The following is a 57,671-nucleotide window of genomic DNA, read 5'->3' on the forward strand; positions in this document are numbered from 1 at the left end:
GAGCGGATCCGCCAGCCCCTGCCCCGTATACACCGCAACAACCGTCCTCATATAAACTCCTCCTCTTTCCGATACATGAACAAACGATTAAACTAAGCCAGCTCATTACCTCGCTTTGCCATGCTCCCTCGCAAATTACCTAGTTACTCCATCATATTTTGCTTTTCTTAGCTAATTCGAGTTATCTTGATCACTGTTTCTCAAGCTAACCACTTTCCTAGCTATCCTGCACTTTCACAGGAACTTTGCCCTTTTCTGCTCGTACGCTGGCGCTATCCTGCACATTCGCACTAGAATCGTCCGTTTTGCGCCCTTTAACTCCAAAACTAGCTTCTAGGTTGTACGGAGTGCAGGATAGCACTCCCTCACAGCTCCAAATGAGCTCCTATCCTGCTCCTGTACAATATAGCCGCTACTTGCCTCGAAGTAATCAGCCTTTCTCACTAGAACGAGATGAATTTCCCCATGATAGATAGTTAGTTGGCTTTACTTAGTTACTCCGAGCTATCCTGCACTTTTGCAGAAACTTTGCCCTTTTCTGCTCGTACGCTGGCGCTATCCTGCACATTCGCACTAGAATCGTCCGTTTTGCGCCCTTTAACTCCAAAACTAGCTTCTAGGTTGTACGGAGTGCAGGATAGCACTCCCTCACAGCTCCAAATGAGCTCCTATCCTGCTCCTGTACAACATAGCCACTACTTGCCTCGAAGTAATCAGCCTTTCTCACTAGAACGAGATGAATTTCCCCATGATAGATAGTTAGTTGGCTTTACTTAGTTACTCCGAGCTATCCTGCACTTTTGCAGAAACTTTGCCCTTTTCTGCTCGTACGCTGGCGCTATCCTGCACATTCGCACTAGAATCGTCCGTTTTGCGCCCTTTAACTCCAAAACTAGCTTCTAGGTTGTACGGAGTGCAGGATAGCACTCCCTCACAGCTCCAAATGAGCTCCTATCCTGCTCCTGTACAACATAGCCACACGCAGCCTGCTCCAAGTAATCAGCCTTTCTCACTAGAGCGAAAGGAATTTCCCCATGATAGATAGATAGTTAGTTGGCTTTACCTAGCTACTCCGAGCTATACTGATCCGATCAACGTTTCTTACACTAGCCAGCCCCCGAGCTATCCTGCACTTTCACAGGAACTTTGCCCGTTTCTGCTCGTACGCTGGAGCTATCCTGCACATTCGCACTAGAATCATCCGTTTTGCGCCCACGCTCTCTAAAACAAGCTTCTATGTTGTACAGAGTGCAGGATAGTACTCCCTCACTGCTCCAAATGAGCTCCTATCCTGCTACTGTACAACATAGCCGCTACCTGCCTCCAAGTAATCAACCTTTCTCACTAAAACGAGATGAATTCCCCATGTTAGTTGGCCTTACCTAGCTACTCCGAGCTATCCTGCACTTTCACAGGAACTTTGCCCTTTTCTGCTCGTACGCTGGAACTATCCTGCACATTCGCACTAGAATCGACCGTTTTGCGCCTTTTCGCTCTAAAACTAGCTTCTAGGTTGTACAGAGTGCAGGATAGCACTCCCTCACTGCTCCAAATGAGCTCCTATCCCTGCTCCTGTACAACATAGCCACTACCTGCCTCCAAGTAATCAGCCTTTCTCACTAGAACAAGATGAATTCCCCTCATAATAGTTAGTTGACTTTACTTTACTTAGCTACTCCGAGCTATCCTGCACTTTCACAGGAACTTTGCCCTTTTCTGCGCGTACGCTGGAGCTATCCTGCACATTCGCACTAGAATCATCCGTTTTGCGCCTACGCTCTCTAAAACTAGCTTCTAGGTTGTACGAAGTGCAGGATAGCACTCCCTCACTGCTCCAAATGAGCTCCTATCCTGCGTCTGTACAACATAGCCACTACCTGCCTCCAAGTAATCAGCCTTTCTCACTAGAACGAGATAAATTCCCCCCATAATAGTTAGTTGGCTTTACCTAGCGACTTCGAGCGAATCTGATCAACGTAATTAACCGCTAACCCAGACTCTCTCTACCACACTAGCTCCTTCTCCAAACGCCGATATTCGCCCTCGCGAAGCGGCGCTTGCGCGTAGACCTTGCGGCCGCTGTAGAACGGATGGCTTGTGCCCTGCGGCGAGATGCCAATTACGTCGTCGCCCTGCCACTCCGTTTCGAATTGCTGACCGATCGCCGTCTCGATCGTTTTGCGCTTCGATAGCGGGAATTCGATCGTGATCGTCTCGCCAGCCGCCGCTGCGCCCAGCAGCAGGAAGCACTCGTTCACCCAGCGGCTCGGCTCGCTGCCTTTGCCCATCGCAATTGTCTCGCCGCCAAGCTCGCGCTTGAAACTCACCTTCGCATAACCCGCCCATTCCGGAATTCGCACCTGCAGCCGCGGAATATCCTTGTGAATATGGAGCACCAGCTTGCCCTCATGCGGCAGGTAGCTGTCTACATCCAGCCAAGTTGAGCCGCGGTTGAGCAGGAAGTTCACGCTCACCGTACCTTTCTTCTCTGTCACCGTATTGCTCCAGCCCATATACAAGCCGCGCGTGCCTGAGCCCAAGCAGCAAATTTGCAAATCATTCGTGTGGCCGCGGCCGTGATTCACGTTGCAGCAGAAATCGTTCGGCGCGGAATATCCCGCGAACGCACCGCGCGTCCGCTGCGCAATATTCTCGTACGTAATGCGCCCCGGCACGTCCATCGAGCGGTCATCCGTCTCCTTCACCCAGTCCATCTCCAGCAATTGCGATTCCGCGAGATGGTTGCGGATGTAGCGTTCGACGACGCCCCAATATTTCGTGTAGCCGCTTTGCGCGAGCGTAATGCCCGTGGCAATCAGATCGACGAGTGAGCAGGTTTCATGCTCGTACGCCTGCTCCTTCATATCACCTGGCGTCCAGCCGAACGCCGTGCACTGCGTCACCGCCCAGGCATAGCTTTTCTCTACGAACGCAATAAGCGCGGCATCGCCCGTAAATACGCCAAAGCGCGCCAGCGCGTCGAGCGTGCCAAGACGCGTATGGAAATGCCCGCTGCGATAGGCCAGCGCGTCGTTAAAGCTGCCGTCCGGGTTGAACACGCCGCTGCGCTGCACAATCAAGGCGGTGAAAAACTGGCAAAGCTCAAACGCATCCGCGTTGCCTGTCAGCTCATGGTACTTCAGCAGCGGCATAACGAGCCTGCCGCAGAAGGCTGCCGGGTCCGGAGCGAGCCGGAGCAATATCGCATTGGAGGAAGGCCAGCCGCCTTCCTTATATTCCGAAGCCGGATAATACCAAACGTCCCGCTCCTTGATCGCCACGCGCTTTAGCGCCGCCACGTGCTTATCCGCCGCTTCCTTCACAGCCGGATCGCCTGTCGACTGAAACCATGTCGTCAGCGACAAAATAACGGCGCGCTGGTCGATAAAATTAGCATTAGCCTCCCAGTTATGATGCGGATTTGTCTGCCGATAGCTCAGCCCATCCTCCTTAAAGAACGAGAGTAGGTTCGATCTATACTTGGCTTCAATGTCTGAGCCAAACGTCTCCCCCGACATATGCCGCGCCAAAATCATGCCGTCGACCATCCGTCCGTGCGAGGAGCCGTAATCCCAGTCGCCATGCGTTAGGTTCGCAGGCTCTGTCATCAAGTTAGCCGCAAAAAACGGAATATCGTTATAATCGCGGTCCGCCATGCCAACGATTGCGTTCATTGCATGCCCCGCGCGATCCTCCAGCGTCAGCGTGTCGGGTAATAATCTTTTGGTCATCGCTAATCTCTCCTTTGCTCGCTTTCTAAAATCATAACGCCGTTAGCCGCAAGCTCAATCTTGCCGCTGACGTCCTTCCCGCTTAATAAATCAGTCTGCATTGCATCCCCAAGCTCAATCGTTCTTGGTTCTTCGTTATGATTTAGTACAAATAAAAAACGTTTGCCTTCTTTCTGCCTGCTGCTGACCTCTACAAGATCAGGAGCCTTGAGCAGCGGCTGGATGCCTATTCGCTCACACAACCTGCCCATCAGCTTCTGGAGAAAAATAGGCTCGGGACTCGACGCTACATACCAGGCTTCTCCAGTGCCATAGCTGTTTTTGGTCAGCGCCGGCATGCCCTTGTAGAAATCAGAGCCATATTCAGCCAGTACCTCAGCCCCCTCTGAATGAACAAGATCGCATAATATGCGACAATCGTAGACGCTGCCCTGCTCAAGGCTGCCTAGCGAAGCACTCATCTTCAGCTGATTCGTTTTGGAAGTCAGAAGCGCGTCGCTTTCCTCCACCCAAATGCCAAGCAGCTTGCGCAGCTCCCCAGGATAGCCTCCCGGAGTAACGCGGTCATTCTCATTCACGATCCCGCTGAAAAAAGTAGTTACGAAAGTGCCCCCGCTTTGCACGTAATCATCCAGCTTGGATGCATACCCCTCTTTGACCATATATAGAACAGGCGCGACAACCAGATCGTACCCGCTTAATTCCGAATCCGTACTGATCAGGTCAACCTGAATATTTTGACTGAAAAAGGCATCGTAATAATGCTGTACCTCATTTAAATATTTCAAATCAACGGTCAAACCGCTTGAATATTCAATAGCCCACCAGTTCTCCCAATCAAACAAAATCGCAACCTTCGCTTCTGTCCGTGCCCCTACCAACGTATCCCCGAGACGGTCAAGCTCCGCGCCAAGCTCCGCGCACTCCCGAAACACCCGCGTATGCTCATGCCCGGCATGGTCAATCATCGCACCGTGAAACTTCTCAAACGCGCCTAAAGACCTGCGCAGTTGAAAATACATAATGCTGTCAGCGCCGCGCGCAATCGCTTGATAACTCCACAGCCTGTTCACGCCTGGCCTCTTCAGCGCATTTTGCGGCTTCCAGTTCAATTGGCTTGGGCAGGATTCCATCAACAGGTAAGGATCACCGTCCTTCAAGCCTCTCATGAGATCATGCCGCATGGACGTATAGCTGACCGGCATATCGCTCGTAGGGTACGCATCCAGCCCGATGACATCCAGTTCCTTCGCCCATTTAAAATAATCAAGCGGTTTATACGTCCCATTGCTTTGAAAATTCGTTGTCACGACCGCATCCGGAATAATGGCCTTAATCGCATCCCTTTCCAGCTTGTAACAATCGAGAATTTGATCCGAAGTGAATCTGGCGTAATCGAGCGAAATGCCCTGAAAGCAGGTCGTCTCCACGCCGTTAATCTGAAAATGCTCGCTTTGCGCGCTTGGCGCGACAATCTCCTTCCAGTCGTAGAAGGTATGCCCCCAAAAGCGTGTGTACCAAGCTTCGTTCAGCTTATCCAGCGTGCCGTACTTCTGCTGCAGCCAGTCCCGAAAGGCTTGCTCGCAATTTTCGCAATAGCAGCGTAAGCCATATTCATTATTCACATGCCACAGCAAAATGGCTGGATGATCCTTGTAGCGCTCCGCCAGCTGCTGAGCCATTCGCTTAGCATATTTGCGATAGGTGGGGCTGCTTGGACAGGAATTATGCCGCCGTCCGAATTTCCGCTTTCTCCCGTCCGACTCGACAAGCAGCACATCCGGATATTTGGTCGCCATCCAAGCAGGATGAGCGGCGGTGCTCGTGCCCATGCAGACTTGAACGCCGGAAGCATGCAGCAGATCTAGCGTTTCGTCCAGCCATTCAAAGCTATACGTATTTTCATCCGGCTGATTAAGCGCCCAAGAGAACACATTTACCGTTGCTATATTCACGCCCGCAAGCTGAAATAACCGCATATCCTCCTGCCAAACCTCGCGCGGCCATTGCTCTGGGTTGTAATCGCCGCCATAAAGAATCTTGGCTGCTTTTCCGTTAAACATTCGTTATCTCTCCTCGCTCCGTTTTGATCAGGTCCACTCTCTCTTGCCTGACTTCTTTAGAAGCCAGGCGGCAGCTTGCTCATTTCCATCGGAGAGCTTTCATCCCTAACAAACGGCTTTAACCGATAAGTAAAGGATTGCTCGCCTGCTTCCACCAAATATTGCGGCAGCGTAGGCGCATAACCGCAGCTGTGGTTGCCGATTCCGCTTTGCCTTGCATCGAGGCTGACAATCGTTTCCTTGCGCCTAGCGAGCTTATGCACATGCGTGGCTGAGGCTAAATCCTCCGCCTTGTAATGATGCACCCCAGCTTGCATAACCTGCTCGCCCGCCATCATCAGCCCGATGCCTGACGGATGGGAGACGGCAGCCCAGCGCACATCAGCCTTGCTCCCATTTTCTTGGGGCTTGATATAAGGAACAAACTGTTCCTGCACGGTGCCGCCATAAATGCCCAGCTTGCCGCTTTCTTTACGGTCTGCATAACATTCATGTGGCCCAAGCCCATACCAGTCAAAATGATCAAAGCCCTCGGGCATTTCAAGCTGAATGCCGAATCGAGGCAGCGGGGGCAGCTCTGCGCGGAAAGGCGAGCTCGCTGCTACCATCACGTCCAAATGCAGCCCGGTCCGCGCGCGCTCGGGTACGCTTTTACGCTCCAAGGGATATAAACGGGTGGTTACCGTCAGTTCCCCGCTTTCATATACCGTATAGACCGATTCCGAATGAAAACACATGCCAAGGCCATCTGCGCCATGCGCAAACGCCGCTTGGATGCGCAAAGCGCCATCTGCCGTCTGATCCATCGAAACCGATCTCGTCACCTGCCGCAGCTGGTCGTAGCCGGCAGCCAGCCATTCCTTCTTTAGGTGCACATCGTTATCCAAAGGCGCCCGCCATAGGTTAAGCCGCGGACCGCTGGATATCAGGGGCATTCCTTCGTATAACCACCGGCTGATCGTTCCGCTTCGCTTGCAGAAGCCCAGCTCAAACCTTTGCCCCGTTACCGTAATGTCCCGTTCTGTCTCGGTTACTGCAATGTCCTGTTCAGTCTCACCTACAACAAGCTTTGCCCAGCGGCCATTCGCCACGGCTTGCTCTTCAAGCTGCTTGACCGGCATAGAAGCCAGCATCAAATCGGCCCATGCGACCTCATATCCGCTGCGCGCCCAAAGCATATCCTCGCGAAGCGTTAAGCTAATATGAATCCAGTATTCACCCTCCTGCTCAAGCAGGCTAGTCGTATAGGGAATCCTCAACTTCCCTTGCGTGCGGGCAGGAATTGCAGGCAAGTCCAACTCGCCCAGCTCCAGCTCCTCCCCCTCCCTTCGCAGCGACCAAATGGCCCGTAAATGGCTCATATCCGCAAAATCATATCGATTGGTCAGTTTAATTGTGCCTGCAGCTTGATTTTCCCACTCCGCCGCTACGGGCTCGATCACCTTCTTCAGCTCCAAAATCGAGGCCTTCAAGCCACGGTCCGGAAACAGTAAGCCGTCAAGGCAGAAAGTCCCGGCGTTCGGATAATCGCCGAAGTCTCCGCCGTAGGCGTAAGCTTCGTCACCCGTTTCCAGCTGCCGTACGATCCCGTGATCTGCCCACTCCCAGATGTGTCCACCGAGCAACCGGGGATAACGGTAGATCGCATCCCAATACTCCTTCAAGTTGCCAACCGAATTGCCCATGGCGTGTGCATATTCGCACATCAGGTAGGGCCTTTGCTCCGTCGTATTCAACCCTTCCTTAATGACCGTATCGACGGACGGATACATCGCGCTTACGATATCGACCAGTTCCGCGTCATAGGCCCGTTCATAATGGATCGGCCTGGTTGGCTCATGGCGCCGAACCCAAGCGGCCAGCGTATCCTGGTTGCAGCCAAACCCCGATTCATTGCCAAGCGACCATATGATTATCGACGGATAGTTTTTATCCCGCTCCACCATTCGAACAAGGCGGTCCAGATAGGCCCTCTCCCACGTTGGGTCTTGAGATAAATGCCCTTCATTACCGATGAAATGAAAGCCATGCGTCTCAATATCCGCTTCATCCATCACATAAAGCCCGTATTGGTCACATAAATCAAGCCAGCGCGTATCATTCGGATAATGCGAAGCGCGAACCGAGTTAATGTTATGCTGCTTCATCAGTACGATATCCCGAAGCATCATCTCCTCCGTAACGACAAAACCTAGCCTTGGATCGAATTCATTCCGGTTAACGCCCTTCAAAATAACCGGTTGCCCATTCACGAGCAGCTGGCCTTGCTTGATTTCTACGGAACGAAAGCCAACCTTTAGACGCACGGTTTCCTCTGCTTGCCCGGGCCCGCCATGCAGCGTCAGCAGCAGCGTGTATAAGCTAGGCGTCTCTGCACTCCATTGGAGCGGCGCTGCAACAGGCAGCTTCAGAACCGTTGTCTCCTCCTCACCGGCTGCCAGCCGAAAGCCTCCCATTTCCGGTTCGTCCAGCACGGTACGACCCTCGGGATCAAGCAGCGTTACATGAAGGAGGCGCGTCAAGTCCGCATCCATGGATCGGTTGCAGACCGATACCTTTACGTCCAGTTCTGCATCCGTGTAAGCAGCATCCAGCTTCGTCGTTACGGCAACATCACGGAGATGAAGGTCAGGCCTTGCGAGCAAATGGACATTGCGGAAAATGCCGCTCAACCGCCATTTGTCCTGATCCTCCAAATAACTTCCGTCCGACCACTGATACACGCGTACGGCCAGCCTATTCTCGCCTGGCTGCACAAGCGCCGTAATGTCGAATTCAGACGGCATATGGCTTCCTTGGCTGTAGCCGGCCAACTCGCCATTAATCCATACATGAAAAGCAGAATCTACACCCTCAAACGTCAAATAAATTCGCCGCTTAGCCCAAATGTCCGGTACCGTAAAAGCTTTCAAATAACAGCCTGTCGGATTCCGATCCGGTACCAGCGGCGGCTCCATCGGGAACGGGTACTTGCTGCTGCTGTAAAGCGGACGGCCATAACCATGCATTTGCCAATTGCCCGGCACCGGAATTTGCTCCCAGTTCTCGCAATCGAATCCACTCTCATGGAATCCTTCCGGAGCTTCTTCTGGAGATTCAGCGTAATAAAAAGGCCAGCGGCCATTCAGCTGCATCGCATAAGGGCTGTCATTGCCCTCCCCCTGCATGGCCGCATCTCGATCCGAATAAGGGATAAAATGAGCGTGCGGCCGCTCCAGGTTCCGGCTTAGCACGTCAAGGTTTTCCCAATCTCGAAGCTTTTTGTTTGTCATGTTGCAGCTCCTTTAGCCGTTGATTGAATAAGTCCAGCCCTCTGATTCTGCGTTTGTTTCTACAAGCGAAAGCCCCAATCAGGCTGCCATCTGGTTAGCTCAGAGAATAAAGCTCGTATACTTTACCGGGTACGGTAGGAAAGCTCAGAACTTCCGGTTCCCGGCCCTCTGGGAGAGGATCGCTTGGGCAAGCGGTCCCTGCCAGCCTCATCGGCATGGGCGTCCGAACCCGGCAAGCCTCACCGCTTCGGGACAGAATCGAGACCCGCTGCAGCTCCCCTTCCTTCCATTCCATCGCCACCTCAAACCCGCCTCTTGCACGCAAGCCTCTGATATAGCCGCTCGACCATTCATCAGGAAGGGCCGGCAGCAAATGCAGCTCATTCAAATGGCTTTGCAGCAGCATCTCCGCAATGCCTGCGGTACCGCCGAAATTGGCTTCTATCGTAAGCGGATAAAAAGTCAGCTTCGGATGGCGATGCGCGTTGAACAGATTAGAATAAGGATTTTTCAGCAGTTTAATCAAATAGCTGTGCGCCATCTGAGCGTCCTCCAGCCGCGCATATTGATTCACCATCCAGGCATAGCACCAGCCGATCGCGTCCTCGCCTTCATGCGCATGACGGCGGCGCAGCGTTGCAAGGCAAGCCTCGGCCAGCGCAGGCGTCGTTCTCGGGCTGATTTCTTGTCCAGGGTGAAGAGGGTACAAATGAGCGGTATGCCGGTGGCCCGGCTCTGCCTCCTCGAAATCCTCGGACCATTCCTGCAGCTGGCCATGCTTGCCAATGCGCAGTGGCAGCAGCTTCGCTCTTGCTTGCCTCAGTTCAAGACCGAATGCTTCGTCTTCCTCCAGAATGCCAATGGCCTCTATGCAATTCGTAAATAATTCCCGAATCAGCGCCACATCCATCGTTGAGCTGGTGCTTACGGCGCTTCTCTGGCCATCCGGAGCAATAAAGGTGTTCTCCGGTGAGGTCGAAGGATTCGTGACCAAGCGCCCCTCTTGATCTTCAACGAGCCAATCTAGACAAAACAATGCCGCTTCCTTCATGATCGGATAAGCCCGCTCGGCCAGAAAAGCCTTGTTCTTGCTGAATTGGTAATGCTCCCAAGGATGCTGTGCGAGCCAAGGTCCCGCCATTGGCCAAAAAGCCCAGCTGGCCGGACCTTTCGATGGCCCCCCGGAAGGTGCGGCGACTCTCCACAAATCGACGCCATGATGAGCTGTCCAGCCGTGGCAGCCGTAATCCTCCATCGCCATTTTCGCCCCGGTAATTCTTAAATCGTCAAGCATATCGAACAAAGGCAAATGACATTCTGACAGATTGCAAGCCTCGGCATGCCAATAGTTCATCTGCACATTGATATTTGTCGTATAATTGCACTGCCAAGGAGGCCGCGTCATCTCATTCCAAATTCCCTGCAGCGTCGCCGGCTGCGTGCCTGGACGGGAACTCGCGATAAGCAGGTAACGGCCATATTGGAAAAACAACGCTGCCAGCGAGTGGTCCTCCTGCCCTTCCCGCAGCTTCAAAATCCGCTCATCCGTCGGCAGGTCTGAACGGCCTCCATCGCCGAGTGAAAGATCCATTCGGCTAAATAACCGGCTATGATCGGCGACATGCCTGCTCCTCAGCTCCTCGTACGAGTAGCCTTCCGCCTCCTGCAGCTGAATCCTGCATGCGTGCAGCGGATCTTTCCCCTCCGCGTCCGGATGCGGGTCCTTATCAAAGCCGTTGAAGCTGGTTGCCGCACTCAGCAGCAAGGTTACCGCGCTCGCTCCATTTATGAGCATGCGCCCGCCCGTTACCTCCAGATGTCCCTCTTCAATGGACGCTTTCAGCTGAATTCCAAACGTCAAGCCCTTGTTTTCCTCATATTGCACAGGCTCAGCCACACGATAAGCATAGGGCTCGGTGTAGCTTGGCGCCTGACCGCTAAGTGCAATCACATCGGCTCCGGCTTTGTACACCGCATGATTGAGCGGGCTGCTCAGCGACAGCTGGCAATTCAATTTGCCCGGCTTGTCGGCTGTAAGCCGGATTACCATGACTTGATCGGCAGCCGATACGAAGGACTCCCTCTTAAAGCTCACACCGCTTAAGCTGAACTCCGTCGCTGCGACTGCCGTTGTCAAATCCAGCTCGCGCCGGTAACGGATAGGCTCGTCGCCGCGGCGGTAATCTGCAAAGCTATCCCCGCCTGCAAAGGCGATATGCAGGTCGCCCATGGCCTGATAGCAGTCATTCCATGGACCAAGCATATTCTCCTCAATCATTTGCTGCGCCATCGCGTAGTTGCCCTCGGCAACCAGAGCCCGAACCTTCTCCAAGTAAGGCTTCGCTTCATAGGCCGATGAGTCACGAGGATATCCGGACCACAAGGTATCCTCATTGAGCTGGATGTGCTCGTGCCTGGCCCCGCCGAACACCATACCTCCGAGCCGGCCGTTTCCAATCGGCAGCGCCTCGACCCAATCCTCTGCCGGGCGCTCGTACCAAAGCTTCCATTCATTCGAATCCATCTGGCTCTCCTCCAAGCGCTTGTTTTAAATCATCTTTATAAGTCCTTCATGCCGTACGGTCCACGTACCGTCCTGTGGAAATCCAGGAGCTGCAAGGTCTGGCCCACCGTCCCAGCCTGCGGCCATCATCGCAACCGTCGTAAGCAAACCGCCGTTTCCAGGCAAATAAGTTGGCAGCGGCGGCCGCTGGTAATTATGGCCGTTCGGCAGGAAGGTATTCGTCTTTTTGTCCATCAGCAGCAAATCCAAAGCTAGCTTCCCTTCGCCAAGCCGCGCTGCCGTCATCGCCGCCATTGGGTAATCCCAGCCCCAAGTGGCGTCCCAGTCCCACTGCTGCACGACCTCTTCAAGCGTGCGGCGCATCGTCCCTTCCTCCACCATACAACCGGGAAGCAGCCCGAGCGGAGCAAGCATCGTCGGATGATCCTTGAGTCCCGCTTTCTCTGTAAACGTATTGCTGGCTGTCTCCGCCGCGACATATAACCCTTCAACAACAGGCAGTGGGGATAGATGGGCGATAACATGGTCCCACAGCTCTACTCGTGGTTGTCCGAGCTTCTCCTTCCAAGCATTCGCTGTGGATAGTCCGAAGCTCCAATAAGATAGCTCGAACGTCGGATTCATCGTGGTTGCATGATCGTAAATTTCCTGTGCGGGAGCGATTGGCGCGCCCAGCACATACCGTTGATTAGGCTCATCCCATTCGGCATAAGAGGCCATAAAGGCCGCCGTCTCGAAGACGATTTCAGCGTAAAGTTCCAACGTTTCAATGCTGCCTGTTATCCGGTGAATCAGCTCTGCATAATAGATGGGATGCGGCTGCTGCCAGACCAGAAACGGCTCGATATAACAAGGAGCATTTACGCCATCCGGCGGAACGCATTTTGGCCAGCGTGCGCCCTCATACCCTTGAAAGGCTGCCGTTTCCTGTGCTTTTCCCAAAATGCTGCGATACCAAGCCAAGCTGTTTTCCAGCAAGTCATGGCGGTTCCAGTAGGCAAAATGCACGGCATGCCACCAATGCATCTCCAAATGGAATTTGCCTGCCCAGCTGTTATGCGTAAGCCCGGATTCCTGGGGAGGGAGCGAGCCGGATGATTGAATGGCGGTCAAATATTGGGATAAAATGATTCTCCGCTCCAGCTCCGCTGCCCGCTCATCGCTGCTTTCAATAAGTTCAACGGCGGCTCCCCTGCTCCAGAAGCCTTCCCAGTACAGAGCGCTGGCGTTCAGCGTTTCCTGAAAATTCACAGCCCCGGCTTTGGAGATTGTCGGTACGGAAAGAAAGCTCAGATCAAAAGAATCGCTCATTGGCTCTGGAATGAACAAGAAGCGATGCGCGTCTTCCCCGTTCCGAACTAGCTTGCCATCTGACCACAAAATTTGTGCGGCAACACTAGTTTGATCCATCTCCCGGACTAAACAGGCGCTCGTGCTGCTTCCTGCCGTTATGTCGGTTCGATGCCCTTCCGAATTGCCCCAGTTCACGCCAGTCCGGCTCCACTCTCCATAGGGAAAGTGGAAAGCCACTTGCAGCTGGCCTGTGCGGATCAGCTCGGATTCCACATGGATCGCAATCATGTCCTTGTCGGGATGGCAGCAGGTTTGAACCGTAGTCTGCTTCCCTGCAAGCTCAAACCGGCTTGTAATCACTCCGCTCCACAAATCCAACACTTGTTCGGTACGATTCAAATGCTCCTTTTGTGCGGGCTCACCGTCCCCTAGCTTCAGGATAAACTGAATTCTTCCGAGATGAAGGCGATGCGGGTTTAATTTGAGGAACTTGTATTCCTCCGTCATTTCTCCGGATGGCATGTAAGGAAAGCCCACGCTTCTTCCATTGAAGGTCTCGTAATAGGTCAATTTAAAATCTTCCATCCGATACCCTTCCGGATTGGGGTCCGTGTGCCAAGCCCAGTTCGAGTAGTGCCCGAGGGGCACCCCATCCTCCTCATACTCCTCAGGGTAGGTTTGCAGTCCCGTCGCATCCACAGTAAACGCGTATTCGCCGTTCCCAACGGAGAGACAGCTATATCTGTCAAATCCGCGAATCACCGGATTATGCCGGCTAACCAAAGCTTTGCGGTCAATCATCTGTTCATTTCCTCCCTGCGGTTCGTGTCCATTTATAAAGACGGCCGGCTCCCGATTCGAGATCGGAAACCGGCCGCCGTTCGCTTCCGTTTATTTCATTAGCTCAAGATTGGCTTTCCACACCTTCGTATATTCTTCAAGCACCTTGTCATAGCCAAGCTTATTTACGCCTGCTTGCAGCTTCTCGAATGTGGATTCAAATTCTTGGTCTGATTTGGCGAAAATCAGCTTAGCATTGTATTCAAACCACATTTGCTTGATCTGCTCTTGCACGATGCCGGTATCCGATTTCGGATCGATGACCATGTTGTTGAATTGGTCGGTGTTCACCTTGGCATACTTGCCGAAAAACTCGCTGGCTTCGTTGCCCCAGTTGGCAGTTTCTGGATTTTGCGCGTTTTTGTGATGGCCAATGACATAGAACATCCAAGAGCCTTCCGGATTAAAAATGCCAAGCTTCAGATTGGCTTTCTCTTCAGCTGAGATCGTCTTCGCTCTTTCGTTATCGATCGGCGCGCCGTTCTCATCGACTTCGTCGTACAGCACCCCCGGAGGGCCGAAGGAGTTTAGGCGCTGGCCTTCTGCACCGGCGAACCAATCAAAAAATTGAAAGATTCGCTCAGGTTCTTTTGCTGTAGACGTAATAACGTTCACATTCCATCCCAATGTACCGAAGGTATGGGGGTTAACTGTATTGACATCTACTTCAGGCGCAGCCAGAAACGGAATATAATCATAGCCCGCATCCGGGTCAGAAGCTTTCAAGATGTTATTGGCGGTAATGCCTTGGCCTGTAATATTGGAGAAGCCTGTCATTGCAAGCCTGCCTGAGTTCAGCTTCTCTACGACCTGTTCCTGCTTCTGCGTAAACATATCCTGTGTGATAAGTCCTTCACGGTAAAGCTTATTCATCCATACGAAAGCTTCCTTGTAAGCTGGATCGTTAAAGATCGAATCCATCGTTGAGGTAGCTGTATTCGGGAATCTCGGAATATCTCCAATGTTCCAGATCGTGCGGTTGTCTCCATAGCCTGTATAGAAAAGCTTAAACAGCATGTTGACGCCGTTCATCGTAATGCCGGTTTCGAGTGGAACGACATCCGGATATTTCGATTTCACTTGCTTCAAATAAGCATATAAATCCTCAAAAGTAACAAGCGCCGGTTCGCCAAGCTCTTTATAGATTTTCCGGTTTACGGTCCAGCCGGTATTTGAATATTTGTAAGGGTTTTTCTCGCTGTCGAACCAGTTCGGAATAACATAAATGTGTCCATCCTCGTGCTTCAGCATATTGAAGGTGCTGTCGTCGATCAGATCCCGCAATATCGGGTATTTTTCGTAATACTCGTCAAGCGGAACAAGCAGCTTGTTCTTCACCATCGTGTTGTATTCCGGTGACCCCCGGTCCATCATGATCGCATCTGGCAGCTCATTGGCAGCCATCATCGTGCCGAATTTCTGTTTGGCATTTCCGTTAGAACCGATCTCAATTAAATTCAGCTTCATCGTTTCCTTCATCCATTTGCTCGATACATCGTCCCCGTAGCCGATCGGCGTAGAGAAGTCATAGTTGGAATAAATGCTGAATTCTAGCGGCTGCTCGCCAAACGGCACAATGTCGCCTGACCCGGTCTCTTCCTGCTGCGTGTTATTGCTAGGTTTTGATGAAGGCGTTTCGGTTGTCTTTCCATTATTATTGCTGCTGCAAGCTGCCAATACGACCGTAAAAGCCAATACCATCATGACGAATGCCGAAAACCTTTTTTTCTGTTTCATAGTGAGTCCCCTTTCAAGAATGTAATCTATCATTTAAGGGCTTGATGAGCCCGCAAATGCGAAGCTACTCCTTCATTGAACCGATTAATACGCCTTTGACAAAAAACTTCTGAACGAATGGGTACACCATAATAATCGGCAAGCTGACGACAATGAGCGCAGTCATTTGCAATGATTTTGGCGTAATCGAACGTGACACCACGTCGCCAGCGCCTCCTGGCACATTCCCAAGCTGCGAAATCATTTCTTGAGCCGAATTCGAATTGATCATATTGACCAAATAGTTCTGAACGGGCAGCAAGGCGGCATCGTTAATGTAAATACCGGAGTGGAACCATTCATTCCAGAAGAAAACCGCTTGGAACAGCGACAAGGTGGCGATGACGGGCCCCGATAAAGGCACGATAATCCGAAAGAACAAGCCGTAATTCGTGCAGCCGTCTATTTTAGCCGATTCTTCCAGACCCTCCGGTATGCCTTTGAAAAAGGTGCGAAACACGATCATATTCCATACCGAAATCATCCATGGCACGAACAGTACCCATATATTGTTGAAGAGACCAAGCTCGCGAAACCATAAATACGTGGGAATCAGGCCGCCTTGGAAATACATTGTAAAAATCGCCAGCAGCATATACCATTTATGGCCGATAACCCCTTTCTTCGACAGTCCGTAGGCAAACAAAGCTGTTAGGAAAATAGCTGACGCTGTTCCGGCAACCGTCCGAATGACAGATACAAAGGTCGCTTTAAAAAAACGGTTGTCGTTGAGAATAACCTCATAATTATCAAAGGTTAATTGCCTTGGCCAGAACGTTAGGCCTCCCAAAGAAGTATTCGTCCCTTCGTTCAATGAAATGACGAAAGCATTCCAGAAGGGGTATAGCGAGACGAAGGAGAGAAGCGCGAGCGCTCCGTAAATAACCGTGTTCATGATGCGGTCAGATCCGCTAGTTTTCATATGTTCTGCCGCCTCCAATCCTATCCGCATGAGCTACCACAATGAGGACCCCCCTACTTTTCTTGCCAGCTTGTTAGCGCCCCAAAGCAGCATGATATTGATCACCGCTTTGAAGAGTCCAACGGCAATGGCGTAGGAGTAACGCTGCTGATTCAACCCTATCGTATATACGTACGTATCGATTACCTGCGAAACATTTCGCAAAATCGCGTTATTCCCATTGTTGGTCATCGCGAGAATATCCTCAAAGCCCGCGCTCAGCAAATTTCCGATATTGAGAATGAGGAAGATCGTGATGACGGGAGCAATCGTAGGCAAGGTGACCGAAAATATTTTCCTTATTCTGCCGGCGCCGTCAATCGAAGCGGCCTCATACAAATGCGGATTTACGCCAACAATCGCCGCTAGGTAAATAATGGAACTGAATCCTATTTCCTTCCACAACCCCGATGTAATTAAAATACCATAGAAGTATTCGGGAAAGGACAGCCAGTTGACGCCTTGGTCGATGATGCCTAGCTTCTGAAGCAGCAGATTCAAGCTTCCGCTGTCCACGGACAAGATCGAGAACACTAGCCCCGATACAATGATCCACGAAATGAAATGCGGCAAATACGTAAGCGTTTGAACGATTCGTTTAAACGCCATATGCTTTACTTCGTTCAGCATCAAGGCAAGCACAATCGGTGCCGGGAAAATAATAAAGAGCTTTAGCATAGCAATTACAATTGTATTTCTAATGACCATGACTAAATCCGGCGATTCAAAAAACAGGCGAAACTGTTTGCCCCCTACCCACGGGCTTTTCCACACGCCTTCAAAAATGTCGTATTCCTTGAATGCCAATATAATCCCCCACATCGGGACATAGCTGAAAACAAGGATAAATAAGATGCCCGGCCAGATCATCGACTGGACTTCCCATTGCGCCGCAAACCGATGGAGTGCTGATTCTGTTTGCTTCCCCTTCACCGCGCCTGCCTGCTTCATGCTGCTCACAACCTTTGCTTTAAAGTTTCTATACTAACCATACAGGGATGTCAGCGTTTTCACTATGGAGCCAAACAACGATATATAATACGAATTCAACGATGCGTCCAAAAAGCATATCAAAAAGGACAGGATTAGCTCCTGCCCTTCGTATTCCCGTATGATTTCAGACGCTATACCTTATTCGTCTTCCGATATTCTCCCGGCGTCATTCCAGTGATTTGCTTAAACTGCCGGTTAAAATACAAAATGTTCTTATAGCTGAGCTGATCCGCGATTTCATACACTTTATATTGCGGCTGCAGAAGCAGCTCACATGCCCGGTTAATTCGCAGCTTGATCAAATGGTCGCTGAAATGCTCCCCCGTCTCGTCCTTAAACATCTGTCCAAGATAATTGGGCGAAAATTCAAATTTGGCCGCAACCTGCTTTAACGTAATTTTTTGATCCAGCTGGCTGCCAATATACTGGTTGATTTGCTCAATAATGGTTCTCCCCTGTTTTTGTTTCTTGCTGTACAGCAGCTCTGAGAGCTCAAATAGCCTTCTCCTAAGCCAAGATTTCAAATCATAAATCGTTTCGAAGTGGAACATCACATTCAAGTGAACATACTCCCAGTTCAGCAGGACATATAGGTCTTCGTTCAGCTGCTGGCAATGCATGTGAAGCCGGGAAATAAACTGAACGGCGATATGAATAATAGTCGCTTTCTCCTCCAGCTTCTCGAGCTGCAAGAACAAGCTCTCCAGCCGCTCGCTAAGGGAAACCAGCTGGTACTGCAGCATGTCTTGAAAGATCGCCTCGCTGATCGCATCCATATCGATGACGGCAGCACCGCCCCGCTCCTTGCCTGCGGAATAAGGAATGACACGATTTTTCCCAAGAAACAGCTTATCCTTGACCGCTTGAGCCGCTTGCTTGTAGGAGCTTCCCAGCTCTGCTGCTTCCGCGACGCTGTTTCCGATCCCGATTGTGATGGTTAAGGGGTAACGCTCGCTGATGAATCGCACCAGTCTCTCGGACAGCTCGACAAACCCTTCCTTGCCGCAAGTGGAAATAATGAGCGCCCTGCGCTGCTTATCCCGTATGCAGTAGCCGTAGCTATACTCCTTGGCATAAGCTTCGATGGCTTCGAAGATATCTAGCGGCACGCGGTTTCTCTCGTTTTCAGACAGCTGGTCCCGCTTCCATTCCCAATCATCGATCTCGATAAGCGCAACGGCTGGATCACGCTGCAAGGAAAGCTGCCGCAGCGCATTTTCAGGCACATGCCTGACCTGCGGCGAAGCTATGCCCTCCAGCCAGCTCAGCACAAGCTCCTTCTCGATCAGCGGCAGCGCCTCCTTCCACTGCTGGTCGGATTGAGCAGCTTGCCTTTCCGTATCAATCGCAGCCATCAAGCTATGCAAGGTCGTGCTTAGCTCTTGATCCTCTATCGGCTTTAGCAAATACGCGGTGGCGCTAACTTGCATCGCTTGCTTGGCATACCCAAAATCCTCATGTCCGCTCACGAACACAATTTTGAGCTTCGGCTGAAGCTCCCTTGCCTTGGCGGCCAGCTCCAGCCCGGACATCACCGGCATGCGGATATCCGAAAGCAAGATATCGATCGTTGAATCCTGCAACCGCTTAAGCGCTGCGAAAGCGCTATTCACTGCCGTAACGGTCCCTCTGCCTGCTACGCTGTTCATCACGCGGCGCTTCAGCCATTCCAAGTCGACCGACTCGTCATCCACCAGCAGGATATGGTAGTTCATTGCTTGCTCCTCCTTCATGCAGTTGTGATTTAAGATAAGGCAGTGTCAATCGCACGGAAGTGCCGATTCCGATTTTGCTATCAATGAAGACGCCATATTCTTCGCCGTATTGCAGCTTGATCCGTTCGTTAACGTTTCGAATGCCATAACCTCCAGGCTCCTCCCTTGGCTGCAGCAGCACCTGAAGCTTTTCGGCTGGCATGCCGATGCCGTTATCGTTAATTTGCAAAATAATGTTATCGTCCTCTCTCCTGCCCGTAATGCCGATGTGAATATGCTCTTCGAACCAAGCATGCTGGAACACATTCTCCACAAACGGCTGCAGAATCAGCTTAATGATCGGACAGTCAGCAAGCTCAGGCTCAATCGAATAGCTGACTGAAAAACGGTTGGCATATTTGATCATCTGAATTTCGAGGTAGGCTTTCACCTGATTAATTTCGTTATCTAGCGAAATAATCATCTTCCCATCGTTTAGCGTTAAGCGATAAAATTTTGACATTTGTGATACCATCGCGCTCAGCTTCTCGATCTCGCCTATATTGGCCAAGCTGTTGATCGAGGATAAGGTGTTATACAAAAAATGTGGGTTGATTTGGGCCTGAAGCGCTTCAAGCTCCTTCTCCTTCTTCTGCATGCCCTGCAAATACACTTCACGAATCAGCTCGTCAATATGATGCGCCATCCGGTTGAAAGCAGCGGAGAGCAGGCTGAATTCGTCATTGCCTTTGAACGGGATCCGCATATCAAAATTCCCGTTCTGGAAGGAGCGTACATGCGTTACGATCCGAAGCATCTTACGGCCTGAATAACGTGCGATAATAACGGCGATCAAGGCGATAATAACAAAGCTGATGCCGCATACAAGCATCGTAATATTGCGAATCTTACCGGCATCCTCTTTTAATATTTTCATCGGAACCATCGTTTCAAGCCTAAAATCGGAGGCCGGTATGTCAATCTTCACCTTGAGATAATCGTCCGCAGAACCGCTGGCTTCTGCGTTCTGAATAAGTGTAGCGCCGTCGCTTTGATTAATGATCCGAATAACGCTGCCTTCGTTCAGATCCAAAGCGGCAAACGATAGAAAAATGTCCTTTAGGGGGATGCTCATGCGCAAATAACCAATTTCAGTCTGGTAATCATTAAACGATATCAGCTTCCGCAGCAGCGAAATATGGTTCAAGCTTTTGTCCGTGTCCATCTGAATCCATTTGTTGTCCTTGCCCGATTGAACGAACTTGCGAAAATCAGCCTGCTGTTCAAGACGCGAGAAAGATAGGATATGATAGCTTTGGCTCGTTATCGCGGTGTCCAGCTTCCCGTACACTTCATTGATTTGTTTATTGGCAGGATACAAGATTAGCCTTATTTTTTGGACGGACATGCCAAGCGATGTCTCCAACGTAGGAAGCAGATTTCGCGAGGTCATCTCATATACTTCCAGACTGTCTCCCGTAATTTGCAGGTACTTCTGGAAGGAAGTGCTGCCAAACAGCGAGTCTGAAACCGCTTGCATATCTAGCATTTTGTATTGGATGTTATCACTGATCTGCTGCATCGTCCACTTCACATTGGTTTGAACGAGCTCCGTTCTGGATTGCAGCGCGGTCTGGTAAGAGAAAAAACCGATGACCACATCCGTTATCATGACTAGCAGCAGATAGGGCAGCATCATTTTGTAGGAAAACGGAATATAGTTGCGCATCCCCATTAGCACCTCTTTACCTTACTTTATTTAGGAGAACCCCCTCCACCTTATGTGCCCCATGTTACTTCGTCAATATTAAAGTGTCAATCCACGCTAGGTTATCTCCGTCGTTTTTCCAGCTCCTGTTAGTCTGGTGTTCGATTTTCATGGTCATCACTTGTCTCGTGAATTTAGTAGAAATATCCGAAACAGATGAGATGGGTTTAAATAATAGTTCTTACCTAGCCTAGCGGCTTCAAATGGGCAGCTTATGGCTGGGTTTTGGAGAAATAGGTCTATTATTTAGATCTAATCCTGCGCAAATAACTAAATTCGTTGATATAGATCTAAAAAATAGATCTAATCTAGCCAGCGGATTCAAACGGGCTGCTTATGGCTAGGTTTTGGAGATATAGATAAGAGTAACGAAGTGTTCGCCCTTATAGCCGAATTCTTACTTTACTTTCTTAGCAACCGATGCGGGAAATCTTAGTTCAACTTATATCGTTGAGCCACAAAATAGAAAAAGACTGCCCCCTGTAGTTAAAAACGACTACAAGGACAGTCTTTTCTAAGCAACCGATTTTAGCGTTCTGACAACGGCAGCCATGCTAGGAAATGCTGGATATGCGTGTCCCAGTAACCCCAGTCGTGATTGCCTGGTCCTTCTACATATGTCAGCGGATAATCTACGGCTTTGCACATATCCCTAAAAGCGAGATTGTCCTTATACAAAAAATCCTCTGTGCCGCAGCATTGGTAAAGAGCAGGCTTCTCCGACATGGATGGCGAATTTGCGGAAAGCAGATGCAGCAGATCCTCGTCAGTGCCAGTGATATCTTTGCCTCCGTAAATCAGCTTGAAATATGGCACCATGTGAGGAAACGCTGGATCCTGAATATGGCTGGCCATGTCGAGCGCACCGGATAAGCTGCCAGCAGCAGCAAAACGGTCGGGATGCCGAAGCGCTAATTTAAAAGCCCCATAACCTCCCATCGACAAGCCTGCAACATAATTGTCTTCCCTGGCGTCTGATAAAGGGAAGAAGGATCTGGCTACAGCCGGAAGCTCTTCCGACAAGAAGGTCCAATATTTATTGCCATACTCCATATCGGTATAAAAGCTTTGATGCACATTCGGCATGACTACGGCGATTCCAAGTTCAGCTACATAACGTTCGATCGAGGTTCTTCTCGACCAGATCGTATCATCATCGGATAAGCCGTGCAGCAAAAATAACGTTTTGTGAAGCTTCTGGCCGCTGCGGTTGTTCATTCCGATCTGCGTAGTTGTCTGTTGAGGCAAAATAACGGTCATCGACGTACTGAGGCCAAGCACTTCTGAATGAAAATTACATGTAATGAAAGCCAAACTCTATTCCTCCCTTGGACGTCTAGATGCTAATTTAACAGATCTATCAATGTTCTATTCTACCTTATTTATCTCACCTGTGGCAGTAGTCTCATGAAGCGCTTGCAAATATTTTTTAGAAAAGCCGCAAAGGAAAACGGATATGCTGGTTAAGGTTAGTTAGTGAACTTTTTTTCAGTCCTTCTATGAATAATAACAGCAAGGTATAATAGGACCTGTCAAAGCTGTTATCCCATTATTCGGAGGTTGATGAACAATGAAAGTAATGCCGCTCGAGCGTAGAGGAATTTCCAATAGCCGGCTTGCACTTGGCTGTATGGGGTTTGGAGGAAGCTGGGATCTTGCGGATCCCATTACACCGGATCATATTACGCAAGCCGAGGCAGCCGTTGAAGCGGCTTTGTCCATTGGCATTACCATGTACGATCATGCAGACATCTACACTAGGGGCAAAGCTGAATCCATTTTTGGACAAGTCTTAAAGCGGCAGCCTAAGCTTCGGGAACAAATCGTCATTCAATCCAAGGTTGGCATCCAGCTCTCCGATGGCGTACTCCCTGGACGCTTCAACTTCTCTAAGGAGCATATCTTGCCATCGGTAGATGGCATTCTGGAACGGCTTGGCACGGAATACCTGGATGTGCTTCTGCTGCATCGTCCGGACCCTCTTATGGAGCCGGACGAAATAGCCGAAGCATTTACGAAACTCAAGCTCTCCGGCAAGGTTCGCAACTTCGGCGTATCCAACATGAGTCCTGGGCAAATTCGGTTTCTGCAGCGGGCGCTTCCTGATCCGATTGTCGTTAACCAACTGGAGCTCAGCCTGCTGCGTCATGACTGGGTGGACCAAGGCATTCATGTCAATCAAAAAGCAGGCCTGAAAGATAATTTTGCCGAAGGCCTTATGGAATTTATGCAAATGGAAAATATTCAAATTCAAGCATGGGGACCGCTTGCGCAGGGTCGGTTCTCGGGACGTTTGTCCGAGAATGCCACTGAAGCAGAAATCCAAACGGCAGCTCTCGTTAAGCAGCTGGCTGAGGAAAATGAAACTACCACGGAGGCCATCGTGCTGGGGTGGCTGATGAAGCATCCTGCACGCATCCAGCCGGTCATCGGCACCGTTAATCCGGAGCGAATTATCGCCTGTAAAGACGCAGCAAGACAAGCGGATCTCATGACACGGGAACAATGGTATACCCTTCTGGTAAGCGCTAGAGGCGCGAACATGCCTTAAGGCATATTTCAAGCGGATAATTATTAATAATTTTTCATTTTTTTCTCATAATTGCTCATAATCCCTTTAGCGGCCTTCTTTTCGCTCTAATAAGCGAAAAAAGCCGCTTTTCGTATGTGTTATAGTCAAACACATAATACGAAACGCGGAGGGACATCCTGACAGCATGAGAAAATTACACATAATGAAATCGATTGCCAAAGCAGGCATTTGCAGCGCGATCGTCATGTCGGCAATCACATTCGGATCTTTTGCACCAAAAGCACACGCAGCAACACCTGAAACCATTAATCTTATAGAATCGGGCAAAGAATATATCGGTACTCCTTATAAATTCGGTGCACCAGCTGGCGTTACATACGCATTTGACTGCTCTTCTTTCACCCAGTTTTTATTTAAAGGACTTGACGTAAACCTTCCACGAACTTCCACTGCACAGGCAAAGGTAGGCGAGACGGTAGCCAAAGGTTCTTTGAGCATGGGCGACCTTGTATTTTTCAAGACAAATGGCAAGACAATCAGCCATGTGGCTATTTATGCAGGAAACAATAAAATCATTCACAGCTCCACTAGCCAAGGCGTAACGGTTTCCAATTTAAATACCAGCTACTGGACCAAGAGCTATGTAACGGCTAAACGCGTCGTATCCTAGCCAACTCTTTGCTTTAAAAGCTGCTTTCGCCTCTCGCGAAGGTGGCTTTTTCCTTTATTATCGGCAGCATCTACTTTAAGCTTCCGAGATGCCTCTGTCGGTACCGTAGCGGCGTAACGCCTACTACTTTCTTAAACATATGGATGAAATATGAAACATTTGGATACCCCACTAATATCCCCACTTGCTCTATCGAATGCGATGTAGACTGCAGCAGCCTGCTCGCCTGCTTGATTCTCCTAGCTGTCAAATAATCGGTAATATTGCTGCCAGTCTCCTCGTGGAAGACACGGGAAACATAAAACTTTGATAAATGCATGAAATCGGCAAGGTGATCCAAACTGACTTCCTCCGCAAAATGCTCCTCGATCCACTGCATAATCTGCTCTGAATAACGAAGAGCCCTTCCTTTGGCTCCCACATCCAGGCGCTCTCCCTCTTTGCGCTGCTCCTGATGAATGAGGCCCATTAACTGCAATATCAACAGGACTACCTCTTCTTGTGCCTGTCCCCTGCCTTGGTTGTAAAGGTTATCGTACAACATGAAGCAGTCCTCTAGTTCTTTGGCTACCTGCTCCAGCTGAAATGCTGGGCCAATCGCCTTTCCCTGCCATACCTTCATAAACAAGCTGTGGCGCAGCGGAAACGAGCTCATGCCCTCTGCTGCAACAGCCGGATCTAGATATGCCATTGACCGAGTATAAGGCTTCTCTGGGCTTACATTTGCAAACACCTTGTGCAATTGGAAGGGCTGAAATAGAAAGAGCATCCCTCGCTTCATCTCATAGGAATGCTGATTAACGATAATGCTGCCTTCGCCTTCGTGAATATACAAAAGCTCCATGCATTGATGCCAATGATAATAACCCGGATAGGCTGTATCCGCCCTGGCCCTATGCGACCATAGAAACGTCTGACCGTCGAACTTGACAGGATCGAACAAGAAGTTCATATTGCACCTCACCATGACAATATAACAACATTTGCATCCCTAAGTATGACAACTTTTAAAGTATTTGAACAGCTTAAGTTGATCGTGCTCGAAAAAAACGGCACACAAACGTTGAATCGTTTGCATGCCGTCAATATTCCATTCTTGTTTACTATCATGGCTAACTTATTGCCTCTCTAGGTAAACCCGCTTCCTTAGCATACGCTTTACGAAAAACGGGCTGATGATCATCATGATTTCTAATCTTAATCCAGCTGCTTGTCCGTCCTTCTTCATATCGGCTATCCTTACGTTTACAAGCGATGCCTTCAAGCCCGAAGCGCTGAACGAGATCAAATAGTACGATACCCTCTGTGTCTACAAATAACATCTTCGTATAAAATGAGTTATCCTCCAATACCTGGTTGAGCAGCATTTTCCGCTCATGCAGCGGGGTTGCTCTTAGGTCCCTGCCATTATAATAAAGAATATCGAACACAAAAAATTTGACCGGATACATTCGTTTTGCATCTCGGATACGAGGCTCTTTATTAAGCCTGTAACGCTCCTGCAGCCTTCCGAAATCAACGATTCCCGTCAGCGGATCTACATAAGCCACTTCGCCGTCCAAAACAACATCAGCAGGTTCTCTTAGCGGAACATTATGTAATTCTGGGTATTGGCGCGTCAAATCGTTAAAATGCCGCGAATATAATTTCGCTTTGTTTCCCAGAAAGGATAATTGCAAACGCTGCCCCTCGATCATCGGTTCAAAAATAAAATCCGGGTCATCAAAAGGCTTGTCCAGCTCCGTCATGAGCATAGGTTTCATAAACATTACGCCTCCCCTCCCGTGTATCCATTTTAACATGGACGCATACCAAAAATCGGCGGTAAATTTAGGTGGAATTAACGAATAATCTCTGTTTCTATTCCGCATAATAGGTTTAGAAGGAGGCTGAGAAAAGATGGCAAACCGAACTAACCAACTTCTTGTCCCGCAAGCACGCGCAGCTCTTGAACAGCTTAAATTTGAAGTCGCCCAAGAGCTTGGCATTCAACTTCCGCAAGACGGCTATTACGGCAATATGACTACTCGCGATATGGGCTCCATCGGTGGATTAATTACACGCCGGCTCGTCCAAATGGCTGAGCAGCAGCTCGCAGGCCGTCATTAAATTTCACAAGCTAAGCGCCGGGAAAGCAGCAATGCCTTTCCGGCGCTTATTTGTTTTTTTGCAACATACCGCAATAATTCTGATTTGCCCTATCAGGAACTTCCCTTCTGGTGCAAAAGTCGGTAAAATAGGATAGAGTTCTACCGCTACATAACCCTAACTAGCTAATTCCATAAGAGAGAGGAATACTCCAATATGATTATTCAACCGAAAACACGCGGATTTATTTGTACGACTGCTCATCCTGAAGGCTGCGCTCAGCAAGTACAGCGCCAAATTGATTATGTAAATGCAAAGCCTTCCATCGAAGGCCCTCGCAATGTGCTTGTAATCGGTGCCTCGACAGGCTATGGCCTGGCTTCCCGTATCGTCTCGTCATTCGCTGCAGGCGCCAATACGATTGGCGTTTATTTCGACAAAGCCGCTGAAGGCGCTCGCACGGCTTCGGCTGGCTGGTACAACTCCGCAGCATTCGAAGAGGCTGCTGCTGCTGCTGGACGCAAATCCTACAGCATCGTTGGAGACGCTTTCTCTGATGAAATCAAAGCAAAGACGATTGATCTCATTCGCACTGAGCTAGGGCAAATCGACCTTGTCGTGTACAGCGTTGCGTCCCCTCGCCGTACTCATCCAAAGACGGGCGAAACTTTTTCATCCGTAATCAAGCCGCTAGGCGGCACTTATACGAACAAGACCGTTAACTTCCACAGCGGCGAGGTTTCGCAGGCGACCATCGAGCCGGCTACCGAAGACGAGCTTCGCCAGACGATTGCAGTCATGGGCGGCGAGGACTGGCAAATGTGGATCGACGAGCTTCAACAAGCAGGCGCTCTTTCAGAAGGCGCGACAACTGTTGCTTACTCGTATATTGGACCTGAGATTACGCATGCCGTTTACCGTGAAGGAACGATCGGCGCTGCCAAAAACGACCTTGAAGCAACAGCGCACCGCCTTAATGAGCAGCTTGGCGCTAACGGCGGACGAGCTTTCGTATCCGTTAACAAGGCGCTAGTTACACAATCAAGCTCTGCGATTCCGGTCGTACCGCTTTATATCTCCGCCCTTTATAAAGTCATGAAAGAAAAAGGCATCCATGAGGGCTGCATTGAGCAGATGTACCGCCTATTCTCCGAGCGCCTATACGGCAATAACGAAACGCTTGTTGATGAGAGAGGCCTAATTCGCGTAGATGATTGGGAAATGAGACCGGAAATTCAGGCTGAGGTTGCTGACGTTTGGGCCAAGCTCTCTACTGAGAATGTTTATGATCTTTCCGATTTGGAAGGCTACCGCCGCGAGTTTTTCCAGCTGTTCGGCTTTGAGACCGATGGCATAGATTACGAAGCGGACGTTAATCCTGAAGTAAACATTGCCAATCTGCGTTAATCACAAGTTAAAGAGCCAATCGCCGTATCCTTCTACGGCGATTGGTTTTTTTGTTATCTTATTTGGACAAAAAAAAGCTCTTAACCCGAAGGTTAAGAGCTCTTAGTTTAAATACTACAGTTTTACAACGTTTTCTGCTTGTGGTCCACGGTTGCCTTGAGTTACGTTGAACTCAACGCGTTGACCTTCGTCAAGCGATTTGAAGCCTTCGCCTTGAATAGCGGAGAAATGTACGAATACGTCATTTCCGCCTTCTACTTCAATAAAGCCAAAGCCTTTCTCTGCGTTAAACCATTTTACTGTACCTTGTTCCATAATTGATTACCTCCAATAAGTTATTAACATGTTTTTTCCAGAAAAACTAAAAATCACACATTGAAAAAGATATCATCATACAAATGACAACCTTTTCAATATGTGAATTCAAGGTTAAATTTGTTGTTTGTATTGATAATATACCATAGGCATTTATAATAAGCAAGTCATCTTTCAAAAAAAACGAAAATTTCTTTTTAGCGAAGGATTACATCGCTTTTGGAAGGGAAAAATAAGCTTATTCACAACCCCCATTAAACGATAGAGGTGTGCCAAACATGAAAAAACTGTTCCTCCTGCTTGTCCTACTATTAATAGCCGGATGTTCCACACATTCAAGCAAAAATACGAAGCCGTCATCAGCCGCTAACGTGACGCAAGCCTCGTCCATTACTGCTGCCCCATCCCAAAGTTCATCGCTCTCCATGAAGCAGAACGGCCAACTCAAATCCAAATGGACATCAGACGACCTTGCGTCAGCTGAATATCCGGCAGATCAAGCCCAGACCTCCATCCATTATGATCAGGATGTGCTGGAGATGGTTAATGCAGAACGGGCCAAGACAGGCTTAAGCCCGCTTGTTATGGATGACGCTTTATCCAAAATGGCATTAGTGAAAGCGCAGGATCTGTATAATAACCGCTACTTTGACCATAACTCCCCAACCTACGGCTCACCCTTTGATATGATGAAAAAATTTCAAATCAACTATAACGCAGCAGGAGAAAATATCGCCAAGGGTCAGCCCACCCCTAAAAAGGTTATGAACGATTGGATGAACAGCGCTGGCCATCGGGCTAATATAATGAGCAGCAGTTTTACTAAGATCGGGATCGCCTATTTTAAAAGCACATGGGTTCAGGAATTTACGGGCTAAGAAACAAGCAACGAAAAAAGCAGCCAAAGCATACCGATTGAACATCGAGCCTCTCGAAGACACTGTGGTTACCATCCAGTGATTTTCTTTAGAGCCACGTTCAATCCGAGTGCTGAAGGCTGCTTTTTCCCTTATTCAACTATACTTTATGCTTAGCTAAGACATCGCTTAGAACCGACAAAAGGCTGTCATTCTCCTCTGGTGTACCGATTGAGATGCGAATATGCTCCGGCAACCCCCATATCTTCCCATATCGCACAATAATCCCTCTTGTCATTAACTGACCATATACAGCCTCTGCTTTCGATCCAAGCCTTACAAGCACAAAGTTGCTCATGCTCTCAGTGTATTCAACGCCTAACTGGCGAAAGCCCGCATATAGCCGTTCTCGTTCACGAACCACAAGCTCGCGCGAGCGTATGACATGTTCTTTATCGGCTATCGCCGCCACCGCAGCAGCCTGAGCCAGCGTATTCACATTAAACGGCTCCTTGACCTGCAGAATGCTTTGAATGATGGGCTGCGGAGCAGCGCCGAAACCTACGCGTATACCCGCAAGCCCATATATTTTGGAAAAGGTTTTTAAGACCAGCAGCGGATAACCTTCCCTTACAAACCGTATGCCGTCAGAATAGGTGTCAACAGAAACAAAGTGGCTATATGCCGCATCCAACACGACAAGTATTCGTTTAGGCAAATCATCCAGCAACTGCTTCAGCTCGTTATGAGCTAATATGGTGCCGGTAGGATTATTCGGAGAACAAATATAGACCAGTTTTGTACGCTCCGTTACAGCGGCCAAAATCGCCTTCGTATCGAAAGCAAAGTCCTCGGTTAACGGAACGGTTATGGCTTTGGCCCCCATGAGCTGCGCACCGAATTCATATTCGCTAAACGTTGGCCCTGGGACGATAATTTCATCACCTGCATCCAAAAAAGCTTCCGATACTAGCGTAATCAGCTCGTCTCCGCCGTTTGTTACGATGACATGCTCGGTGCTAAGATCATAATGACTAGCAATCGCGTGCTTCAAATCGATCGTCTGCGCGTCAGGATAACGGTGAAGATCGGATAATACCGCCTGTATGGCTTCAAGCGCTTTTGGGGAAGGCCCCAGCGGATTCTCATTGGACGCTAGCTTGATTACCCGTTCCAGCCCCAGCTCTTTCTGTACCTCCCATATCGGCTTCCCGGGGGAATAGGGCTTCATTAGCTCCAATGCTTTGCGCGGCTGTACCTCATGTTGATTCGTTTGCATCAAAATCACCCTCGTAATATGTAATTTAAATCCTTTATTGCGATAATACATTAATCCGTTATAACAGTAAAGTGATAATGTAAAATAACCTCCAAAACCACACTTGCTGTGGAGATGAAGGTTAAGGTTCCTGCACGAACGAATATTAAGTCTGTAACACCAACATGCTAGGTGCGCCTCGATGTAAGAATAAAAAAAGAAGCTAGTCCATAATATGAAGCTGCATTACGGTCTCTCTTCTTCATTTTTCATAAAAACCTGCAAATCCTGATCGGCTTTGGATTGATTGCAAGCGTTGCATGCACAGACACAATTGACAGGCGTCGTATGGCCGCCCTTGGCACGTGGCAGCATGTGGTCGATCGTATCGCCAAACTCTCCGCAAAAATAACAGATATGGTTGTCCCGCTCCAAAATATATCGCCTAAAATCCTTATTGCTAAACAACCGGCGAATCGTATGCCGGTTAACAATAACCGCAGCATGCTCCTTCACCAGCGTGACAGCAAGCTCAAGCTCTATCTCTTGATACCAGCGCCTGCCCTTATCCGTCTTGCCTCTCATCCAGATGGTTCCTTGGCGAGTCGTCTTCAAAGCGGCCGGGTCATTCGGAAGCGGTATAGAAGGCATCGGCGGAGATAACCGCGGTTTATTGGCCTGTGCTTTCCGTCTTATCGCTTTTTGATCCAGAAGCTGGGCGGTTGCCGGCATAACCGCTGCCGTCTTTGCCTTGCGGCAGGCTCTACACGCCCCGCGGCGCGATCCCGTGCTCGAGCGCTTACCGGTCCTTCGCAAAAATTGCGTGATCGGCTTTATTTCCTTGCATATGGCACATTGCTTCGTATCTAGAGGCTCCGTTACATCCATCTATTGTCCGGGGCGCAGCTTGTTGTGCACTCCCGTTCTCGTCCCCTCATGTTTTTCTACTATTGTAGCATTAATTGGAACATGAGTGGAGTTTCCTGCTATTGTCTTCTTTTCGGGTACCGACAGGATTAATAATGCTTGCCCTGATCCTCGGTATCTTTGTCTTCCCACCTGCGCGAATAAGCTTTATTCGTTATCCAGAAAGTAATCCATGCTAAAATAACAACAATAATGGCCGAAGCCACCCATACGCCAACCGGCACTTCCATCTGAATCCCTCCTAAACGTTATGAAAGAAAATACATAGACTAGCCAAACGTAACAATGCTCTGACTTGCTTCGTTCACATGCAGCTGGAAAATATCAGGGCGATTATAATGACCGACGACATCAAAGTCGAATCGGCTGGCTGTCACAAGCGACATATCTAAATCCGCGTACAAAATCGTTTCTTCCCCGTATACCGGCTCTGCAACATAATCGCCCAAGGGTCCTACAATTGCGCTGCCGCCGCGGCAAAGCGGGTCCGCATCCTGCTCTAGCTCAGCATACCCATTCAAATCCTGAGGATACATGGCCTTCGTTACGTATTGATTGCTGGAGAGAACATAACATCTTCCTTCACAGGCGATATGCTTCAGCGTAGCTTGCCAAGTATCGCGCGCATCTGCTGTCGGCGTAACCAAAATGTCTATTCCCTTGGCATACATAGCCGTTCTCGCAAGCGGCATATAATTTTCCCAGCAGATTAATCCGCCAATCCGCCCGAAAGGCGTGTCGATGACGGTGAGTGAGCTGCCGTCCCCCTGACCCCATAACAACCGCTCCGATCCGGTCGGCATCAGTTTGCGGTGCTTCCCAAGTAATTGACCGTCCGGTCCGAAATATACGATGCTGTTATAGAGCGTAGAGCGGCTAAATGCTTGATCCCGTTCCACGACGCCGACGATTAAATACAAGCCTGCTTCTCTAGCGATTTCTCCAAGCAAATCCGTATCCGTACCGGGAATCATAATGGCGCTGTCGCAATACCTCGCCCAATCCTCGCGCCCTTCCGTTGTTCGGCTGCCAACTCTAGCCCCGAAGGAGAGTCCTCTCGGATAACCTGAAACAAAAACCTCAGGAAAAAGCAGCAATTGAGCACCCTTCGCTTGCGCTTCCTTAGCGCAGCTGGCTATTTTCTGAAAGGCTGATTGTTTATCAAACAGGATGGGGGCTGCCTGAACGACTGCTACCCTTGCATTACGTTGATTCATCGTCGCCGTCTCCTTTATGCTACTAAACGGTATTCCTGGGCTATGGATATAGCTCTAGCTTACCGTTTTTTCGCCATACCGAAACCGTCCAATTGGCATGTAATTAGACCATCCAATTAATCGACCGTGGTTCAAATCATCCGATAAGAAAAAACAGATTTGAAGTCCTATAAATGATATCTATAAAATCTAATTTAAAAAGGACACTAGCCCATCAGCTAATGTCCTCTCCCTTTATGTCCGATTTGTCATCTGTACGATACGGTCACAGATGACAGCTGCGTCTTCTTGATCATGCGTCACGACAAGGCAGGTCATATTAGACTCATGCAGCAATAGCTTCAACTCTTCACGAATGTCTTTTTTCAAATGAGCATCCAAGCTGCTGAATGGCTCATCCATCAATAACAATTCTGGCGATGGAGCCAGCGCCCTAGCAAAGGCAACCCGCTGCTGCTGCCCGCCGCTAAGTTCATGTGGATACCGCTTCACCAGATGCTGCAGTCGAATCAGCTCCAGCATTTCCTCCAGGCGAAGCAACCTTTCCTTTTTCGATAGCCGATGCAGTCCGAATAATATATTTTGGCCAACGGTCAAATGAGGAAATAATGCATAGTCCTGAAATACCATCCCCACGCCGCGCTGCTCGGGCTCGATAAAATGCTGCGGGTCGACCAATGTTCTACCGTTAAGGATGATACGTCCCGAATCTGGCAGTTCCAGACCCGCAATGATTCGCAGCAGCGTGCTTTTGCCGCAGCCGCTTTGCCCCAGCAGCCCGGCTACCTCCCCTTTTTCCATTCTCAAAGAGAAATGCTTTAAAACGGCAGTATTCCGTCCCGCATATCCGAAAGAGATGTCTGTCAATTCAAAAAATGTCATGTGGATTTCTTCTCTCCCAACCAATGATAGAAAAAGACCGATAACGTGCCGACGGCAATAATGAACAAAGAAGGAACCGAAGCTTGATGGATCTGTTCATCGCTAGCGTATTGATACGCTTTGGTTGCCAATGTCTCAAAATTAAAGGGGCGCAGCAGCAGAGTGAGCGGAAGCTCCTTGACCATTTCCATGAACGTTAACAAAAAACCGGCGAGAATCGAGCCTTTAATCAATGGAAAATCAACTTTAAAGAACGTTTTGGTCTCGCTCATGCCAAGCGTTCGTGAAGCTTCCGAATAACGATTGCCTATTTTATCGAAGCCCGATTCGACCGCATTAAAACCTACTGCCAAAAAACGGATTACATAAGCAAATACGAGCATAACCAGCGACATGCTAAGCACCAATTTGCTTGAACCCCAGCCTAACCAGCCGTAGAGCCCGCCCAGTTGATGATCAAGTGATATGAACACCGCCAGTACGCCAATCGACAATACCGCTCCCGGTATGGAGTATCCCATGGATATCAGCTTAGTAATTGCAAGCGCGAAGAATGAATGCTTGTAGGAGCGGCTTACGTTAGCGACAATAACGGCAAGCAGCATGAGCAATCCAATTGAAACGAGGGAAACCACCAGCGTATTTCGTACCAGCTGAACAAATTTTCCATTCCATACATCTTCATACGTCCATGTCGCCCATACGATAAGCTGGACAACCGGAATCGCAAATGAAAGGGCAAAAATCACCGTACTGCAAGCAACCGCTGCCACGGCTCCCAGCTTGCTCAAGCGCCTTCTCCTAAGCGGGCTCGTCCGACTAGTAGGCGAATGAAATCTTCTGCGTCTGCGCACCAGCCGCTCTATGATAAACAAGCCAATAATGACGATCATTAGTAAAGCGGCAAGTCGAATGGCTGAATCCACGTCATACATCCCGAACCAGGTTTTAAAAATAGTCGCGGTAAACGAAGGGATGCCATAGTGCTTCGTCACGCCAAAATCGTTTAAAACCTCAAATGCGACCAGGCTTGCTCCGCCAACAATAGCCGCTTGCGATAAGGGCAATACGATTCGAAAATAAACATGAAGCTGCCCTTTTCCCAGCAGCCTCGCATTTTCGATAAACGCGGCGCTTTGCTTCTCCAAAAAGGTTTTGGTCATCAAATAAATATATGGAAACAAAAAAAGCGTAAATATAAAGATTGCGCCTTTCATAGACAAAATATCAAAATAAGCCTGATTAGGCGTTAAGGCGAGTGAATTACGCATAAACGCTTGTATGCTTCCCGTATAGCTAAGCATTGAGCCGTAAGTATAGGCGCCAATGTAAGGCGGGATCGCTAGTGGAAGCAGGAAGGCAAAATGAAAAAATCCGCGCAGCGGAAAGTCATGAGCAGCCATTAGCCACGCAAGCGACACACCGATGATAACGGAGAAGATGACGGTGCCAAGCACCAGCCACATGGACTGTATAATCGAATCAAGCAGCATGTAGTCCTTAATTTGTTGCCAGTTTTCATTGGGTCTGCGGAATAATCCAAATAAAATATAAAGAGACGGGACAAGGGCCATTACGGCCCCTATCACGCTCAAGATTACCCAGCCGTTTAGCTTTCTTTTCAAGTTACGCAGCAAGGTGGAGACGAACATTTTTATTTCCAGCCTACCTTCGCAAGAAGCTCAACTGCTTTTTTATTATGATCGCCCAGCTTGGAGAAGTTGAGCTGCTGAGTCTTGAAATCTCCCCAGCCCTTCAGAAGCTCTGGCTTGTCAGCCGCTGCATTGACGGGAAACTCGAAGCTTCCTTGCGTCAGCAGCGTTTGACCGTCCTTGCCTGTCATATACTCGATCAGCTTAATCGCGTTGTCCTTATTTTTCGCATGCTTGGTTAGTCCAACGCCGCTGATGTTCAGATGTGCTCCAGTGGTGTCTTGATTTGGGAAAAATACGCCAATTTGCTCAGCTACCTTAACCTCTTCAGCATCTTTGGAATGAAGCATTTGACCAACATAATAAGTATTCATAATAGCGACGTCACCTATTCCAGCTACAATTGCTTTCGCTTGATCACGGTCTCCGCCTTCTGGATTACGGGCAAAATTAGTGACGATCCCTTTGGCCCAAGCCTCAGCTGCCGCTTCCCCGTTCAGTTCAATGAACGAAGCCAGCAGTGATTGGTTATATAAGCTCGAAGATGAACGCGCTAATACTTTCCCTTTCCATGCGTCACTTGCCAAATCCTCATATGTGGACAGCTGCTCCGGTTTTACACGGTCCTTGGCGTAGACGATGACGCGAGCTCGCGTTGCAATCCCTACCCAATTGTTATCGCTATCCCGCCACTCCGTCGGCACATTGCTATCAACGGCGGCCGATTGGATCGGCTGAAGCACATCATTTTGCTTCGCATAATTTAATACCCCTCCATCAACGGTAATGAACAAATCCGCTTCGGAGCTCTCGCCTTCACGTTTCAGTCGTTCGACCAGCTCTTCGGCTGTACCTTTGATTTCGTTAACCTTAATGCCCGTTTCCTTTGTAAAAGCATCAAATAGCTGACTGTCTACATCATAATGTCTTGCTGTAAATACGTTTACGATCTGATCCTTGCCATTATCCTTAACTGTATCATTTTTATTCCCCTCTGAATTTGCCGCCTGCTCACTTGCTTCAGGTGACGGTGACGAAGCTGCTGTCTTGTTATTTCCTGCATTATTTGCTCCACAGCCTGCTAATACGAGCACAGTCAGCATCGTTAACATGATGATTCCTGCAAGGTTTTTCTTTTTCATCCTGATGGTACCTCTCATTCTCTTTTTTATATTTGATAATGAATATCATTACCAACAATTCTTATTGTAACGGACTAAAATGAGAAAATGCTGTGAAAATTAAAAAAGTTGTCCGAAATTTAATTTCGGGCAACTTTTTTAAAAGAAACGGTAACCGTCGTGCCTGCTCCCTCCCCGCTCTTCATGAGCAAACGGCCGTCATAGCGCTGAACAAGCCGCATGGCGATCGATAATCCAAGTCCATGCCCACCGTTTGCTCCGCTTCTAGACTTGTCCGCCCGGTAGAAACGATTCGTAACGAGAGGCAGATCATCTTCCGATATGCCTATTCCGTAGTCTGTCACGGAAAGGAGCGCTTCCCCCTCTAGAAGAGAGGCAGAAACCTTGATCGCCTTGCTCTCCCCTGAAAAACGAATGGCATTATCAAGTAAAATGAGCATGATTTGCTCCAAATGCTGCTCTGATACAAAGAGCACCGCTTGAGAGATTGGTTCAAGCTCCACATCAAAGTGAAATTCAGGATGCAGCAATGTCATGTTTCCAATGAGCTTCTCTATTGTTTTAGCTGAATGCGGCCATCGCTCATCCTTTGCAGGGAGCTCCTTCTCCGCACGGGAAAGGGAAAGGAGCTCCTGTACAAGCCCCTTTAAGCGGGCAAGCTCTTCCACGGAAGCGTTCAACGATTCTTCGAGTATCGCCGGATCATCCTTGCCCCAGCGCTGCAGCAGCTGCAAATGGCCCTCCATGATCGCGACCGGGGTTCTAAGCTCATGGGAGGCATCCTCGATAAATTGCTTCTGCTGTCCGAAGGAGCGCTCGAGCTTATCCATCATTTCGTTAAAGAGCTTCATCAGCGCAGCAATCTCATCATTTTTGTTTTCATTCAGCCTTACACGTTCCTTGACGCCCTTATTCTTTACACCGACCATCGCATGGTTCATCGTTTGAAGCGGTTTTAGCAATTGGCGCGCAAGCAGACCACCGCCAATGCCGCTAATAATAACGGCTCCAAAACAGCAAATGAGCATGATACGAAAAAAAGCCGAGCTGAGCTTTTCGAAATCCTCATTGTTTTTCACAATCTCCACTGTGCCATTGAAAGAAAATATGGTTAGCGGGCTCCTCATGAGCAGCAAATTAGAATCTAGAAACCAAGTCCCTTTCCCGGCGAGCTCGGTACGGGGATAAGCATCCATCCAATAATCGGGTATATTTTCTGAAACAACGAGTATTTGCTCCCCATTCTCGTCTAACAACCGAATCAGTTGATTGCGTTCATTTACCTTTTCGAGAAAGCTTCGAATCGAGCCCATTTCTGATTCTTCGAACGTAAACTCCTTCTCCAATAAGTAATTCAAAATCTCGCGCATATCCTCTTTCGTATTCATTTCCGCTTGCTTAACCATCCATTTCTCAATAAAAGCATACTGGACGGCGTTATACGCGACAAACAGCAGAAACAGCAGCAAAGCTGACCATAAGGTCAGCTTCCACTTAATCGGAAAACGAGAAAACCGTTGCCGCAGCCTGTTCATTTCCTCATCACATATCCTACGCCGCGCTGCGTTTGAATGCAGCTTTCCTTCTCCGGCGAATCTATTTTATTGCGCAGGTACCTAACATAAACGTCCACTACATTCGTATCGACCGCTGCATCGAAGCCCCAAACCTTATCCAGCAGAGTTTCCCGTGAGAGCACACGGTTCGGATTGTGCATAAAAGCGAGCAGCAACTCATACTCCCGCTTCGTCAGCCCGATCGTTTGATTTCCTTTACTCACGATTCTGGCATCCAGATCAACGCTAAGCTCTCCAAACACCAGCATGGACCGCTGTTCCTCCGCCAGCTTCTCTTGTCTTCTGAAGACGACACGAAGCCGCGCTAATAGCTCTTCAATCGCGAATGGCTTGGGAATATAGTCGTCTGCTCCGTTATCCAGACCAGAGACGCGGTCCGAAATGCTGTCTCTAGCCGTCAACATGAGTATAGGCGTAGCTTTCAATGTACGAATTCTGCGGCAAACCTCGAGCCCATCTAAGCCTGGCAGCATCAGATCAAGCAAAATCGCATCCCAATCTTCGCGCAGCGCAAGCTCCAAGCCTCTATTCCCATCGGATGCAACAACAATATCAAACGATTCATGCCGCAGCTCAAGCTCAATAAATCGTGCTAAATTTCTCTCATCTTCAATGAGCAATATTCTTTTCATTCCCTGACCCGCCTTTTTTTATGCAGCCTTGCTTCTCTATCGCATTATTCTCATTATTGTAGATGATAACGTTTCTCAACGTCAATCCTTACAAAAAAAAGAGACAGCTCCTTTGTAAAGGCGCTGTCCCTATGCCATATTCTGTTAATGCTGCTTGCCTACATGAACCCGTTTGATGAAGAAAGCGACAATCAAGCCGATAACCGCAACCACCGTCGCAAAGATAAAGGCGTTTTGAATGCCTGCTGTCAAAGCCAGCGGTGCATTGGCTGGATCTGTTGGATCCGCAACATCCTTCATAAAGCCATTAATCCCGGCAGTCATGACGCTTACCGCTACCGCTGTACCGATGGCTCCCGCCACTTGCTGGAGCGTGTTCATAATCGCGGTTCCATCCGGATATAGCTCACGCGGCAGCTGGTTGAGACCATTGGTTTGGGAAGGCATCCATACCATAGAAATGCCGACCATCAAGCAGGAATGAAGCACGATAATAAGCGTCAGCGTTGAAGCTGTCGTAATGCCTGAGAAGAACCAAAGTACGGCAGCAACAATGACAAGTCCAGGAATAACAAGCCATTTCGGCCCGAATTTATCAAAGAGGCTTCCCATGATGGGGGACATAATTCCGTTAATCAGGCCGCCTGGCAGCATGACAAGCCCTGCTGTCAAAGCGCTAAGGCCAAGCCCTCTAATCAAGTACATAGGCAATACGAGCATCGATGACAAGATAACCATCATACAAATGAAGACCATAAGCGTACCTACGACGAACATCGGATGTTTAAATGCGCGCAGGTTCATCATTGGCTGCTTCATCGTTAATTGACGGATGGCAAAAATAACTAGCGCCACCACACCGACAATCATCGAAGCAATTACCTTCGTGCTACCCCAACCGCCTTCTCCTTCGCCCGCGCTGCTGAATGCAAACACGATGCCGCCGAAACCGAGTGTCGAGAAGATTAGTGAGAAAATATCAATTTTCGGTTTTGTAATCGTGGATACGTTTTGCATGTAGAGCATGCCAAACAGCAAAGCGATCACGAGAAACGGCAGTGACAACCAGAAAATCCAGTGCCAGCTTAGATTCTCGATCAGTAAACCCGCGATTGTAGGCCCAACGGCAGGCGCAACCATAATAACAAGCCCGATGACGCCCATGGCTGCTCCTCTTTTTTCCGCTGGGAAAATGATAAGGATCGTATTGAACATGAGCGGCAGCAGCAGTGCCGTACCTGCGGCTTGAATGACGCGCGCAGTCAACAGCACTTCGAAGCTAGGCGCTAACGCCGCAACCAGTGTGCCTAGAACAGAAAAGCTAAGTGCAGCTATGAATAGCTGCCTAGTCGAAAACCATTGCAGCAACAAACCGGATACGGGAACCAATATTCCTAATGTGAGAAGGTAACCCGTCGTGAGCCATTGCACCGTTGCAGCACTGATATCAAATATGCTTATTAAATCACTAAGCGCTACGTTAAGCGCGGTTTCGCTGAACATGCCTATAAATCCAGCTAACAATAATGAAATCATGATGGGGATGACTTTATATTTTTGCCCCGTATTTTGTTGCGGTTCTGCCATTGATGCTTGCAAGCTTTCCACTCTCCTATGATCTTTCTATCTTTTTTTATGAATGACTTCTCAAAGAGAAGGACATTTATTAATTAAATACGGAATACATTTTGACGCAGTAGCTAATGGCTGTTTATCGCGTTTCGTAATGGCAAGGATAAGAGCACCTTCCAGCAGTGAAACGATAACGACACCAACGTCCTCCGCTCTCGTCTTCTCCATGCCGGCTTGGATCAGCCTCTCCGATACGACCGCTTGCCAAGAAGCAAACACGTCTTGTCCTGCCTCTCTCAGCTTCTCGCTGATGGCAGATGTCTCTACAGCCATCCAGAAGCTAAATGGCATGTAACCTTGAAAATCGCATTTTTCCGCATCCGTTCCTAGTTCCAACACAAAGGCCTGCACGGCCTCAGCCGGGTCATTGTAGGCATCGAACTTGGCTTTCCATTTCTCGGTAACAAACAATTTCGTGCATTGGATGCACTCCAGAGCCAGCTCTTCCTTGCCCTTCGGGAAGTAATAATACAAAGAGCCTTTGGGACACTCGCTCTCTTTAATAATTTGGCTTAATCCCGTCGCATGATACCCTTTCGTAAAAAAAAGTCGCGCGGCGGTATCCAATATCATTTGACGTGTATTTGTTTTTTCTGACATCCATTCACTCCTCGATTATAACGATCGGTCTATATAATAAAACCATTTTCCTGTCCCAAAAGTCAATCATTTTTTTATGGAATGGTGCTAAATTTCAAAAAAAAGACAACCAGTCGAATGACCGGTTGCCTTGGCTTTTTTTTCTTTTGAATTAGAAGCTTGCTGCAACTTTTTTCGCTTGCTCTAGGCCGTTCGCGACAATCGCTTCCGCTTGGTCAGGAAGCTGGTTGTGCCCTTCGATAATGACGCTCTCGAGGTTTGTGACGCCGAAGAAGCCCATCACATTGCGGATAAAGTTAAAGGACATCTCAACCGAAGCTGCTGGTCCTTCAGAATAAACGCCGCCACGAGCGTTAAGAAGAGCAACTTTTTTGTCGGAAACCAAACCAACCGGACCTTCAGCTGTGTAAGAGAATGTTTTGCCAGCTTGGGAAAGGTAGTCAATGTACGTATGCAATACTGCAGGTACTGTGAAGTTCCAAAGCGGGAAAGCAAATACGACTTTATCCGCAGCTAGGAATTGGTTAATATATTTATCGGATACGGTTACTGCCGCTTGCTCAGCTGGAGTTAGATCGAAGCCGCGAGCTGCTTTGAAGTTACCGTTAATCATGTCTGCATTCAGGTATGGCAATTCTTCGTTGAACAAATCAAGCTCAACAACCGCATCTTCCGGATGGCTCGCTTTATAGCTGTCTAGAAATGCGTGGTATAGCTTTACGCTTGTCGCCTGTTCAATTCCGCGATCGTTTGCTTTAACAAATAATACTGTACTCATTTTGTGTTTCCCTCCACAGTGTTTGATTTACTTTTTGTAAGTACCTTAATTGTATATAGCTTTGAGGAGAAACACATCGGCAAATAGACTGAAAAAATATCGCTTATTTACCGCTTAAGGCGGAGTACAAGTCTTACGACTATAGTCTTAGATCGACGGTTAAGCTTCGTTTATATTCATGAACTGTACCGCATACAATGCCGCTTGTGTTCGATCAGCCAAATTCAGCTTGCTCAAAATGCTGCTGACATGGGTTTTGACTGTTTTCTCGGCAACCGTCAGCGCAGACGCGATTTCCCGATTGCTCATGCCCTTGGTAAGCAGCTTAAGCACCTCGAGCTCCCTAGGGGTTAACGTGTCCGATAGCTCGCTTCGAACCGGCTCGTTTACAGTCTTCTCCGAAGGAGCCAACTGATTAAGTAGTGCTGCGGAAATATCCGGATGGAGCTGAACGTTGCCCTTGTACGCGCTGCGAATGGCTTCTGCCAGTTGATCCGGCTCTACATCCTTAAGCATGTAACCGATGACACCCGACTGTAGGGCAGGAACGATATGGCTCAGATCCGAGAAGCTGGACAGCACGAGCACCTTCATAGATGGAAATTGCTTTGCGATCAGATTACTCGCCTCTATGCCATCCATAATCGGCATATTCAGATCCATTAAGATGAGATCAGGCTGCAATTCAGCTGCCTTCTCCACCGCTTCACGGCCGTTGTTGGCTTCGCCTACCAGCTCGAAATCAGGCTGCATGCTCAGAAAAAAAGAGATCCCTTTTAATACGATTTGATGGTCATCCACTAATAAAATTTTAATTGTCACTGCTGCTCCTCATTCCTCGTCCCACGTATCCGTATCTGACGCAATCGGAATGGTCGCCTTTACGATTGTCGGCTGTCCCTTTCCGCTTTGAATCATTAATTCCCCGCCTAGCGTTTCCGCCCGCTCCCTCATGGATAGCATGCCCATCGTACGCTTCCCTTTGCGCTTCTCCGGCGAGAAGCCACGGCCTTTATCTCTAATCTCAAGGCTGGCCAACTGTTCTGATTTTACCAAACGGATATACACCACATTCGTGTCCGCATGTTTTTTGACATTATTTAAAGCTTCTTGCCCAATCCGCCAAAATGCTTCCTCGATGGCACGCGGCAGCTCCCGTACACCTTCTACTTGTTCGTAAACGACGATCTCCATGCTATTTCCGTATTTTTTCAATGCGGTAAGCAGGCCATGCTCCAATCCTGCCGGGCGCAGCTGCCAAATTAAGGTTCGCATTTCCTTCAACGCTTCTTGCGACAGCTGTCTGATCTCTTGCAACGAACGCTCCACGATCGGCTCCTTGCCCGCAAGCACCGTCTCTGCGCCTTTCGCCAGAAAGGATAGCGAGAACACCTTCTGAATAACAGAGTCATGCAAATCCCTGGCCATCCGATTTCTTTCTTCCATTAATGCCAGCTCTCGGCGCTGCTCATACACCCGCAAATTTTCTACGCTTAACGTAAAATGATCCCCGAGCGAATACATGAAATCATCCTGGTAATCATCGAACTGATGCGGCAGCTGGCTGCTCAGGAATAGCACGCCGATGGAACGGCTTCGGATACGGAGCGGCACAGCAACCGCCGATAAAAATGGCGGAATACCGATAGAGGACAATGACTTGTAAGGCACCTGCTCGCAATTGGCTAAGGCAACAAGGCGATTTTCGCTGAACGCAGTGCTGACAGGACCTCCTTCGTCAATGGCAAGCGAGAGCCACTCTTTATTTAATTGGTTGTTCGTATAATGAGCGCGAAGCGATAGCTGCTGCTGCTCATACATGAATAAAGAAACATGCTGCCAGTGGAAGGTATCCCCAATATGCTTAACCGCCTGCAGCGGCAGTTGATTAATGTCTTGAACCGCATTGATGCTCTGAATGACATTGCCGAGCTTCGCATAATGAACCGCATGCTGCTCCTGCAGCTGATATAGCCTAATCCGCTTGATAGCCGTTCCAATCTGATAAGCAATCGCCTCTAGCAGCGCCAGCTCCTCCTCCGAGAAATGAACCTTTCCGGTTTGCGCGACGTTGAGCAAGCCGAAGCTGTCGGTGCCTGCTTTAAGCGGCACGGTGGCATGGTGTGAAATGCCTTCCGTATCGCCAAGCGAATGCGTGATAGCATAAGTAATTCGGGAGCATTCTATAATATTAACGGCATGATGCAGTTTATTTTGCATGTAGCTTTGCAGGCACCAGCATTCCGTACCGCACATCACCTGCTGGTCATTGGCGTTCAGCCCCTGCGGCAAAGCATGGGAAGCCGCACAGAGCTTCTCGCTTCGGTTATCCGTCATAAAAATCCAACCCGTCGTAAAGCCCGTCACCTCAAGCAGCTTAACTAACACGTCGTCCAACATTTGATTCATGTCGTTGGTGCTGTTGAGCATTTCCGCTATTTCCTTCAGTGCAACCAGCTCGTAAGCTCTAATCTCTTGAGACATGCTTCCACCTCTTTCTAAGCACACATTATACACCCGCAGCCCTCCCGAAAAAAAGAGCCTTCGTAGATAGGAAATGTACAGCGTTAGCTTATACGATGTCCCCAAGCTCTTTTAAGCTCGAAATCGTGTATGTGCTTGGAACGTCAGCTGGACTTGATGGCTTCGTTCTATAGATCCAACAAGTATCAATCCCAGACAGCTGGCCGCCTTTGATATCCGTATTTAACGAATCTCCAATGACAAGCGCTTCATGCTTATGAAAATCCGAAATATGATTCATAACATACTCAAAGAATTCAATGGAAGGTTTTTGATAACCAATGCTTTGTGAATCAAAAATATCTTCGAAAAAATCATAAAGGCCCGACTGCTTTAACCTCTTAATCTGTGTGCGAGTAATGCCATTCGTAATGACAAACAGCCGATGGGTTGTAGATAATTGCCGGCAAACCTCTAAAGCGCCTTCCATTAGAAGCTGACTCCCATCCCCTAATAGGTCTCTGTAAAGACTCTCCCATTCCATGCCGTCTACGACCTTCCCAAGCTTTAACATGGTTTCGGAGAATCTGGAATTCAGCACGATGTCGAGCGTAATAGCCCCGTTTTCATATTGAGCCCATAATTGTTTATTGACGGAGTTATATAATTGAAACAACTCATCCGAAAAGGCATAGCCATACTGCTGAAATAATGTTGTTAATGATTCCGCTTCATTCGCGCCAAAATCTAATAGTGTGTCATCGAGATCAAATAAAAGTATTTTATAACTCATGTTTCCTCCTGGATTTATTGATTTGGAATACAATAAATCCTTGTCCATCGCCGATGGACAAGGATTCCAGAGTATAAATTATGACTTGCGTATTGCCGACTGATATTCGCCAGGCACCATGCCCGTGGAGATTGCCATACGGTTCCAACTATTAATCGCATTAATAGCCATAATCAAGTTAACGTATTGCTCCTCGTCAAAATATTGGCGGACTTGTTCGTACAGCTCCTCTGGCACGCCAGCATTCGAGATGCTCGTCACCGCTTCGGTTAAAGCAAGGGCAGCGCGCTCCGCTTCCGTATAAAATGGAGCTTCTCGCCATGCGTTTAGCAGGAACAATCGCTGCGTCGTCTCGCCCATGGCTAAAGCATCTTTCGTATGCATATCAAGGCAGAAGGCACAACCATTTATTTGGGAAGCGCGAATTTTAATCAGTTCCAGCAAATTGTGGTCAAGGCCGCTTTTTTTTACATAGCCTTCTAATTTCAATAACGTCTGAAAAGACTCCGGTTGTACTTTCATATAATCCAATCTCATTTTCATCATTCACACACTCCTTCGATTTTTACGAGCAGTTTATTGCTCTGTTCATTGAAATTCGTTTAAAACGTTCAAACGCACGTCCTTACACTAGGTAAGATTAAGTCTTATTGCATCAAATTCACAATCCCCTTCCGACGCTTTATCGTCGATACGACAAAACGTCGATTAATGTTATCGTCGATTAATCTTGTCACCAATATAACTCTAAACAATATGGGTGTCAATCGCGATTCTTCACCTTTTTTTTGGAAGCGAAATGGTGCCTGCTCTATTTGACAAGGATTTTAAATCGACCTAAGATGATTAATAATAACTTTTTTTATAGAGAGTAGGTCGTTGCATGCAGTATAGTATTGGCGTTGAATATGGTCTACATTGCTTAGTATACTTAATTGATATTCCGCCGGATGCTACTATAGGTATTAAAGAGCTTGCTGCGTTCCAAGGCATTTCAGAGACTTATCTTTCCAAGGTCTTTGGAAAACTTACCAAGGCAGGTATCGTAAGTTCAGTGCCTGGCGTTAAAGGTGGGTATAAATTGGCCAAGCCTCCTGGAGAAATTTCATTCTGGGATGTTGTTGAAGCTATTGAAGGTGCCCGTCCTGTCTTTCAATGCAAAAACATTAAAAATAATACTTATTTATGTCGCGATGAAGATTATCTTGCGTGCTCCTTAGCATCTCCCTGTGTCATAAATATGGCCATGCTTGAAGCAGAAGAAGGCATGCGCAATATTCTGCGCAACAAGACAATTACTTGGTTAAACGAAGAGCTTGACCGTGTATTAACCCCTGAGTCGCGCAAAGAGACGCGTGAATACTTTGAAAACATCAACAGATGATAAAATATACTGCAATTGAAGGTTGTATTCGAAGCCCTTCTTCCATACGGTACCAAACCTCAAATGACCACAGTTGATTCCTTCTATCGCTCTCGTAACGGGACCTTTACCTGAATGTGAATAGCCACATCATTAAAGGAGTCCCTATTTTGATTTGTCCTCCTATGCTTTGTTTGTTATGATTGAGCAAAGAATGTCGTTTAACGTAGTTTTAAGGAGGATCTTATGCAAAAGGTTAAAATTTTTTCCGGCACCTCGAACCAGAGGCTTGCCGAGGAGCTATGCAAGGAGCTTGGTCTTCCCCTAGGGAATGTCGCTATTTCACGACAACAAAGCGGCGAAATTCATGTTTCCTATGGTGAGCCCATTCGTACCTGTGATGTCTTTATCGTACAATCGCTTTCCCATCCGGTTAACGAGCACCTAATCGAAACGCTCGTCATGATTGATGCTGCCAAGCGGGCATCTGCCAAAACCATCAACATTGTAATGCCCTACTATGGTTATGCCCGCCAAGAAAGAAAATCAGCTCCGCGGGAGCCCATCTCGGCAAAGCTGGTTGCTGATGTGCTTACGACAGTTGGTGCCAACCGTATCATTACCGTTGATTTGCATGCCGATCCGATTCAGGGCTTCTTCGATATTCCCGTCGATCATTTGACTGCGCTTGATTTGATTATCGAGTACTTAAGAGGCAAAAAAATTAAAAATCCTGTTGTTGTCTCCCCTGACGCAGGTCGAGCAACAACAGCAGAAAAGCTTGCTGGCTTGCTGGACTGTCCATTTGCGATCATGATCAAAAACCGGCCGGCGCATAACCAATCCGAGATTACGCATATTATCGGAGACGTGGAAGATATGACTCCGATTATTATTGAGGACTTGATTGATACAGGAAGCACGATCGTTAACGTAGTCGAAGCGCTTAAGAAAAAAGGCGCACATGACTCTTACATATGCGCAACGCATGGACTGTTCTCCGCCAATGCGCTGGAGAAGCTCGATCACCCGAATATTCGGGAGGTTGTCATTACCGATACGATTGATATCGGCGAACAGCGTTCCGATAAATTCATTGTTCTGCCGATGTCCCCGCTTCTAGCTACAGCAATCAAAATCATCACCGAAGGCGGCTCCATTGCCACCTTATTCAAAGCAGGCACCTAAGTACCACGAAACCTGCTTCTCTATTTACCATAGATGACCTTTCCCCCTTCGCACTTTGCGAGGGGGATTTTGTTGTTCCTACGTATACTCATGGTAAAGCGTGGCAAAATAAAATAGCTCATCATGACTTCTGAAGGGAAAGGAGGACCTACGCCATGACAAATGAACAGAACGGAAAGGAAAAGCCTGAACCGGGGGAAGTTATCCGTTTAAGCCTAGACGAAAATCTTACTATCCTTAGAAAGTTATTTTCAGATACTCCGGATTTATTTATTCGAACCTTTACCATTAAACAGACCCAAGAGCAAGCAGCACTCCTCTTTATCGATGGGCTGAGCGACCAGCAAGCCATTAATAACGATGTCCTCCGTCCCCTTCAGGTTCCTACTGAAGCCGGTAAGCCCGGTGATGAGCTCATGATGAACGTAGGCCATATTGTAGAAGAGTCCTGCTGGTCTCAGATTGAAATATCGATTCTTCACGGGAGCAGCGTTCTGCTCGTCGATGGCAGAGACAAAGCCTATGCGCTAGGAACAGGCGGATGGCCGCAACGCGCGATTGAGGACCCGCAAATGGAGGCGTCACTAAAGGGCGCCCATCAAGGATTTGTTGAAACAAGCGGGCAAAATATTGCCATGATGCGTCGTTACATCCCTAACCGGGAGTTGAAGATGCGCCGTCTGATTGTCGGCCGTCGCGGGCAAACCAATGTCACACTCGTATATTTGGAAGATGTGATGAATCCAAAGCTTCTGCAATCCTTGGAGGAGAGAATTCAGAAAGTCGACGTTGACGTCATCTTAAATACGGGAGAGCTGTCGGAGCTAATCGAGGATAATCCCTACTCGCTTTTTCCTCAGTTCGTTTTAACAGAGCGGCCGGATTCTGCAGCATCGCAAATTTTGCAAGGCAGATGCGTCGTTATTGTTGACCGCTCCCCTAGCGCACTCGTAGCGCCTGTCAGCTTTTATTCTTATTTTCAAAGCATCGACGACTATAGCACAAGGTGGTCTATCGCTACCTTTCTACGGCTGCTGCGGTTATTTGCCTTTATTACTGCCGCATTTCTGCCTGCGTTCTTTATTGCCGTCACCTCTTTTCACATTGAAATCATACCTTTGAAACTTCTGATTACACTAGGGGATTCAAGAGGTCAAGTGCCGTTCCCTCCATTCGTAGAGGCGATAATAATGGAGATCACATTGGAGATGCTCCGCGAAGCTGGCGTACGGCTTCCGGCTCCCGTTGGGCAAACGGTTGGAATCGTAGGCGGTATCGTACTTGGACAAGCGGTCGTTCAAGCGGGGCTAATTAGCAACGTTATGGTCATCGTCGTCGCCTTCACCGCCATATCCTCGTTTATTTTGCCTAACTACGATATGGTCGCTGCGGTACGGTTGATTCGCTTTATTCTCATGGTACTGGCTTCCCTATTCGGATTCGTCGGAATCATCGTCGGTTTAATGACCATGATCGCTCACCTGTTAACGCTCAAATCGTTAGGCATGCCTTATGGCAGTCCGCTGGCGCCGGTCCGTTTCGCCGATTGGAAGGACACAATTATACGCGCTCCGCTTTGGTTGTTAAACAAAAGACCTACGGGCACGTTGGCTAAACAAGATACAACCCAAGCAAATGAAAAGCCGAAGGAGGGCAAACCTTGATCAATACCGAAAAAAATAGTATTACGTCCATGCAGTTTATTTTTATTATTTCCGGTATTCAGATCAGCGTAGCGGTTCTCTCTTTGCCAAGAAAGCTAGCGGAAGCAGCCGGTACTGACGGCTTGCTTGCCCTTCCACTCGGGTATTTACTTAATCTTCTATGCGGCTATATCATTATTATGGTCATGAGGAAAAGCTCGGAGAAAACGCTATTCGATACGGTTTCCAAAACAATGGGAACATGGGTCGGAAAAGGTTTTGCCCTGCTGATGGCTTTCTATTTCCTGCATTTGATGTATGACGGACTGGTTCGGGCTATCCTCATTGTTAAGACTTGGCTTATGCCGAACACACAAGGCTATGTCTTGTTGATTCTTCTGTTATTTCCTGCCTACAAGATCGCTTTAGGCGGCCCTCGTATACTAGGAAGATATGCCGAACTGGTAGCCGTTATCTCGTGCTGGCTGCCCTTCGTTTATTTATTCACCTTAAAATATGCTCACTGGCTAAACCTGCTGCCGCTCTTCAAGGACGGCTTCCTGCCTGTACTAACTGCTGTGAAAGCAACGATCTACCCCAGCCTTGGCATCATTGCGGTATTTATTTTTTACCCCTATTTGCAAAAAAAAGAAAAGGCTGTTAGCTCTCTAATTATATCGAATTCGATCACCATGTTTGTGTATATTTTCATTACAACGATATGCTTCGTTTATTATAGCCCGCATGAAAGCACGGTTTATAATGATCCGATCATCAGTATATTGAAAACGATTGAGTTTCGGTTTATCGAGCGAATCGAGATCCCGTTTATTTCCTTTTATCTTTTCGTATTTTCGTTAGTGTGGATTCCTTGCATGTATATTGCCTCCTTCTGCATGAGTTTGGTCTTTGGATTAAGCGACCACCGTTTACCGCTTCGCGTATTGGTCATTGTGCTTGCCATTGGTACTTTCTTCTACCTGCCGACCTATAATCAAAGCGATAAAATCGAATTATGGCTTGCCCGCTTCGGTTTTGGCATGGAGTATATTTTGCCGGGCCTGCTGCTCATTTATTTAACCCTATATAAACGACTTCACCGGAGGGCCGAATCATGAGACGGACGAAAACTTGCGTATGCGCTATCCTTGCCGCTGTTTGCCTCTTCGCTACCGCGTGCAGTGATCAATTATATTTAGAAAATGCGGCAACACCTCTCGCTCTTGGCATGGATTTGGACAAAAACGACAAGTTTCATTTTTACGGCACCGTCCCGGTTTTCAGCAAAAACATAAGAAAAAAAAGCCAGGAGATCGCCGGAACGGCCGAGTCTCTCCGTCAGTCAAGATCCTTTCAGGATGCTCAAACCGCTGGTACAATACAAGGTCGCAATTACCAGGTAATTTTGCTAGGCAGGCGTTTATTGCAGCATGACGATTGGTTCGCTATGCTCGACGTACTGTTTCGCGATGCAAGAAATACGATCACCGACCGGATGATTGCCGTAGATGGATCTGTGACGGATGTCATTTATTTAAACCCACCGGATCAGCCTCTTTTGCCGATTTTGCTGAGAGGGATGGTGGATACCAAAACGAAAAGATCTGAAACCTACTCCACTACTGCTCAAGAGCTGCACCGCCAATTTTTCGATAAAGGGGTCACTCCCTATATTGCCGAAATCAAAATCGTAAATAAACAAGTTCAATTAAAAGGCTCGGCTTTGCTGGATGCAAAGGGGAAATATGCGATGTCGTTAAATGCGCAAGAAACGATACTGCTCAATCTTTTGCAAAAGCAGGCTGATCCCGGCTACAGCCTGTCTTTTCACATTCCTGATAAACCGATTAAACCTCCTTTCGAAACCGACATGTTCAGCTTTACGGGAGGGAAACCAAAAACAAAAATCAAGACCGGTTATGAAAATGGGAAATTCAAATTTGACATCCATATCAAAACCAAAATCGGCCTCTCCGAGCATCTCTTTCCCTTTAATGTAGCACAAGATGCGAAGTCATTGGAGAAGCAGGCTTCTGCACTTATGGAGAAACAAATCGAGGAGCTAATTCAAAAAATGCAGAGGCATAAGGTAGATCCTATAGGCCTTGGCGTATATGCAAGAGCCAAGAAATATAAACAGTACATTAAGGTCGAAGAGGATTGGCCGGAGGCTTTCTCGCATGCTGAGGTAAATGTTAAAGTGAAGCTATCCATATCGGCTATGGGACCTGTGAAGTAATCCGAAATTAAACACAAAAAAGGCTACCGCCTTTATTAGACGGTAGCCTCTGTGCCTCGATGCCCTTACTCGACCTGTTTCGGTTGAAAACGCAGCTTATGCTCCCGAGTCTCTTCATCCTGGTAAGCTGCAGCGATGCCAGATTTGGAGATCGCAGCCTTGCTTACCTCCTTATACAAAAGAGTGGTATCCACTACTTTCGTGAACGGAAACGGATCCAGTTCAATGATATGCGGCCCCTTCCAATCGGCGAGCAAGGAGGTTTGCCCTGAACGATCGAACCAGTAAGGGAATCCTTTGGCAAACCACTCGTAATTTTGACGAGGTGTGCCCGGCTGCTCCATGCAAACAAATAAAGACAGCTCATCACATAGCAGCAGCGCCTTGGCATGTAGCTGAAGCAGCTTCACATCCAGCCCTAGCTGCTCAATAATTGAGCTCTGACGCGAGAATTCCCGTTCCACAAACGGAATCGTATCCTCGTTTCTGAATCTCTCGGCAAGCGTCGTATAGAGAATACTGCCAAGCAAGGCAGCATATTCACTTGTTTCCTGCACACGGTCCAACCCTTTGGAGTAAAAGGTAAACCTGATGTTTCCCGGGAAATCACGGAAAGAAAATGGGGCATTTGCTGCATCATTCCAAAGCGGAATCCGGTCGAGATCTATCCAACTGCTGTCGTGCTCATACGCGGCATAATCAAGCTTAGCTTTGAGCTCAGCGCTATGAAACAGCTCTCCTTGCCAAGCACTAACAAGATCGCCGGATATGCGCGCGTGATCATGCTGTGCAATGAGGATGAAAACATCTTCCTTCTCGTATACGATCATCGTTGTCCTCCTTCTCAGCGTGACACAAAATATGGGATCAGGCTTCTATTTTTTCCAGTTGATTATTTTGCGAATAGGCTTGTTCAATATCCTTATGCCGTGAAATGACGACATCCATCAAACATCTATATATGGTAGCCGCATATTCCGGGTCCAGCTCTTTACTGGCTGCCAACCGCGTAATCTTTTCAAATTGCTTCGATTCTCGGCTTGAGTCCTGTGCTGCAAGCTGATTCATTGCTTTATAGATACCCACTTCTTCCGTTAATTGAAACCGTTTTGCAAGCAAAGAAATGATCTCCTCGTCTAATTGATCAATCCCTTGCCTTAATCCATCTAGTTTGGAAGCTTCCATTACGCCTCTCCCTCATCTGTCAGTTTTCCTATTATTGTACCATTTCATCATCCCTAGTAGGTATGGTGAAATCGATTTTATTTGAATATTTTATTCATTTGAACGTAATACTCCGCTTCATTAAACGTCATCTGCGGCACTTTCTCCAGCCTTTCCACTTCAGAGCCAATTGCCTGATAGCCACCCAACAGATTCTGCCTCATACTCTGATCACAGCCAATTCTCCGCCAAATGATGAGATCTCCTTGTTTAGCAACCTCAGCTATGATTAATGTGCACCATAAATCGCAATCATCCGGACACATTAGGATCGGAATGGTTTCTATCCCTTTGGAGGATTGATATCTGCTTAGAAGGAATGACCTCTGTTCTAGATCATGGACCCAATTTAATAGAGTAGGAATGAGGCCAAGAACCTGTTTGTCAGGATAAACGCGATGGAGCAATACATCTAATGGAACATCGTCAATAACGATACCTAAATGCTCATCCGTGCAATACTCGCTTCTTAAAATTTTAACTTCAATACGATTCTCCGCCAATTTCGGTTCCCCAATCAGGAATAATTTTGTATAACCAGCGCATCATTTCGTCATAAAGTCTTGAAGCGACACTTTGATTTGGTCTGTCGTTTCAAATTATTGCGTTAATCCCCTCTTATGTCAAACATAACCAACTAACGAAACAAATCCTTTAGCCTAAAATAACTTATTTCAAAAAATAAAAAAGGCCAACCAGGCATGCTGGCTAACCTAATCATACGTATAGCAACCCCGTTCATGGATGACCGGGACCATTTTTTTCTTAGCGCACATTATTTATGCTGATGAGCTGGTTTCATCGTTGCATTCCTGATCTCTCTCCGCACGACAGGTGCAACCTTTGTGGCTAGCAGCTCGATCGAAGTCGCAACCTTCGAGAAGGGAATTCCGCCTATATCGAATTGTGCCATAAACCGGTGATGTCCAAAAATCTCATGCTGCGCCAAAATCTTCTCGATAATTTGCTCGGGACTTCCTACCGCAAGCGCATTGATTGGGCTGGCCAGTTGCTCGAAGCGCTCTCTGGTCAGTTGCTCGCCTCTGGCGTTTCCGCCCATGAAGTTTTCTAAATAATAGGCATAATAGGGATAATATTCATCCTTGGCCTGCTGTGTTGTGGACGCAATATAGCCATGGCTTGTAATCGCCACTTTCAACGACTTCTGATTATGACCTGCCTGCATGCCGGCTGACCTATATACGTCAACCAACGGCTTGAAATACGAAGGATCACCGCCAAGAATCGCAAGCGCCATACCCGTGCCTAGCGTACCCGCAAGCTCTGCGCTCTGAGGCGTACCGCCAACGCCAACCCATACAGGCAATCGCGGCTGCAGTGGACGAGGAGAGATCTCGGCATCTAGAAGCGCCGAGCGGTAGCTACCGCTCCAAGTCGTTTTATCCGCTTCGCCTAGCTCAAGCAGCAGCTTGATTTTTTCATTAAACAGCTGCTTATACTCACTAAGCTCATAGCCGAACAAAGGAAATGATTCCACATATGCTCCTCGTCCGGCAATAATCTCCGCCCGGCCATCGGATAGCAAGTCCAAGGTTGCAAAATCCTCAAATACCCTAACTGGATCGGAAGTTCCCAGCACTGTAGTCGCGCTAGTCAACCGAATGCGCTTGGTCGCTTGGGCAATCGCTGCCAATACGACAGGCGGAGAAGTTAGGACGAAGTCCAAACGATGATGCTCCCCAACGCCAAATAGATCAATACCCGCTTCGTCCGCCAGCTTCGCTGCCGCTACGATTTCTTTCATGCGGTCGCGTGCGCTAATGGCTTGACCGGTAACCGGATTCATGCTGAGATCTCCGAGCGTATAAATGCCAAATTCAAACGGCTCAACACACTCACCAGGCTGTGCAGTTTCTTTCTGTAATTCCTCTTTGATGATAAACACCGCTTTCATTGCTTTTATATGCAAAGACATCAAGTGTCTTTATTCAATTACTTAGTTACTTTACGTAAGTAATATTACATAAGTTATTAAGTTACGTCAAGTTAACGAGTATTCGATTTCCTTATTTCCCGGCACCTTAGCCTATACAAATAAGACTGACACAAGTTTCCTTGTATCAGCCTTTTCATTATAAACTAAATTGTGATTGTTCATAATAGGCAAGCACCTCGATAGCCTGTCTTGCCGTTATCCTTTAACTGCACCCTCGGCAATCCCATGCATGATGAAGCGTTGGAAAAATGAATAGATAATGATCACCGGAATCGCAGTCAGCACAAGCGCCGCCAGGATTAGCGACCATTCTTTGTTATATTCGCCGAACAGTGTATTCGTGGACAGGATTAACGTGTAATTGCTGGTATCCGTAAGCATAAGGAGCGGCAGCAAGAAGTCATTCCATATCCAAAGAAAATCAAGAATGGAGATCGTTACCGTAATCGGTACGAGCAGTGGAAAAATAATTTTGAAAAACGTTTGGTATTCATTACAGCCGTCAATTTGGGCAGCTTCTTCAAGCTCTCTAGGGATTGACTTAACAAATCCGTGGTAGAGGAAAATCGCCATGTTGACGCCAAGCCCAATGTATATGATTGCAAGCCCATACGTGCTGCCTTGAACGGACAAGGCTTTGGCCATTCTAGTCAATGGGATCATGATCGAATGAAACGGAACGAGCATGGAAGCAATAAACAAGAAGAAAATAAAACTGCTGATTTTTCCGCTCGTTCTGGAAAGCTTATAACCGGCCAATGCGGCGCAAAAAACAATCCCAGCGATTCCGATGACGGAAATGACAATCGAGTTCACCGTGCTGTTCAATAAATTAATTTGATTGAAAGCATCTGCATAGTTGTTGAAATGAAGCTTGGTTGGCAAAGAAATGAACGATTTAAACATTTCTCCCTGCGTTTTGAACGAGTTGATAATCGCAAGATAAATAGGAAAGAAAGAGATTGCCGCCCCGATAGACAGGATGACCGTAATCAGAATGGAGGATGCTTTGTTCTGCCTCATGCTTCCACCTCTCTTCTCTTCATCACTTGAATCTGAATAAACGTAAAGATCAGAATAATGATAAACAAAATGACCGATTTCGCGCTGGCATATCCGTAACGGAAATTATTGGAGAACGCTTCTTCGTAAATATTCATCGTAATAACCTGCGTGCTTCGGCCAGGGCCGCCGCCAGTCAAGCCATAAACGACTTCAAACACCTTGAAGGCGCCATTGAGAGTAAGGAAGAAACAAATGGTAATCGCATGGGTTATCATAGGCAGCGTTACATTTCGGAAGGTTTGGAATGCATTAGCGCCATCGATTCTGGCTGCTTCCTTCAAGCTTTGCGGCACGCCTTGCAGACCCGCTAAGTAAATGATCATCATGTAGCCGACACCGTTCCATAACGATACCGTCAGAATGGAGAAGAAGCTGACTTTCGGATCCCCAATCCAAGCTTGGTCCAGAAACGTCAATGCTGTTTTCTCTGCGAGCTGCGGCAGCACCTGTGCGAACACGAACGTCCACATAAATGCGCTGATAATGGTACTGATCATGTTCGGCATAAAGAAAATGGTCCGGAAGAAACCTTTCGTTTTGCGGCGTGATTCAATGAATACGGCCAACAGCAGCGCGAACACATTTTGCAGAACGACCATAAATACAACGTATTTTAACGTGAAAAGCAATGAACCCACAAAATCCGGGTCCTCGGTAAGCGCCTCGACAAAGTTGCCGAAGCCGATAAAGTCGTAGTTTCTGTTCAATCCGTTCCAATCGGTGAAGCTGTACACCATTCCGCTTATCGTCGGAATCAACAGGAAGACGGCATATAAAATAAATGCAGGCGCGACAAACGTAAACAGCGAGATGTATTTTTTATAGCTCTTGGTCGGCACAGTATCCGCCCCTCTCCTATGTGTCTCTATTGAAAAGGGATGAAGCGAAGAAGGATTTCCGTCTCCTCTTCATCCCGCTTGTTACCGTCTTACTTGTTTACTTTGTTATACGATTGCCATGCTTTATCGAGCGCTTTAAGAACGTCATCTTGGGACAATTGACCAGCGTAGTAAGCTTGAAGACCTTTACCCACCTCGTCTTTTACCGATTGAGGAATTTTAGGCTCTTGATAAGCTTTGCCTTCTTTGATGTACACCATCGCATCGTTGACCCAAGGGTAGCTGTCATACGTGTGAATGTTAGAAATCGGGTTGAATTTCAAGCTTTGGAAGAAATCATTTGAAGCTGTATCGTCGAGCACATAGTTAATGAAATCAAGCGCCACTTCTTTGTTTTTGGTCGTTTTGGATACCGCTAGGGAAGTGGAAGCGCCCATGTTGATCAGCGTTGCATCCGGATTGTCATTGATCGGCAACGGGGCTACGCCGAAATCCATGTTCGGATCATTTTTCAGAATCGTTTCTGCATACCAAGGACCTTGCAGCCACATTGCGCCTTTGCCAGCAGCAAAAGCAGCTGCGCCGTCATCTCCGCCGACCTCTGTAGCTTTGTCGGTTCCATTCGCGTTAATCAGGTCAAAGATGTCGAACATCGACTTCATTTCTGTAAAGGAACCTTCATCCTTGTTCATGCGTTCAACGAAATCTTTGTTGCCTGTTTCAATAAGCGCGCCAGCCGCGAGCGGAAGCAGCAATTGCGGTATCCAAGCTTCTTTATAAGAAAGCACGAAAGGCGTAATTTTGTTCGCTTTCAGCTTCTCAGTTACAGCTTTCATTTCCGTCAACGTTGTAGGAGGCGTAATGCCTTGTTCCGTGAAAATCTTTTTGTTGTACAAGTAACCCCATGAGATTGTCTCCAAAGGTACTGCAACAACTTTACCGTCATTTGTTGTAACGGCCGGCTTCACGCTGTCCAGCAATTTGCCGACGAAAGGCTGGTCGGACAAATCTTCGAGGTATCCTGCTTTATAATAAGAAGGAATCTCGTTCGTTGCATGCAGGGCGAAAATGTCAGGCGCATCATTGGATGCAAGCCGTGTTTTCAAAATTTGTGCCGCATTATCGGACGTTGGCATTTCCAGCTGCACAGAAACATCGATATTTTTATCCGCTTTTTCTTTCGCTACGAAAGCCGCGATATATTTATCGTATTGCTCCTTGAACCTTGGCTGGGCGATAAACATTTTGAGCTTAACGCTCTTCGCTTCTCCGCCGCCAGTCGAGCCGCCTTCATTATTGGTGCTGTTCGCATTGTTGCCGCAGCCTGCAAGCACGGTCGCTGCCAGAGCAGTGATCATCATACCTTTAACTATCTTTTTCATCTAAATTGACCTCCCAGAAGCTTGTTTTGTTTACGCTTTCATTGTAGCTAATTTTTGAAAGCGTTTAATTGGACAGAATTAGACTCTTTGCTTGGACAATTTTAAACCTCGCTATTTTTCCTCATTTCACCTGGCGCAATGCCAAAATGCTTCTTGAATACGCGGTAAAAATACGTAATATCCTCATATCCCGCCATTTCTGCGATCGTTTTGATCGGTATGCTCTCATCGAGCAGCCAATCCTTCGCCTTCACCATCCGCAGATGGAGCATATAATCCGTGACGTTGCGACCGAACTCCTGCTTAAACATTTTGCTCAGATATTCTTTGCTTACAAAAAAAGCCCTTGCCAGCTGCTCCAGCGTTACCGGCTCTGCATAATGCTCCTCCATATACAGCTTGACCTCATCCAGATTCAATTTGTTTTTGAATT

General features: G+C 48.0%; 48 protein-coding genes (1 of these 48 running past the window's edge). 10 read left to right on the plus strand and 38 right to left on the minus strand.

Annotated features, from left to right (window positions below; translation table 11 throughout):
• Positions 1–2,003: 2,003 nt before the first annotated feature.
• The 11 genes from FJQ58_RS05900 to FJQ58_RS05950 form a co-directional block, all read right to left on the minus strand.
• Positions 2,004–3,731, minus strand: coding sequence for a hypothetical protein (locus FJQ58_RS05900; protein ID WP_139991505.1), 1,728 nt, complete (start codon positions 3,729–3,731; stop codon positions 2,004–2,006).
• Positions 3,732–3,733: 2 nt separating this feature from the next.
• A complete protein-coding gene (locus FJQ58_RS05905; protein WP_139991506.1) occupies positions 3,734–5,794 on the minus strand; it encodes a beta-galactosidase in 2,061 nt (686 codons plus the stop codon).
• Between the two features lie 56 nt (positions 5,795–5,850).
• Entirely contained in the window at positions 5,851–9,066 is a 3,216-nt protein-coding gene (locus FJQ58_RS05910) for a glycoside hydrolase family 2 TIM barrel-domain containing protein (protein ID WP_139991507.1), read from the minus strand.
• A gap of 94 nt (positions 9,067–9,160) precedes the next feature.
• Positions 9,161–11,590: a glycoside hydrolase family 95 protein gene (locus FJQ58_RS05915; protein ID WP_139991508.1), complete on the minus strand. Its 2,430-nt coding sequence runs from the start codon at positions 11,588–11,590 to the stop codon at positions 9,161–9,163.
• A gap of 24 nt (positions 11,591–11,614) precedes the next feature.
• The gene (locus tag FJQ58_RS05920; protein ID WP_139991509.1) at positions 11,615–13,684 is read right to left on the minus strand and encodes a glycoside hydrolase family 65 protein; all 2,070 of its coding nucleotides are present in this window, start codon (positions 13,682–13,684) and stop codon (positions 11,615–11,617) included.
• Between the two features lie 90 nt (positions 13,685–13,774).
• Positions 13,775–15,460 (minus strand): extracellular solute-binding protein, encoded by a 1,686-nt coding sequence (locus FJQ58_RS05925; protein WP_162341339.1) that lies wholly within the window; start codon positions 15,458–15,460, stop codon positions 13,775–13,777.
• A gap of 64 nt (positions 15,461–15,524) precedes the next feature.
• Positions 15,525–16,421, minus strand: coding sequence for a carbohydrate ABC transporter permease (locus tag FJQ58_RS05930; RefSeq protein ID WP_139991511.1), 897 nt, complete (start codon positions 16,419–16,421; stop codon positions 15,525–15,527).
• A 33-nt stretch (positions 16,422–16,454) separates the two neighbouring features.
• Positions 16,455–17,411 (minus strand): ABC transporter permease, encoded by a 957-nt coding sequence (locus tag FJQ58_RS05935; protein ID WP_139991512.1) that lies wholly within the window; start codon positions 17,409–17,411, stop codon positions 16,455–16,457.
• A gap of 173 nt (positions 17,412–17,584) precedes the next feature.
• Positions 17,585–19,168, minus strand: a complete 1,584-nt coding sequence (locus tag FJQ58_RS05940; protein ID WP_162341341.1) for a response regulator — start codon at positions 19,166–19,168, stop codon at positions 17,585–17,587.
• Positions 19,140–20,876 carry a sensor histidine kinase gene (locus FJQ58_RS05945; protein ID WP_238403837.1) on the minus strand — a complete coding sequence of 579 codons (1,737 nt, stop codon included), beginning with the start codon at positions 20,874–20,876 and terminating at the stop codon, positions 19,140–19,142. The genes FJQ58_RS05940 and FJQ58_RS05945 overlap by 29 nt, the downstream gene beginning before the upstream one ends.
• A 567-nt stretch (positions 20,877–21,443) precedes the next feature.
• Complete coding sequence (locus tag FJQ58_RS05950; RefSeq protein ID WP_139991515.1) at positions 21,444–22,229, minus strand: alpha/beta hydrolase; 786 nt, start codon at positions 22,227–22,229, stop codon at positions 21,444–21,446.
• 256 nt (positions 22,230–22,485) lie between these two features.
• Between FJQ58_RS05950 and FJQ58_RS05955 the strand changes: the two genes are divergently transcribed.
• Together FJQ58_RS05955 and FJQ58_RS05960 are read left to right on the plus strand one after the other, a co-directional pair.
• Complete coding sequence (locus tag FJQ58_RS05955) at positions 22,486–23,466, plus strand: aldo/keto reductase (protein ID WP_139991516.1); 981 nt, start codon at positions 22,486–22,488, stop codon at positions 23,464–23,466.
• Positions 23,467–23,632: 166 nt separating this feature from the next.
• Positions 23,633–24,118 carry a C40 family peptidase gene (locus tag FJQ58_RS05960; RefSeq protein ID WP_139991517.1) on the plus strand — a complete coding sequence of 162 codons (486 nt, stop codon included), beginning with the start codon at positions 23,633–23,635 and terminating at the stop codon, positions 24,116–24,118.
• Between the two features lie 70 nt (positions 24,119–24,188).
• Here FJQ58_RS05960 and FJQ58_RS05965 read toward each other — a convergent pair whose 3' ends face one another.
• Positions 24,189–25,070, minus strand: a complete 882-nt coding sequence (locus FJQ58_RS05965) for a helix-turn-helix domain-containing protein (protein WP_162341343.1) — start codon at positions 25,068–25,070, stop codon at positions 24,189–24,191.
• A 160-nt stretch (positions 25,071–25,230) separates the two neighbouring features.
• Complete coding sequence (locus tag FJQ58_RS05970; RefSeq protein WP_162341345.1) at positions 25,231–25,887, minus strand: ATP-dependent DNA ligase; 657 nt, start codon at positions 25,885–25,887, stop codon at positions 25,231–25,233.
• 130 nt (positions 25,888–26,017) lie between these two features.
• On the opposite strand from FJQ58_RS05970, the gene FJQ58_RS05975 reads away from it, so the two are divergent.
• Together FJQ58_RS05975 and fabV are read left to right on the plus strand one after the other, a co-directional pair.
• On the plus strand, positions 26,018–26,227 hold the full coding sequence (locus tag FJQ58_RS05975) for an alpha/beta-type small acid-soluble spore protein (protein WP_139991520.1): 210 nt from the start codon (positions 26,018–26,020) through the stop codon (positions 26,225–26,227).
• 195 nt (positions 26,228–26,422) lie between these two features.
• Positions 26,423–27,613, plus strand: coding sequence for an enoyl-ACP reductase FabV (gene fabV / locus FJQ58_RS05980; RefSeq protein ID WP_139991521.1), 1,191 nt, complete (start codon positions 26,423–26,425; stop codon positions 27,611–27,613).
• Positions 27,614–27,727: 114 nt separating this feature from the next.
• Here fabV and FJQ58_RS05985 read toward each other — a convergent pair whose 3' ends face one another.
• Entirely contained in the window at positions 27,728–27,928 is a 201-nt protein-coding gene (locus FJQ58_RS05985; protein ID WP_053377054.1) for a cold-shock protein, read from the minus strand.
• A 278-nt stretch (positions 27,929–28,206) separates the two neighbouring features.
• On the opposite strand from FJQ58_RS05985, the gene FJQ58_RS05990 reads away from it, so the two are divergent.
• On the plus strand, positions 28,207–28,806 hold the full coding sequence (locus FJQ58_RS05990; protein ID WP_139991522.1) for a CAP domain-containing protein: 600 nt from the start codon (positions 28,207–28,209) through the stop codon (positions 28,804–28,806).
• A gap of 139 nt (positions 28,807–28,945) precedes the next feature.
• Here FJQ58_RS05990 and hisC read toward each other — a convergent pair whose 3' ends face one another.
• From hisC to FJQ58_RS06065, 16 genes are all read right to left on the minus strand, one after another.
• Positions 28,946–30,064 (minus strand): histidinol-phosphate transaminase, encoded by a 1,119-nt coding sequence (gene hisC, locus FJQ58_RS05995; protein WP_139991523.1) that lies wholly within the window; start codon positions 30,062–30,064, stop codon positions 28,946–28,948.
• A gap of 225 nt (positions 30,065–30,289) precedes the next feature.
• Entirely contained in the window at positions 30,290–30,775 is a 486-nt protein-coding gene (locus FJQ58_RS06000; protein ID WP_238403838.1) for an HNH endonuclease, read from the minus strand.
• A gap of 284 nt (positions 30,776–31,059) precedes the next feature.
• Positions 31,060–31,200 carry a hypothetical protein gene (locus FJQ58_RS32545; protein ID WP_175598125.1) on the minus strand — a complete coding sequence of 47 codons (141 nt, stop codon included), beginning with the start codon at positions 31,198–31,200 and terminating at the stop codon, positions 31,060–31,062.
• Positions 31,201–31,239: 39 nt separating this feature from the next.
• Positions 31,240–32,187, minus strand: coding sequence for a carbon-nitrogen hydrolase family protein (locus tag FJQ58_RS06005; protein ID WP_139991525.1), 948 nt, complete (start codon positions 32,185–32,187; stop codon positions 31,240–31,242).
• A 234-nt stretch (positions 32,188–32,421) separates the two neighbouring features.
• Positions 32,422–33,069, minus strand: a complete 648-nt coding sequence (locus FJQ58_RS06010) for an ABC transporter ATP-binding protein (RefSeq protein WP_139991526.1) — start codon at positions 33,067–33,069, stop codon at positions 32,422–32,424.
• Positions 33,066–34,721 (minus strand): ABC transporter permease, encoded by a 1,656-nt coding sequence (locus FJQ58_RS06015; RefSeq protein WP_139991527.1) that lies wholly within the window; start codon positions 34,719–34,721, stop codon positions 33,066–33,068. The genes FJQ58_RS06010 and FJQ58_RS06015 overlap by 4 nt, the downstream gene beginning before the upstream one ends.
• Positions 34,722–34,723: 2 nt before the next feature.
• A complete protein-coding gene (locus FJQ58_RS06020) occupies positions 34,724–35,863 on the minus strand; it encodes a Fe(3+) ABC transporter substrate-binding protein (RefSeq protein ID WP_139991528.1) in 1,140 nt (379 codons plus the stop codon).
• Positions 35,864–35,982: 119 nt separating this feature from the next.
• Entirely contained in the window at positions 35,983–37,398 is a 1,416-nt protein-coding gene (locus FJQ58_RS06025) for a HAMP domain-containing sensor histidine kinase (RefSeq protein ID WP_139991529.1), read from the minus strand.
• The gene (locus tag FJQ58_RS06030) at positions 37,395–38,072 is read right to left on the minus strand and encodes a response regulator transcription factor (RefSeq protein WP_139991530.1); all 678 of its coding nucleotides are present in this window, start codon (positions 38,070–38,072) and stop codon (positions 37,395–37,397) included. The genes FJQ58_RS06025 and FJQ58_RS06030 overlap by 4 nt, the downstream gene beginning before the upstream one ends.
• A gap of 144 nt (positions 38,073–38,216) precedes the next feature.
• The gene (locus FJQ58_RS06035; RefSeq protein ID WP_139991578.1) at positions 38,217–39,659 is read right to left on the minus strand and encodes a DHA2 family efflux MFS transporter permease subunit; all 1,443 of its coding nucleotides are present in this window, start codon (positions 39,657–39,659) and stop codon (positions 38,217–38,219) included.
• Positions 39,660–39,719: 60 nt separating this feature from the next.
• On the minus strand, positions 39,720–40,304 hold the full coding sequence (locus tag FJQ58_RS06040) for a TetR/AcrR family transcriptional regulator (RefSeq protein ID WP_139991531.1): 585 nt from the start codon (positions 40,302–40,304) through the stop codon (positions 39,720–39,722).
• Positions 40,305–40,455: 151 nt separating this feature from the next.
• On the minus strand, positions 40,456–41,082 hold the full coding sequence (locus tag FJQ58_RS06045; protein ID WP_139991532.1) for an FMN-dependent NADH-azoreductase: 627 nt from the start codon (positions 41,080–41,082) through the stop codon (positions 40,456–40,458).
• Between the two features lie 159 nt (positions 41,083–41,241).
• Positions 41,242–41,904 (minus strand): response regulator, encoded by a 663-nt coding sequence (locus tag FJQ58_RS06050; RefSeq protein WP_139991533.1) that lies wholly within the window; start codon positions 41,902–41,904, stop codon positions 41,242–41,244.
• Positions 41,905–41,913: 9 nt separating this feature from the next.
• Entirely contained in the window at positions 41,914–43,566 is a 1,653-nt protein-coding gene (locus tag FJQ58_RS06055) for a GAF domain-containing sensor histidine kinase (RefSeq protein ID WP_139991534.1), read from the minus strand.
• 88 nt (positions 43,567–43,654) lie between these two features.
• Positions 43,655–44,338 (minus strand): YjjG family noncanonical pyrimidine nucleotidase, encoded by a 684-nt coding sequence (locus tag FJQ58_RS06060; protein ID WP_139991535.1) that lies wholly within the window; start codon positions 44,336–44,338, stop codon positions 43,655–43,657.
• Positions 44,339–44,416: 78 nt separating this feature from the next.
• Complete coding sequence (locus FJQ58_RS06065) at positions 44,417–44,884, minus strand: carboxymuconolactone decarboxylase family protein (protein ID WP_139991536.1); 468 nt, start codon at positions 44,882–44,884, stop codon at positions 44,417–44,419.
• A 337-nt stretch (positions 44,885–45,221) separates the two neighbouring features.
• Here FJQ58_RS06065 and FJQ58_RS06070 point away from each other — a divergent pair, with 337 nt between their 5' ends.
• From FJQ58_RS06070 to FJQ58_RS06090, 5 genes are all read left to right on the plus strand, one after another.
• Complete coding sequence (locus FJQ58_RS06070; protein ID WP_139991537.1) at positions 45,222–45,722, plus strand: RrF2 family transcriptional regulator; 501 nt, start codon at positions 45,222–45,224, stop codon at positions 45,720–45,722.
• 225 nt (positions 45,723–45,947) lie between these two features.
• Positions 45,948–46,889, plus strand: a complete 942-nt coding sequence (locus tag FJQ58_RS06075) for a ribose-phosphate diphosphokinase (RefSeq protein ID WP_139991538.1) — start codon at positions 45,948–45,950, stop codon at positions 46,887–46,889.
• A 155-nt stretch (positions 46,890–47,044) separates the two neighbouring features.
• Positions 47,045–48,553: a spore germination protein gene (locus tag FJQ58_RS06080; protein WP_139991539.1), complete on the plus strand. Its 1,509-nt coding sequence runs from the start codon at positions 47,045–47,047 to the stop codon at positions 48,551–48,553.
• On the plus strand, positions 48,550–49,650 hold the full coding sequence (locus FJQ58_RS06085; protein WP_139991540.1) for a GerAB/ArcD/ProY family transporter: 1,101 nt from the start codon (positions 48,550–48,552) through the stop codon (positions 49,648–49,650). The genes FJQ58_RS06080 and FJQ58_RS06085 overlap by 4 nt, the downstream gene beginning before the upstream one ends.
• On the plus strand, positions 49,647–50,771 hold the full coding sequence (locus FJQ58_RS06090; RefSeq protein ID WP_139991541.1) for a Ger(x)C family spore germination protein: 1,125 nt from the start codon (positions 49,647–49,649) through the stop codon (positions 50,769–50,771). The genes FJQ58_RS06085 and FJQ58_RS06090 overlap by 4 nt, the downstream gene beginning before the upstream one ends.
• Before the next feature lie 65 nt (positions 50,772–50,836).
• On the opposite strand, the gene FJQ58_RS06095 is transcribed toward FJQ58_RS06090, so the two are convergent.
• The 8 genes from FJQ58_RS06095 to FJQ58_RS06130 form a co-directional block, all read right to left on the minus strand.
• A complete protein-coding gene (locus FJQ58_RS06095; RefSeq protein ID WP_139991542.1) occupies positions 50,837–51,601 on the minus strand; it encodes a DUF3891 family protein in 765 nt (254 codons plus the stop codon).
• A 37-nt stretch (positions 51,602–51,638) separates the two neighbouring features.
• The gene (locus tag FJQ58_RS06100; RefSeq protein ID WP_139991543.1) at positions 51,639–51,956 is read right to left on the minus strand and encodes a chorismate mutase; all 318 of its coding nucleotides are present in this window, start codon (positions 51,954–51,956) and stop codon (positions 51,639–51,641) included.
• Between the two features lie 77 nt (positions 51,957–52,033).
• Positions 52,034–52,498, minus strand: a complete 465-nt coding sequence (locus FJQ58_RS06105; RefSeq protein ID WP_139991544.1) for a hypothetical protein — start codon at positions 52,496–52,498, stop codon at positions 52,034–52,036.
• Positions 52,499–52,770: 272 nt separating this feature from the next.
• The gene (locus FJQ58_RS06110; protein WP_238403846.1) at positions 52,771–53,802 is read right to left on the minus strand and encodes an LLM class flavin-dependent oxidoreductase; all 1,032 of its coding nucleotides are present in this window, start codon (positions 53,800–53,802) and stop codon (positions 52,771–52,773) included.
• Positions 53,803–54,147: 345 nt separating this feature from the next.
• On the minus strand, positions 54,148–54,975 hold the full coding sequence (locus FJQ58_RS06115) for a carbohydrate ABC transporter permease (protein WP_139991545.1): 828 nt from the start codon (positions 54,973–54,975) through the stop codon (positions 54,148–54,150).
• Positions 54,972–55,856, minus strand: coding sequence for a carbohydrate ABC transporter permease (locus tag FJQ58_RS06120; RefSeq protein ID WP_139991546.1), 885 nt, complete (start codon positions 55,854–55,856; stop codon positions 54,972–54,974). The genes FJQ58_RS06115 and FJQ58_RS06120 overlap by 4 nt, the downstream gene beginning before the upstream one ends.
• Positions 55,857–55,945: 89 nt before the next feature.
• On the minus strand, positions 55,946–57,238 hold the full coding sequence (locus tag FJQ58_RS06125; RefSeq protein ID WP_139991547.1) for an ABC transporter substrate-binding protein: 1,293 nt from the start codon (positions 57,236–57,238) through the stop codon (positions 55,946–55,948).
• A gap of 101 nt (positions 57,239–57,339) precedes the next feature.
• Positions 57,340–57,671: the 3' portion of a response regulator transcription factor gene (locus FJQ58_RS06130; RefSeq protein WP_139991548.1), read on the minus strand. It continues 724 nt past the right edge of the window; 332 of the gene's 1,056 nt are visible here — the last part of the coding sequence; its start codon lies beyond the right edge, outside the window — the gene reads right to left on this strand; the stop codon is at positions 57,340–57,342.

This window comes from Paenibacillus paridis (assembly GCF_006345825.1).
GTDB classification, from domain to species: Bacteria; Bacillota; Bacilli; order Paenibacillales; family Paenibacillaceae; genus Pristimantibacillus; species Pristimantibacillus paridis.

Coding starts and splice junctions, on each gene's coding strand:
- FJQ58_RS05900 (WP_139991505.1), bottom strand. CDS start 3,731: ATGACCAAAAGATTATTACCCGACACGCTGACGCTGGAGGATCGCGCG.
- FJQ58_RS05905 (WP_139991506.1), bottom strand. CDS start 5,794: ATGTTTAACGGAAAAGCAGCCAAGATTCTTTATGGCGGCGATTACAAC.
- FJQ58_RS05910 (WP_139991507.1), bottom strand. CDS start 9,066: ATGACAAACAAAAAGCTTCGAGATTGGGAAAACCTTGACGTGCTAAGC.
- FJQ58_RS05915 (WP_139991508.1), bottom strand. CDS start 11,590: ATGGATTCGAATGAATGGAAGCTTTGGTACGAGCGCCCGGCAGAGGAT.
- FJQ58_RS05920 (WP_139991509.1), bottom strand. CDS start 13,684: ATGATTGACCGCAAAGCTTTGGTTAGCCGGCATAATCCGGTGATTCGC.
- FJQ58_RS05925 (WP_162341339.1), bottom strand. CDS start 15,460: ATGAAACAGAAAAAAAGGTTTTCGGCATTCGTCATGATGGTATTGGCT.
- FJQ58_RS05930 (WP_139991511.1), bottom strand. CDS start 16,421: ATGAAAACTAGCGGATCTGACCGCATCATGAACACGGTTATTTACGGA.
- FJQ58_RS05935 (WP_139991512.1), bottom strand. CDS start 17,411: ATGAAGCAGGCAGGCGCGGTGAAGGGGAAGCAAACAGAATCAGCACTC.
- FJQ58_RS05940 (WP_162341341.1), bottom strand. CDS start 19,168: ATGAACTACCATATCCTGCTGGTGGATGACGAGTCGGTCGACTTGGAA.
- FJQ58_RS05945 (WP_238403837.1), bottom strand. CDS start 20,876: ATGCGCAACTATATTCCGTTTTCCTACAAAATGATGCTGCCCTATCTG.
- FJQ58_RS05955 (WP_139991516.1), top strand. CDS start 22,486: ATGAAAGTAATGCCGCTCGAGCGTAGAGGAATTTCCAATAGCCGGCTT.
- FJQ58_RS05960 (WP_139991517.1), top strand. CDS start 23,633: ATGAGAAAATTACACATAATGAAATCGATTGCCAAAGCAGGCATTTGC.
- FJQ58_RS05965 (WP_162341343.1), bottom strand. CDS start 25,070: ATGAACTTCTTGTTCGATCCTGTCAAGTTCGACGGTCAGACGTTTCTA.
- FJQ58_RS05970 (WP_162341345.1), bottom strand. CDS start 25,887: ATGTTTATGAAACCTATGCTCATGACGGAGCTGGACAAGCCTTTTGAT.
- FJQ58_RS05975 (WP_139991520.1), top strand. CDS start 26,018: ATGGCAAACCGAACTAACCAACTTCTTGTCCCGCAAGCACGCGCAGCT.
- fabV (WP_139991521.1), top strand. CDS start 26,423: ATGATTATTCAACCGAAAACACGCGGATTTATTTGTACGACTGCTCAT.
- FJQ58_RS05985 (WP_053377054.1), bottom strand. CDS start 27,928: ATGGAACAAGGTACAGTAAAATGGTTTAACGCAGAGAAAGGCTTTGGC.
- FJQ58_RS05990 (WP_139991522.1), top strand. CDS start 28,207: ATGAAAAAACTGTTCCTCCTGCTTGTCCTACTATTAATAGCCGGATGT.
- hisC (WP_139991523.1), bottom strand. CDS start 30,064: ATGCAAACGAATCAACATGAGGTACAGCCGCGCAAAGCATTGGAGCTA.
- FJQ58_RS06000 (WP_238403838.1), bottom strand. CDS start 30,775: ATGCCGGCAACCGCCCAGCTTCTGGATCAAAAAGCGATAAGACGGAAA.
- FJQ58_RS32545 (WP_175598125.1), bottom strand. CDS start 31,200: ATGGAAGTGCCGGTTGGCGTATGGGTGGCTTCGGCCATTATTGTTGTT.
- FJQ58_RS06005 (WP_139991525.1), bottom strand. CDS start 32,187: ATGAATCAACGTAATGCAAGGGTAGCAGTCGTTCAGGCAGCCCCCATC.
- FJQ58_RS06010 (WP_139991526.1), bottom strand. CDS start 33,069: ATGACATTTTTTGAATTGACAGACATCTCTTTCGGATATGCGGGACGG.
- FJQ58_RS06015 (WP_139991527.1), bottom strand. CDS start 34,721: ATGTTCGTCTCCACCTTGCTGCGTAACTTGAAAAGAAAGCTAAACGGC.
- FJQ58_RS06020 (WP_139991528.1), bottom strand. CDS start 35,863: ATGAAAAAGAAAAACCTTGCAGGAATCATCATGTTAACGATGCTGACT.
- FJQ58_RS06025 (WP_139991529.1), bottom strand. CDS start 37,398: ATGAACAGGCTGCGGCAACGGTTTTCTCGTTTTCCGATTAAGTGGAAG.
- FJQ58_RS06030 (WP_139991530.1), bottom strand. CDS start 38,072: ATGAAAAGAATATTGCTCATTGAAGATGAGAGAAATTTAGCACGATTT.
- FJQ58_RS06035 (WP_139991578.1), bottom strand. CDS start 39,659: ATGGCAGAACCGCAACAAAATACGGGGCAAAAATATAAAGTCATCCCC.
- FJQ58_RS06040 (WP_139991531.1), bottom strand. CDS start 40,304: ATGTCAGAAAAAACAAATACACGTCAAATGATATTGGATACCGCCGCG.
- FJQ58_RS06045 (WP_139991532.1), bottom strand. CDS start 41,082: ATGAGTACAGTATTATTTGTTAAAGCAAACGATCGCGGAATTGAACAG.
- FJQ58_RS06055 (WP_139991534.1), bottom strand. CDS start 43,566: ATGTCTCAAGAGATTAGAGCTTACGAGCTGGTTGCACTGAAGGAAATA.
- FJQ58_RS06060 (WP_139991535.1), bottom strand. CDS start 44,338: ATGAGTTATAAAATACTTTTATTTGATCTCGATGACACACTATTAGAT.
- FJQ58_RS06065 (WP_139991536.1), bottom strand. CDS start 44,884: ATGATGAAAATGAGATTGGATTATATGAAAGTACAACCGGAGTCTTTT.
- FJQ58_RS06070 (WP_139991537.1), top strand. CDS start 45,222: ATGCAGTATAGTATTGGCGTTGAATATGGTCTACATTGCTTAGTATAC.
- FJQ58_RS06075 (WP_139991538.1), top strand. CDS start 45,948: ATGCAAAAGGTTAAAATTTTTTCCGGCACCTCGAACCAGAGGCTTGCC.
- FJQ58_RS06080 (WP_139991539.1), top strand. CDS start 47,045: ATGACAAATGAACAGAACGGAAAGGAAAAGCCTGAACCGGGGGAAGTT.
- FJQ58_RS06090 (WP_139991541.1), top strand. CDS start 49,647: ATGAGACGGACGAAAACTTGCGTATGCGCTATCCTTGCCGCTGTTTGC.
- FJQ58_RS06095 (WP_139991542.1), bottom strand. CDS start 51,601: ATGATCGTATACGAGAAGGAAGATGTTTTCATCCTCATTGCACAGCAT.
- FJQ58_RS06100 (WP_139991543.1), bottom strand. CDS start 51,956: ATGGAAGCTTCCAAACTAGATGGATTAAGGCAAGGGATTGATCAATTA.
- FJQ58_RS06110 (WP_238403846.1), bottom strand. CDS start 53,802: ATGAATCCGGTTACCGGTCAAGCCATTAGCGCACGCGACCGCATGAAA.
- FJQ58_RS06115 (WP_139991545.1), bottom strand. CDS start 54,975: ATGAGGCAGAACAAAGCATCCTCCATTCTGATTACGGTCATCCTGTCT.
- FJQ58_RS06125 (WP_139991547.1), bottom strand. CDS start 57,238: ATGAAAAAGATAGTTAAAGGTATGATGATCACTGCTCTGGCAGCGACC.